At 65.2% G+C, this 56,515-nt stretch carries 52 protein-coding genes and 3 pseudogenes (2 of these 55 cut by a window edge); 31 read left to right on the top strand and 24 right to left on the bottom strand.

Going from position 1 to position 56,515, the window contains the following annotated elements; translation table 11 throughout:
* On the top strand, nucleotides 1-1,173 hold the 3' portion of the coding sequence (thsB, locus tag LDH66_RS09700) for a thermosome subunit beta (protein WP_226480964.1). It extends 486 nt beyond the left edge of the window; only the last 1,173 of its 1,659 coding nucleotides appear in the window; its start codon lies beyond the left edge, outside the window; the stop codon is at nucleotides 1,171-1,173.
* A gap of 456 nt (nucleotides 1,174-1,629) precedes the next feature.
* Nucleotides 1,630-3,555, top strand: a complete 1,926-nt coding sequence (locus LDH66_RS09705) for an ABC transporter ATP-binding protein (protein ID WP_226480849.1) — start codon at nucleotides 1,630-1,632, stop codon at nucleotides 3,553-3,555.
* A gap of 82 nt (nucleotides 3,556-3,637) precedes the next feature.
* Here LDH66_RS09705 and lrp read toward each other — a convergent pair whose 3' ends face one another.
* On the bottom strand, nucleotides 3,638-4,099 hold the full coding sequence (gene lrp / locus LDH66_RS09710; protein WP_226480850.1) for an HTH-type transcriptional regulator Lrp: 462 nt from the start codon (nucleotides 4,097-4,099) through the stop codon (nucleotides 3,638-3,640).
* Nucleotides 4,100-4,225: 126 nt separating this feature from the next.
* Between lrp and glnA the strand changes: the two genes are divergently transcribed.
* On the top strand, nucleotides 4,226-5,581 hold the full coding sequence (gene glnA, locus LDH66_RS09715; RefSeq protein WP_226480851.1) for a type I glutamate--ammonia ligase: 1,356 nt from the start codon (nucleotides 4,226-4,228) through the stop codon (nucleotides 5,579-5,581).
* Nucleotides 5,582-5,626: 45 nt separating this feature from the next.
* Here glnA and LDH66_RS09720 read toward each other — a convergent pair whose 3' ends face one another.
* Nucleotides 5,627-6,271: a metallophosphoesterase family protein gene (locus LDH66_RS09720; RefSeq protein WP_226480852.1), complete on the bottom strand. Its 645-nt coding sequence runs from the start codon at nucleotides 6,269-6,271 to the stop codon at nucleotides 5,627-5,629.
* A gap of 156 nt (nucleotides 6,272-6,427) precedes the next feature.
* Between LDH66_RS09720 and LDH66_RS09725 the strand changes: the two genes are divergently transcribed.
* On the top strand, nucleotides 6,428-6,697 hold the full coding sequence (locus tag LDH66_RS09725; protein WP_226480853.1) for a hypothetical protein: 270 nt from the start codon (nucleotides 6,428-6,430) through the stop codon (nucleotides 6,695-6,697).
* A 129-nt stretch (nucleotides 6,698-6,826) separates the two neighbouring features.
* On the opposite strand, the gene LDH66_RS09730 is transcribed toward LDH66_RS09725, so the two are convergent.
* Entirely contained in the window at nucleotides 6,827-7,672 is an 846-nt protein-coding gene (locus LDH66_RS09730) for a helix-hairpin-helix domain-containing protein (RefSeq protein ID WP_226480854.1), read from the bottom strand.
* A 196-nt stretch (nucleotides 7,673-7,868) separates the two neighbouring features.
* On the opposite strand from LDH66_RS09730, the gene LDH66_RS09735 reads away from it, so the two are divergent.
* Nucleotides 7,869-8,387, top strand: a complete 519-nt coding sequence (locus LDH66_RS09735; RefSeq protein WP_226480855.1) for a gamma carbonic anhydrase family protein — start codon at nucleotides 7,869-7,871, stop codon at nucleotides 8,385-8,387.
* Between the two features lie 116 nt (nucleotides 8,388-8,503).
* Here the strand turns inward: LDH66_RS09735 and LDH66_RS09740 are convergent, their stop codons facing one another.
* Nucleotides 8,504-8,998: a hypothetical protein gene (locus LDH66_RS09740; protein ID WP_226480856.1), complete on the bottom strand. Its 495-nt coding sequence runs from the start codon at nucleotides 8,996-8,998 to the stop codon at nucleotides 8,504-8,506.
* 77 nt (nucleotides 8,999-9,075) lie between these two features.
* Nucleotides 9,076-10,203, bottom strand: coding sequence for a pyruvate dehydrogenase (acetyl-transferring) E1 component subunit alpha (gene pdhA / locus LDH66_RS09745; RefSeq protein ID WP_226480857.1), 1,128 nt, complete (start codon nucleotides 10,201-10,203; stop codon nucleotides 9,076-9,078).
* Nucleotides 10,204-10,482: 279 nt separating this feature from the next.
* On the opposite strand from pdhA, the gene LDH66_RS09750 reads away from it, so the two are divergent.
* A complete protein-coding gene (locus LDH66_RS09750) occupies nucleotides 10,483-10,785 on the top strand; it encodes a DUF7344 domain-containing protein (protein ID WP_226480858.1) in 303 nt (100 codons plus the stop codon).
* Nucleotides 10,786-11,032: 247 nt separating this feature from the next.
* On the top strand, nucleotides 11,033-11,848 hold the full coding sequence (locus tag LDH66_RS09755) for a TrmB family transcriptional regulator (RefSeq protein WP_226480859.1): 816 nt from the start codon (nucleotides 11,033-11,035) through the stop codon (nucleotides 11,846-11,848).
* A 54-nt stretch (nucleotides 11,849-11,902) separates the two neighbouring features.
* On the opposite strand, the gene ygfZ is transcribed toward LDH66_RS09755, so the two are convergent.
* Complete coding sequence (gene ygfZ, locus LDH66_RS09760; protein ID WP_226480860.1) at nucleotides 11,903-12,994, bottom strand: CAF17-like 4Fe-4S cluster assembly/insertion protein YgfZ; 1,092 nt, start codon at nucleotides 12,992-12,994, stop codon at nucleotides 11,903-11,905.
* Between the two features lie 39 nt (nucleotides 12,995-13,033).
* Nucleotides 13,034-13,330: a DUF6432 family protein gene (locus LDH66_RS09765; protein WP_226480861.1), complete on the bottom strand. Its 297-nt coding sequence runs from the start codon at nucleotides 13,328-13,330 to the stop codon at nucleotides 13,034-13,036.
* 207 nt (nucleotides 13,331-13,537) lie between these two features.
* Between LDH66_RS09765 and LDH66_RS09770 the strand changes: the two genes are divergently transcribed.
* From LDH66_RS09770 to LDH66_RS09780, 3 genes are all read left to right on the top strand, one after another.
* Entirely contained in the window at nucleotides 13,538-14,692 is a 1,155-nt protein-coding gene (locus LDH66_RS09770) for a DUF7093 family protein (RefSeq protein ID WP_226480862.1), read from the top strand.
* Between the two features lie 221 nt (nucleotides 14,693-14,913).
* A complete protein-coding gene (locus LDH66_RS09775) occupies nucleotides 14,914-15,300 on the top strand; it encodes a DUF5611 family protein (protein ID WP_226480863.1) in 387 nt (128 codons plus the stop codon).
* Between the two features lie 309 nt (nucleotides 15,301-15,609).
* Nucleotides 15,610-15,783 (top strand): hypothetical protein, encoded by a 174-nt coding sequence (locus tag LDH66_RS09780; protein ID WP_226480864.1) that lies wholly within the window; start codon nucleotides 15,610-15,612, stop codon nucleotides 15,781-15,783.
* A gap of 76 nt (nucleotides 15,784-15,859) precedes the next feature.
* Here the strand turns inward: LDH66_RS09780 and LDH66_RS09785 are convergent, their stop codons facing one another.
* On the bottom strand, nucleotides 15,860-17,449 hold the full coding sequence (locus LDH66_RS09785) for a heme-binding protein (protein ID WP_226480865.1): 1,590 nt from the start codon (nucleotides 17,447-17,449) through the stop codon (nucleotides 15,860-15,862).
* Between the two features lie 174 nt (nucleotides 17,450-17,623).
* Between LDH66_RS09785 and LDH66_RS09790 the strand changes: the two genes are divergently transcribed.
* Nucleotides 17,624-18,151 carry a PadR family transcriptional regulator gene (locus LDH66_RS09790; RefSeq protein ID WP_226480866.1) on the top strand — a complete coding sequence of 176 codons (528 nt, stop codon included), beginning with the start codon at nucleotides 17,624-17,626 and terminating at the stop codon, nucleotides 18,149-18,151.
* Nucleotides 18,152-18,171: 20 nt separating this feature from the next.
* Here the strand turns inward: LDH66_RS09790 and LDH66_RS09795 are convergent, their stop codons facing one another.
* The 4 genes from LDH66_RS09795 to LDH66_RS09810 form a co-directional block, all read right to left on the bottom strand.
* Nucleotides 18,172-20,010 carry a site-2 protease family protein gene (locus LDH66_RS09795; protein ID WP_226480867.1) on the bottom strand — a complete coding sequence of 613 codons (1,839 nt, stop codon included), beginning with the start codon at nucleotides 20,008-20,010 and terminating at the stop codon, nucleotides 18,172-18,174.
* Between the two features lie 65 nt (nucleotides 20,011-20,075).
* Nucleotides 20,076-21,839, bottom strand: a complete 1,764-nt coding sequence (lysS, locus tag LDH66_RS09800) for a lysine--tRNA ligase (RefSeq protein WP_226480868.1) — start codon at nucleotides 21,837-21,839, stop codon at nucleotides 20,076-20,078.
* Nucleotides 21,836-22,561, bottom strand: a complete 726-nt coding sequence (gene pyrH / locus LDH66_RS09805; protein ID WP_226480869.1) for a UMP kinase — start codon at nucleotides 22,559-22,561, stop codon at nucleotides 21,836-21,838. Before pyrH ends, lysS begins: the two co-directional genes overlap by 4 nt.
* A 123-nt stretch (nucleotides 22,562-22,684) precedes the next feature.
* Entirely contained in the window at nucleotides 22,685-23,770 is a 1,086-nt protein-coding gene (locus tag LDH66_RS09810) for a CapA family protein (protein WP_226480870.1), read from the bottom strand.
* Between the two features lie 194 nt (nucleotides 23,771-23,964).
* On the opposite strand from LDH66_RS09810, the gene LDH66_RS09815 reads away from it, so the two are divergent.
* The 3 genes from LDH66_RS09815 (at nucleotide 23,965) to LDH66_RS09825 (ending at nucleotide 26,812) form a co-directional block, all read left to right on the top strand.
* On the top strand, nucleotides 23,965-24,804 hold the full coding sequence (locus LDH66_RS09815) for a molybdopterin synthase (RefSeq protein WP_226480871.1): 840 nt from the start codon (nucleotides 23,965-23,967) through the stop codon (nucleotides 24,802-24,804).
* A 250-nt stretch (nucleotides 24,805-25,054) separates the two neighbouring features.
* On the top strand, nucleotides 25,055-25,300 hold the full coding sequence (locus tag LDH66_RS09820; protein ID WP_226480872.1) for a DUF7123 family protein: 246 nt from the start codon (nucleotides 25,055-25,057) through the stop codon (nucleotides 25,298-25,300).
* A 348-nt stretch (nucleotides 25,301-25,648) separates the two neighbouring features.
* Nucleotides 25,649-26,812, top strand: a complete 1,164-nt coding sequence (locus LDH66_RS09825; protein ID WP_226480873.1) for a site-2 protease family protein — start codon at nucleotides 25,649-25,651, stop codon at nucleotides 26,810-26,812.
* A gap of 37 nt (nucleotides 26,813-26,849) precedes the next feature.
* Here LDH66_RS09825 and thiL read toward each other — a convergent pair whose 3' ends face one another.
* Nucleotides 26,850-27,728 (bottom strand): thiamine-phosphate kinase, encoded by an 879-nt coding sequence (gene thiL, locus LDH66_RS09830; RefSeq protein WP_226480874.1) that lies wholly within the window; start codon nucleotides 27,726-27,728, stop codon nucleotides 26,850-26,852.
* Between the two features lie 97 nt (nucleotides 27,729-27,825).
* On the opposite strand from thiL, the gene LDH66_RS09835 reads away from it, so the two are divergent.
* The 5 genes from LDH66_RS09835 (at nucleotide 27,826) to LDH66_RS09855 (ending at nucleotide 31,434) form a co-directional block, all read left to right on the top strand.
* Nucleotides 27,826-28,281, top strand: coding sequence for a 30S ribosomal protein S19e (locus LDH66_RS09835; protein ID WP_226480875.1), 456 nt, complete (start codon nucleotides 27,826-27,828; stop codon nucleotides 28,279-28,281).
* Between the two features lie 97 nt (nucleotides 28,282-28,378).
* The gene (locus LDH66_RS09840) at nucleotides 28,379-28,726 is read left to right on the top strand and encodes a DNA-binding protein (RefSeq protein WP_138243784.1); all 348 of its coding nucleotides are present in this window, start codon (nucleotides 28,379-28,381) and stop codon (nucleotides 28,724-28,726) included.
* Nucleotides 28,726-29,316, top strand: coding sequence for a DUF7411 family protein (locus tag LDH66_RS09845; RefSeq protein ID WP_226480876.1), 591 nt, complete (start codon nucleotides 28,726-28,728; stop codon nucleotides 29,314-29,316). Before LDH66_RS09840 ends, LDH66_RS09845 begins: the two co-directional genes overlap by 1 nt.
* Before the next feature lie 153 nt (nucleotides 29,317-29,469).
* Nucleotides 29,470-30,768 carry a histidine--tRNA ligase gene (gene hisS, locus LDH66_RS09850; protein ID WP_226480877.1) on the top strand — a complete coding sequence of 433 codons (1,299 nt, stop codon included), beginning with the start codon at nucleotides 29,470-29,472 and terminating at the stop codon, nucleotides 30,766-30,768.
* Between the two features lie 132 nt (nucleotides 30,769-30,900).
* On the top strand, nucleotides 30,901-31,434 hold the full coding sequence (locus tag LDH66_RS09855) for a DoxX family protein (protein WP_226480878.1): 534 nt from the start codon (nucleotides 30,901-30,903) through the stop codon (nucleotides 31,432-31,434).
* Between the two features lie 14 nt (nucleotides 31,435-31,448).
* Here LDH66_RS09855 and LDH66_RS09860 read toward each other — a convergent pair whose 3' ends face one another.
* Nucleotides 31,449-31,661, bottom strand: a complete 213-nt coding sequence (locus LDH66_RS09860; protein ID WP_226480879.1) for a hypothetical protein — start codon at nucleotides 31,659-31,661, stop codon at nucleotides 31,449-31,451.
* 128 nt (nucleotides 31,662-31,789) lie between these two features.
* Between LDH66_RS09860 and LDH66_RS09865 the strand changes: the two genes are divergently transcribed.
* Nucleotides 31,790-33,274 carry a sulfatase family protein gene (locus LDH66_RS09865; protein WP_226480880.1) on the top strand — a complete coding sequence of 495 codons (1,485 nt, stop codon included), beginning with the start codon at nucleotides 31,790-31,792 and terminating at the stop codon, nucleotides 33,272-33,274.
* Between the two features lie 169 nt (nucleotides 33,275-33,443).
* On the opposite strand, the gene LDH66_RS09870 is transcribed toward LDH66_RS09865, so the two are convergent.
* The 8 genes and pseudogenes from LDH66_RS09870 to LDH66_RS09905 all read right to left on the bottom strand — a co-directional run.
* The gene (locus tag LDH66_RS09870) at nucleotides 33,444-34,340 is read right to left on the bottom strand and encodes a DUF7958 family protein (RefSeq protein ID WP_425492901.1); all 897 of its coding nucleotides are present in this window, start codon (nucleotides 34,338-34,340) and stop codon (nucleotides 33,444-33,446) included.
* Nucleotides 34,337-35,590, bottom strand: a pseudogene (locus LDH66_RS23295) (eCIS core domain-containing protein). The gene LDH66_RS09870 and the pseudogene LDH66_RS23295 overlap by 4 nt, the downstream one beginning before the upstream one ends.
* Before the next feature lie 397 nt (nucleotides 35,591-35,987).
* Nucleotides 35,988-36,875, bottom strand: coding sequence for a DUF7958 family protein (locus LDH66_RS09880; protein WP_226480882.1), 888 nt, complete (start codon nucleotides 36,873-36,875; stop codon nucleotides 35,988-35,990).
* A gap of 3 nt (nucleotides 36,876-36,878) precedes the next feature.
* Entirely contained in the window at nucleotides 36,879-37,634 is a 756-nt protein-coding gene (locus tag LDH66_RS09885; RefSeq protein WP_226480883.1) for a hypothetical protein, read from the bottom strand.
* 4 nt (nucleotides 37,635-37,638) lie between these two features.
* Nucleotides 37,639-38,610: a DUF7958 family protein gene (locus LDH66_RS23385; protein ID WP_484549483.1), complete on the bottom strand. Its 972-nt coding sequence runs from the start codon at nucleotides 38,608-38,610 to the stop codon at nucleotides 37,639-37,641.
* Nucleotides 38,611-38,986: 376 nt separating this feature from the next.
* Nucleotides 38,987-39,290: pseudogene (locus LDH66_RS09895) on the bottom strand (eCIS core domain-containing protein); the annotation flags it as partial.
* Nucleotides 39,290-40,306, bottom strand: coding sequence for a DUF7958 family protein (locus tag LDH66_RS09900; RefSeq protein ID WP_226480885.1), 1,017 nt, complete (start codon nucleotides 40,304-40,306; stop codon nucleotides 39,290-39,292). The gene LDH66_RS09900 and the pseudogene LDH66_RS09895, both read right to left, overlap by 1 nt.
* A gap of 350 nt (nucleotides 40,307-40,656) precedes the next feature.
* Nucleotides 40,657-41,148 (bottom strand): annotated as a pseudogene (locus LDH66_RS09905) (eCIS core domain-containing protein); the annotation flags it as partial.
* A gap of 408 nt (nucleotides 41,149-41,556) precedes the next feature.
* On the opposite strand from LDH66_RS09905, the gene LDH66_RS09910 reads away from it, so the two are divergent.
* From LDH66_RS09910 to LDH66_RS09950, 9 genes are all read left to right on the top strand, one after another.
* Entirely contained in the window at nucleotides 41,557-44,004 is a 2,448-nt protein-coding gene (locus LDH66_RS09910; protein ID WP_226480886.1) for an ATP-binding protein, read from the top strand.
* Nucleotides 44,005-44,126: 122 nt separating this feature from the next.
* Complete coding sequence (locus tag LDH66_RS09915) at nucleotides 44,127-44,594, top strand: bifunctional nuclease family protein (RefSeq protein ID WP_226480887.1); 468 nt, start codon at nucleotides 44,127-44,129, stop codon at nucleotides 44,592-44,594.
* A complete protein-coding gene (gene hisE / locus LDH66_RS09920) occupies nucleotides 44,595-44,879 on the top strand; it encodes a phosphoribosyl-ATP diphosphatase (RefSeq protein WP_226480888.1) in 285 nt (94 codons plus the stop codon).
* A 175-nt stretch (nucleotides 44,880-45,054) separates the two neighbouring features.
* Nucleotides 45,055-47,622, top strand: coding sequence for a DUF4129 domain-containing protein (locus LDH66_RS23120; RefSeq protein ID WP_226480889.1), 2,568 nt, complete (start codon nucleotides 45,055-45,057; stop codon nucleotides 47,620-47,622).
* Entirely contained in the window at nucleotides 47,619-48,485 is an 867-nt protein-coding gene (locus tag LDH66_RS09930) for a DUF7269 family protein (protein WP_226480890.1), read from the top strand. Before LDH66_RS23120 ends, LDH66_RS09930 begins: the two co-directional genes overlap by 4 nt.
* Nucleotides 48,482-50,071 (top strand): DUF58 domain-containing protein, encoded by a 1,590-nt coding sequence (locus LDH66_RS09935; protein ID WP_226480891.1) that lies wholly within the window; start codon nucleotides 48,482-48,484, stop codon nucleotides 50,069-50,071. Before LDH66_RS09930 ends, LDH66_RS09935 begins: the two co-directional genes overlap by 4 nt.
* Nucleotides 50,072-51,520 carry a hypothetical protein gene (locus LDH66_RS09940; RefSeq protein ID WP_226480892.1) on the top strand — a complete coding sequence of 483 codons (1,449 nt, stop codon included), beginning with the start codon at nucleotides 50,072-50,074 and terminating at the stop codon, nucleotides 51,518-51,520.
* Between the two features lie 84 nt (nucleotides 51,521-51,604).
* The gene (locus LDH66_RS09945; protein WP_226480893.1) at nucleotides 51,605-52,858 is read left to right on the top strand and encodes an AAA family ATPase; all 1,254 of its coding nucleotides are present in this window, start codon (nucleotides 51,605-51,607) and stop codon (nucleotides 52,856-52,858) included.
* A gap of 87 nt (nucleotides 52,859-52,945) precedes the next feature.
* A complete protein-coding gene (locus LDH66_RS09950) occupies nucleotides 52,946-53,293 on the top strand; it encodes a four-helix bundle copper-binding protein (protein ID WP_226480894.1) in 348 nt (115 codons plus the stop codon).
* Between the two features lie 66 nt (nucleotides 53,294-53,359).
* Here the strand turns inward: LDH66_RS09950 and LDH66_RS09955 are convergent, their stop codons facing one another.
* The gene (locus LDH66_RS09955; protein WP_226480895.1) at nucleotides 53,360-53,731 is read right to left on the bottom strand and encodes a DUF5518 domain-containing protein; all 372 of its coding nucleotides are present in this window, start codon (nucleotides 53,729-53,731) and stop codon (nucleotides 53,360-53,362) included.
* 152 nt (nucleotides 53,732-53,883) lie between these two features.
* On the opposite strand from LDH66_RS09955, the gene LDH66_RS09960 reads away from it, so the two are divergent.
* Complete coding sequence (locus tag LDH66_RS09960) at nucleotides 53,884-54,873, top strand: NOG1 family protein (RefSeq protein WP_226480896.1); 990 nt, start codon at nucleotides 53,884-53,886, stop codon at nucleotides 54,871-54,873.
* A 77-nt stretch (nucleotides 54,874-54,950) separates the two neighbouring features.
* On the top strand, nucleotides 54,951-55,259 hold the full coding sequence (locus LDH66_RS09965) for a hypothetical protein (RefSeq protein WP_226480897.1): 309 nt from the start codon (nucleotides 54,951-54,953) through the stop codon (nucleotides 55,257-55,259).
* A gap of 81 nt (nucleotides 55,260-55,340) precedes the next feature.
* Here the strand turns inward: LDH66_RS09965 and LDH66_RS09970 are convergent, their stop codons facing one another.
* Nucleotides 55,341-56,515: the 3' portion of a TIGR00341 family protein gene (locus tag LDH66_RS09970; protein ID WP_226480898.1), read on the bottom strand. 127 nt of this gene lie beyond the right edge of the window; 1,175 of the gene's 1,302 nt are visible here — the last part of the coding sequence; the start codon falls outside the window, past its right edge — the gene reads right to left on this strand; its stop codon occupies nucleotides 55,341-55,343.

Below are 56,515 nucleotides of genomic sequence, written 5' to 3' on the forward strand. Positions count from 1 at the left end.
AAGGGCACCGAGGTCAACAAGGAGCACCTCGCCCAGCTGATCGTCGAGGCCATCCGCCAGGTCACCGTCGAGGACGAGAACGGCGACAACGTCGTCGACCTCGAGTTCCTCAACATCGAGACCCAGACCGGCCGCAGCGCCGGCGAGTCCGACCTCCTCGAGGGCGGCATCATCGACAAGGACCCCGTCCACGACAACATGCCCCGCTCGGCGGAAGACGCCGACATTCTGCTGCTGAACGAGGCCATCGAGGTCGAGGAGACCGACGTCGACACCGAAGTCTCCGTCACCGACCCCGATCAGCTCCAGAAGTTCCTCGACCGCGAGGAGAAACAGCTCCGCGAGAAGGTCGACGCAATCGCCGACCTCGGTGCTGACGTCGTCTTCTGCCAGAAGGGCATCGACGACCTCGCCCAGCACTACCTCGCCAAAGAGGGCATCCTCGCCGTCCGCCGCGCCAAGAAGTCCGACCTCGAGTTCCTCCAAGAGGTCGTCGGCGCGTCGATCGTCTCTGACCTCGAGGGCGCGACCGCCGACGACCTCGGCTTCGGTGACGTCACCCGCGACGAGGAAGACGAGCTGTTCTACGTCGAGGGCGAGGACGCCCACGGCGTCACCCTCCTCCTTCGCGGTTCGACCGACCACGTCGTCGACGAACTCGAGCGCGGCGTCAACGACGCGCTCGACGTCGTCGCACAGACCGTCTCCGACGGCCGCGTCCTCGCGGGCGGCGGTGCGATCGAGGTCGAACTCGCATCCCGACTCCGCGACTTCGCCGACTCCGTCTCCGGCCGCGAGCAGCTGGCCGTCGAGGCGTTCGCCGACTCGCTCGAGCTCGTCCCGCGCGTCCTCGCTGGGAACGCGGGTCTCGACTCGATCGACACGCTGGTCGACCTGCGTGCGGCCCACGACGACGGCCAGATCACGGCCGGTCTGAACGTCTTCTCGGGCGACGTCGAGGACACGTTCGAGGCCGGCGTCGTCGAACCGGCCCACGCCAAGGAACAGGCCGTCACCTCCGCCGCCGAAGCGGCCAACCTCGTGCTCAAAATCGACGACATCATCTCCGCCGGCGATCTGTCGACCGACAAGGGCGACGACGAGGCCGGCGGTCCCGGCGGTGCGCCCGGCGGCATGGGCGGCATGGGCGGCGGCATGGGCGGCATGATGTGAGACTAAATTTTGCTCTACGGGCCAGCGAAGCTGGCCCTCGGCAAAATTTAGTATAAAAGCACTCCTCCCTCCGTTCCGACCCGCGTAGCGGGTCTCCACATCGGTCGTCGGCCCGAACGCAGCTTCGCCGCGCTCGGTGAACGGCGCCGCTCACGGGTCACTCCGTTCCCCGTTCGCATTCACGCGGTTCTCACTCGCTTCGCTCGTTCCGAACCGCGCCGTTCGGGTTCTCCGAACCGCTCACTCGCCGATGCCCGTCGGAGAGGGGTTCGAGTAGTAGCCCGCTCGCAGTGAGCGGACAAAGCAGTCGTCGGACGACTACCCGCATTCTGATTCGAATAGCCGATCCGATCGCGATGTTTTGTGAGTTTGTGCTGGCTGGTTCCGTCACGAACGGCTGTTCTCGTCGCCCGAAACCGTGTTTGGTTTACGGATCGAAACGGTACCGGCTCGGCAGTGAGTTCTCACGAGGACGAGACGCCGTTCGACGCCTACCGGGAGGACGTCGATCGGCCGCTCTCGAGGCTGTTTCGCGAGTACGCGCCCGGTCGACTGGGCTGGTTTTCGGCGGGGATGGTCGCCAACTTCGTCGCGCGGATGGCGAGCCTCGTCCCGCCGCTGTTGCTCGGCGTCGCGATCGACGCGATCTTCGTCGGTGAGAGCGCGTTCGAACTGCCGATCGTGCCGAACGCGTGGCTGCCGACCGAGCAGCTGGCGCAGTTCCGATTTACGATCGTCACCATCGCCGCCTCGTTTCTCGTCGTCGCGCTCTTCACGTGGATCTACGGCGTCACCGCCAACCTGTTCGCCCACGGCGTGATGCACGCCGTGCGCGTCGACTCCTTCGAGAAGATGCAGCGGCTGGACATGACCTTCTTCGACGACAAGGAGACCGGCGAGGTCATGGCCGTCCTCAACAACGATACCCAGAACCTCGAGATGTTCCTCGACAACGCCCTGATGAACTCCGCGCGGCTGCTGGTGATGGTCGGCGGGATCGCCGGGGTGCTGTTCTACCTCAACTGGCAGCTCGCGATCGTCACCCTCGTCGCGATCCCGGCGATGGTCGGCTTTACGATCTGGTTCATGCGCGTCGTCGAACCGCGGTACGTCCGCCAGCGCTCCGCCGTGGGCTGGCTCAATACCCGCCTCGAGAACAGCCTCTCCGGCGTCGCCCTGACGAAGACGACCAACAGCGAGGCGTACGAGATCGACCGCGTCCGTCAGGCCTCGCGCCGGCTCTACGAGGACACGATGGCCGTCCTTCGACTCTCCTACTTCTACCGGCCGGGAATGGAGTTGCTCGCCGGACTGGCCTTCGCGGGCACCTTCTTCGTCGGCGGCCTCTGGCTGACGACCGGCACTGCGCCCGGCCCGTTGACGGGCTCGCTCTCAGTCGGTGACTTCGTCGTCTTCCTCTTCATGACCCAGCGGATCGTCGCCCCGCTGGCCGAGGTCTCGAACATCGTCGACCAGTACGAGAACGCCAAGGCCTCGAGCGAGCGCGTGTTCGGACTGATGGACATTCCCGTCCACATTGCGGATGCGGACGCCCCCGCGGCCATCGATCCCGTCGAGGGACGGGTCGAGTACGAGGACGTCACGTTCAGCTACGACGATAGCGCGACGCGGAACGCGGACGCCGGCGAGACGGCGTTCGAGGAGCCGGTCCTCGAGGACGTCTCCTTCGAGGCCGCGCCGGGAGAGACGGTCGCCTTCGTCGGCCCGACGGGAGCCGGAAAGTCCACGCTGCTCAAACTCCTGCTTCGACTGTACGACGTCCGGGACGGATCGATCCGGATCGACGGTCACGACGTCCGCAACGTGGCGCTCGCAGATCTCCGGTCGGCGGTCGGCTACGTGAGTCAGGACACGTTCCTCTTCGACGGCACCATCACCGACAATATCCGGTACGGACACTTCGAGGCATCCGAGGAGGCGGTTCGGGAGGCCGCGACGGCGGCTCGAGCCCACGAGTTTATCGCGACGCTGCCGGACGGCTACGAGACCCGCGTCGGCGAAGAGGGGGTCAAGCTCTCGGGCGGCCAGCGCCAGCGGATCGCGCTCGCTCGAGCGGTCCTCACCGATCCCGCGGTGTTGATTCTCGACGAGGCGACCAGCGCCGTCGACACGAAGACCGAACTGCAGATCCAGCGCTCGATCGACCGGCTCACCGAGGACCGCACGACGCTCGTGATCGCACACCGCCTCTCGACGATTCGAGACGCAGACACCATCCTCGTCCTCGAAGACGGTCGGATAGTCGAGCGGGGAAGCCACGAGGAGTTGCTCGAGGCGAGCGGACAGTACGCGACGCTGTGGACCGCCCAGGCGGGCGACCGGGAGGCGGCAGCCGACGCGCTGGTGGACGGAACCGAGTGATTGAGTTGGGGCTCGTCAACGGCGCAAACTGACCGGGGTGCACGCTCCCGACGAACCAGCCGCTATCGAACGAACCGCAGTATCAGTTATCGGTGACCTCGAGTTCGAACTGCTCGTTCTCGCTGACGGCGTTGAGAACGACGCTGGTGTTCGAGGCCTTGATATCGGGGTCGGTCAGCAGCTGTTTGATCTGGTCGTTCATCCCGTCGGTGTCCTCGAACTTGCCGATGGCGATGACGTCGTAGTCGCCGGTAACCTCGTAGACGCTGGTCATCTGGCGGTGCTCGCGAAGCGTATCGGTGACGTCGGGCAGGGCGTTCCCCTCGACCTGTAGCTGGATCACGGCGGTCACGTCGTAGCCGACCGCATCGTAATCGACCGTCGGCGTGTAGCCCTCGATCACGCCCTCGTCCTCGAGATTGGAGAGGTGGTTCGAGACGGTCGTGACGGAGACGTCGAGGTCCTCGGCGAGGCTCCGCAGGCTCGCTCGGCCGTCGCCGAGAAGTGCATTCACTAGTTTTGCATCGAGATTTTCGTACGTCATCACATCTATCCTCTCATTGAAGCCTTTAGAACTTTACGAATATTCAGTTTGGGGTGGGTGAGAGAAGATTTGCACGGAACAGTAGGGTTTTAATAGCAGAGTTACGAGGATAGCACGACGAGAAAAATGACAAGCGGCAACCTTACTGACACCGAACAGGCGGTATTAGACGAGATCGAGGAGCAAGACGTCGACTTCCTCCGACTGCAGTTTACCGACATTCTGGGAACAGTCAAGAACGTCTCCGTGCCGGCTCGACAGGCCGAAAAGGCATTTACTGAGGGCATCTACTTCGACGGTTCTTCTATCGAAGGCTTCGTTCGCATTCAGGAATCGGACATGCGGCTCAAGCCCGATCCGGATACCTTCGCCATTCTCCCGTGGCGCCAGAAGGAGGAGAGCGTCTCCGCCCGCATGATCTGTGACGTCTACAATACCTCGACGGGCGAACCCTTCGAAGGCGATCCGCGCCGCGTTCTCAAGAACGCCCTCGAGCGCGCCAACGAGATGGGCTACACGGTCAACGCTGCACCCGAGCCGGAATTCTTCCTCTTCGAAGAGGACGAGGACGGCCGCGCGACGACCAAGACCAACGACGCCGGCGGCTACTTCGACCTCGCGCCGAAAGACCTCGCGAGCGATGTCCGCCGCGACATCATCTACGGTCTCGAGAGCATGGGCTTCGAGGTCGAGGCCAGCCACCACGAGGTTGCCGAAGGGCAACACGAGATCAACTTCACCTACGACGACGCCCTGACGACGGCCGACAACGTCGGCACCTTCCGCACCGTCGTCCGCGCGATCGCCGCCGAACACGATTACCACGCGACGTTCATGCCCAAGCCGATCCCGCGCATCAACGGCTCGGGGATGCACACGCACCTCTCGCTGTTCACCGAGGACGGCGAGAACGCCTTCCACGACGAGGACGACGAGTTCAACCTGAGCGACGAGGCCCACGCCTTTACGGCCGGGATCCTCGAGCACGCGCCGGCGATCACGGCGATCGCGAATCCGACAGTCAACAGCTACAAGCGCCTGGTGCCCGGCTACGAGGCACCGGTCTACGTCGCCTGGTCTGACCGCAACCGCTCGGCGCTGATCCGCAAGCCCGCGGCGCGAACGCCCGCGGCCTCGCGCGTCGAACTGCGCTCGCCGGACCCGTCCTGTAACCCCTACCTCGCGCTCGCCGTCATGATCCACGCCGGTCTCGACGGCATCGAGCAGGACCTCGAGTGTCCGGACCCGGTTCGAGAGAACATCTACGACTTCGACGAGGACAAACGCGAGGAGTACGGCATCGACACGCTGCCGACGAACCTCGGCGAAGCCGTCGACGCCCTCGAGGAAGACGAAGCGATCTTCAACGCGCTGGGCGACCACGTCGGGCCGAAGTTCGTCGAGGCCAAGCGCCAGGAGTTCGAGGACTACCTCGTCGACGTCTCCGACTGGGAACTCGACCGTTACCTCGAAACGTTCTGAGACGGCAGCTGCCGTCGGCGACATTTCTTCTGTTCTCTCTCGTTTTCAGTCGTCTCCCGACAGGTCGTGCCCGTGACTCTCCAGTTCGAGTGTGTCCGGCTCGAGCGTGTAGTGTCGCTCCCACGCGGGGGCGAGACTGACGACGCGGGTACCAGCGATCTCGGCCTCGCGGTGACGATGATGGTGCCCGACCAGACAGAGGTCGGGCGAGATCGCCTCGAGCAGGTCGTCGATATACTCGCAGCCGGGATCGTAGCCGTAGGACAGCAGGCCATTCGGCGCTTCGTGGGTGAGAAAGACGTCGACGTCCTCGAGTTCGGCGGCTCGGTCGATGTCCTCGTGAGTGAAGTGGCGTCGTCGGTCACCCGAAAGTTCGCCCCGAGACAGATCGTACTTCGTCGGAGCGAAGTTACCAGAGAGACCGGCCACGCGGAGCCCATCGACCGTCGCCGCCGTGCTCGCGAGGAGATGGACGTTGTTCGTTTCTTCGGGATCGTCGCCCGCCCGCAGCGCCTCGATCACGTCGAAGTCCTCGTTGTTGCCCCCGATGAACCACGTCGGTACCGGCAGGTCGTACCGCTCGAGGTCGCCGAGCTGGAGCACCCGATCGGGCTGAAGGGTTCGATAGAGTTCGAGCAGGGTCGCACACCGGTCGGGGTCGGACGCGTGGGCGTCGCCGAGGACGAGCATGGTGTACGTAGGACCCCGATTCGGATAGTGTCAGCGCCGAATCCTGCCGGTTCGTTCGGTTTCGGTCGCGAGAGGAGGCACAACCGTGTCGACCAAACCGCGACCGAGGCACATTCAGGGTCGTGATTTAGAGGCGCTGCTGTCGGAGTCTCCGCTATGGCCGACACGCCAGACATCAACAAAGTCGAAACGGAGGACGACTACACGCACGTTCGGTTCCGCGATCCCGATCGGTACGACGAGATACGGACCCCGGATTGGGCGGAGCAGCCGGCGGAGTCGGTCTCCGACGGCAGCGAGGTCCGTACCGGCAAGGTCGACGGGGAGGACGACTGGGAGGTCACCAGCGTCCTGATCGAGAAGCACGTCGGCGAGGACAAAGCGAAAGAGCAGGCCCGCGAGATCGTCGACAAGATCGAGTCCTGATCGGCGTCCGATCGGCCTCCAATCATCTCGGCCCCTCGAACCGAACGGAGACGTTCGCGAGAAGCGTCGAATTCCGTGCTTTCGTTCCGTCGATACCGGGCGGACGGGGACGACGCGCTGCGATCCGACTTAGGCTTCGGCCTGCTCGATCCAGTCCTCGGCCTGGTCCTCCGAGATATCGGCGGCCTCGGCGACGGCCTCGGGACCGGCGCGCGTGAGGTCGTCGATCGTCGCGATGCCGGCCTCCGAGAGCTGGTCGCGGGTGTCGGCGTCGATTCCCTCGACCGATTCGAGGGTGTGCTCCGGATCGGTTTCGATCTTCGTGTGCGGCTCGTCGGTTCCCTGTACCGGGATCTCCTGGGTGACCGCCTCGGCCTGCTCCTCGAGTTGCTGCTGGAACTGCTCGACCTGTTCGGCCTGCCGTTCGAGGAGTTCCTCGACGTCACCGGTCTGGCGCTCGAGCTGGTCCTCGAGCCGATCCTGCAGCTCCTGGGTCTGGTCGAGTTGCTCGCGGAGCTGCCCCGAGAGTTCGTCGACGTTCTCGATCGTCTGGTCCTCGATGGATTCCGTCATCTCGAGGAGCTGGTCGGTCTGCTCGTCGAGCGCGTCGACGAACTCTCCGGAGAGCTCGTTGGCGGAGTCGACACCGCGCTCGAGTTCGCGCTCGAGCGCCTCGTAAACCTCCGCGTGAGTCGTTTTCAGCTGCTCGAAGGTCTCGTCGATGGTCCGGTGGGCCTCGGGGTCGTCGTCGCTCGGGAGCATCGCCGCCGTCGCGCTGAGGTAGCCGTGCGTCGCCGCCTGCGCGAGCTCGAGTTGCTGGCGCTGGAGGGACTCCTGACCTTTGAGCCCGGTCAGGGCCATCGTGTCGACATTACGTTGGGTGGCCACTCCCTGCTTGAACAGCTGCTGGCTCTGTTTGACTGCGGTTCGCTGGACGTCGAACATCGCTCGAATGGGGGAGTCTGACTGGGTCATGTGTTCGGCTAGTGGTCCGACTCGACACGGGATAAGTGATGGGCTTGCAAACCATTAGATGGTATCTGGTGGTCTCAATAGGTCCGATAATCTGAACGCTTCCCGCTCCGATTCGGGCCGGCCGATTGCCGCTCGAGAGAGACTGTCACGAGCATCGTGATCCGGTATTATGGACGCATTCGTCGTCCGTCAACATATGGACGACAGCAGACGCTACGAGTTCGAGGGGGATCGACCGACGATCGACGACGCGGCGCGGGTGAGCCGAGAGGCGACTCTCGTCGGCGACGTCGAGATCGGCGCTGACGCGAGCGTCTGGCCCGGCGTCGTCTGCCGCGGCGACATCGGTCCCGTCCGCATCGGTCGAGAGACGCACGTCGGGGACAACGCCACGATTCACGCGTCGCGACTCGCCGACGAAGTGATGGTCGGCCACGGGGCCGTCCTCAACGAGACGACCGTCGAGGAGCGGGCGCTGGTCGGATTCAACGCGACGATCAACACCGACGTGACGATCGGGAGCGGGAGCATCGTCGCCGCCGGGACCGTCGTCCCCGACGAGTACGCCATCCCGCCGGAGTCGTTCGTCCGCGGCGTTCCCGCCGAGATCACGCCCCTCGAGGAGACGGGGATCGACGCGGGGGAAATCCTCGACGAGTTCGCCGCGGGCGAGTACACGAACCTGGCACAGCGCCACGAGGAGTTGTTCGAGTGACTATCGCGGGCAGTCGCGGGCGGCAGTGAGACCGGCGCGACGGTGGTCGAGAGCGGAGACGCTAGTCCGATTACGACCCTCCTGTGAGAATAACGGACCTTTCCGTGGACGGCGGCTTACCGATTCGAACCGAACTCGAAGATCTCGCGGTAGAGACTCTCGGCGACCCGGTCGATGTTCGCCGCCGCCTCGCTGGCGGCCATCGTGTCGCCGATCCCCCGCCACTCGACGGACAAGCGAGCGATCGGAACCAGTGCGATGCCGCCGATGACGATTTCGCCTTCGGGGGTGTGGACGCGCCACTCCGTCTGCATCCCGTTCGAGGATCGGGTGACGGCCTCGATCTCCCCGCCGGCCGCGCTCCACCGCTCGACGAGGTCGTCGGTGAGCCGCCGGAGCTTCCGTTCGCCGAGCAGATGGCAGGCGACGCCGCCGCCCGCCAGCAGCGCGAACGCGGCGGCCGCCATCGGCAGGCCGCCGTAGGGGACGTTTATCGACGCGGCGAGGCCGGCCGTCACGACGACCAGCCCGAGGACGCGCGCGTCGACTGCGTTCGGCACCGTGCCGTTCCAAGCCGTCGATGCGCTCTGGGACGGCTGCTCGAGTTGCATATCGACTACACGTCGCGGTGACGTCCGGGTAGCCATTGGCCTGTCCCACTGCCGGCTTTATGTACTCGTTCCGGCGTTCACTCGTCCTCGAGTAACGCGTCGTCGCCGTGGCGCTCCCGCAACTCGGCGAGGGACTCGCGCTGGTCCTCGAGTCGCGGGGTCGGCTCGGCGTACGTGTACTCGAACATCTCGCTGGGATCGCCTACGACGCCCTCGGCGCGGTCGACCAGCGTCTCGAGCGTGTCCTCGATCTCGGTCTCGATCGCCTCGATCCGGTCGTCGTCGAGGACGCCCTCGGTTCGCAGATAGGACTCGAAGCGGTCGATGGGGTCTCGCTCTCGCCACTGCTCGACCGCCTCGTCGTCCCGATAGACGCTGGGGTCGTCCGCCGTCGTGTGCGCACCGTAGCGGTACTGGACCGCCTCGATCAGCGTCGGCCGCAACCTGTCGCCGTCGGCATCGAGGGCCTTCTTTCGGGCCGCGTCCGTGACGACGTAGGTCGCGAGCGGGTCCATGCCGTCGACCTGGACGCCCTCGAAGCCGTAGGCGCTCGCCTTCTGTGCGATGGTCGCGCTCGCGGTCTGCCGTTCTCGCGGGATCGAGATGGCCCACTGATTGTTGTTACAGAAGAAAACGTTCGGCGTGTCGAAGACGCCCGCGAAGTTCAACGCCTCGTGGAAGTCCCCCTCGGAGGTCGAACCGTCGCCGAAGTGGACGACGCTCACGCGCTCGTCGCCGTTCAACTTCGCCGCCCACGCCCAGCCGACCGCGTGGGGGAGGTGGCTGGCGATCGAGATGTTCAGCGGGAAGACGTCGATGTCGGCCAGCGCGGCGTTGCCATCCTCGTGGCCCATCCAGTAGAGCAGATACTCCCAGGGGAGTCCCCGCGCGACCAGCGCGCCGTGTTCCCGGTACTGAAAGGAGAGCACGTCGTCGTCGGCCAGCGCGTACGTCGACCCGATCTGGGACCCCTCCTGACCCGCCAGCGAGGAGTACGTTCCGAGCCGGCCCTGCCGCTGGAGACTGATCATCCGCTCGTCGAATCGCCGCGAGAACCGCATGTCCCGGTACATCGACCGCAGCGTCTCCGCCTCGAGGGCCGGCTCCAGCTCGGGGGCGACGACGGTCCCGTCGGCGTCGAGGACCCGAATCCGATCGTCCGGCGCTCGATCGAACAGTTCGCGCTCGAGGACGTCTCCTGACATGGATTGATCCTCGGGGTCGGCGCATATAACGGTATAGGAGCCACTGAAGTCAATGAACACCCAATCGCGTGCCACCGTTGCGATCGGTGTGTGAATCGTTTCCGTGGCTGCTATCTCTCCGAACATCTGATTAGCGGGGCTCAGCGCCGACGGCGTATACTGCCGTCCGCCAGCGTCCTACCCTCCTCATTCACTCACTTAATCAAAAACTCATCTCAGCGTGAAGATCTCTCGACTTCAAGGAGGCTGCCGGCCGAGTATAGTGTGTAAATGTCGGAAATGAATGGATTCTTATTCGAGGTGTTGGCGGCCGAACAACGGCGACGCATCCTGTTCGCGCTCGTCGATCACAGTTCAGACGACGAGTCGCCGGTCTCCGTCGATGAGCCGCCGGATGCGACCGGCGGTGATACTACGGCCCACATCAAACGGTACCACGTCCACCTCCCCAAACTAGACGACTACGGCTTTATCGAGTGGGATCGGCGCACCAACACTGTGAGACCGGGGAACCGTTTCGCGGAAGTGAGACCGATTCTGGAACTGTGTCGCGAGCGAGAAGACGAGCTCTCGGTTACGTGAATAGAAGCGACGAAACCGGATCGATTGTCTCGAAAACAGCGAGCCCCGTCGTGGTTGGGCCAAACAGGGCTCGCCACTCACTCATACCGAACCGATACCCAAGTAGCTTGTGTGATAATCTGAGTGAAATCCTCTCAGACGGAGAGGGTCCCGAAATGCGACTCGTGACAGGGGACTAATACACGAATCCTTTTCCATCCACACGTCCTATTTTGGGTGTTCGGACATCCGAATTCGTGGTTGGGCCATGACAAAGGAAGACACTACCAGAGAGGCGATTAGCCTGTTGCAGGACCTCGGGCTACAGGAGTACGAAGCGCGCTGCTTTATGGCGCTGAACAAACTTCCCAGTGGAACGGCAAAGGAGATACACGAGATCTCCGACGTCCCGCGGACGAGAGTGTACGACGCCATTCGCGTCCTCGAGTCCCAGGGACTGGTCGAAGTGCAGCACACGAGTCCGCAGGTGTACCGCGCCGTCGACATCGACGAGGCGACGCAGACCCTTCGACAGAAGTACGACAACCGGATCGAAACGCTCGAGACGCATCTCAAGAACACGGAGGTTCAGGACGTCGAGGAGAACGAACACGTCCAGGAGGTCTGGTCGCTCACCGGTCACGAAGCGATCGAGTCGCGAACGATCGAACTCATCGACGAGGCGGAGTCCGAGATCGCGTTCCTCGTCGTCGACGAGGACATTCTGTCCGAGACGCTGTTCGACGGCCTGCAGGAGGCGGTCGATCGAGAGCTCTCGATGATTCTGGGCGGGCAGACGGACGCGATCACGGCGGCGCTCGGGACGGAACTGCCCAATACCCGCGTGTTCGAGACCGGTCTCGACTGGCTCACCGGAATCGAGAGCGACGACGAAGTCGCGATCAGTCGGATCCTGCTCGTCGACCGGGAGACGCTGCTGATCGGATCCTACTATCCGAACGCCGCCGGTGGGAACGCGAAAGAGCAAGCGATCTTCGCCCGCGGCCTCGAGAACGGGATCGTCGTGTTGCTCCGCCGATTAGTGACGGCGGGATTACCCGCGATAAAGGACCCCGGGAGCTGACGCCGATTTCTCGACGGTCACTCGACGGGAGCCACAGACCGACCGATACGCACCCTACTGATAGTCTGGCAGCCGATCGGACCGGTCCGATCCGTCGACGAACGGCAGTTCGGTGCGAGTCGTAGCCACCTCTTCGCCGTCGACTCGAACCGTCAGCTCGTCGCTGTCGAGGTCGTAGTCGACGATCGCGAGCGCGATGACGTCCCCGAGCATCGGGCTCTGGCCGGCGCGGGTCACCTCGCCGACCGACGCATCGCCGTCGAAGACGGCCGCGCCGGATTCGGGCACGGCCTCGCCCTCGAGGGTGAGTCCGACGAGTCGACGGCTCGGCTGGCCGCGGTTCTCGACGCGGGAGACGACCTCCTGGCCGACGTAACAGCCCTTCTCGAAGTCCAGTGCGTTCCGTAGGCCGAGCACGTTCGGGAGCGTCCCCTCGAGTTCGGTGTGGAACAGCGGCGATCCGGCCTCGAGCGCGAGGCTCTCGACGGTCCGGTAGCCGAAGGGAGCGGCGTTCAGCCCCTGATTGAGTAGCGTATCGTGGACGGCAGCGGCGTCGTCGGCCGCACAGATCACTTCGTAGCTCTCCTCGCCGGTGAGCGCGTCGGTCCGGATGACGGAGACGCCCTCGTCGCCCATCGTCCCGCGGACGAAGGAGTACCGCTCGTCGGGCGAGCCGGCACCGTTGAGAACGCTCGCGACCTTCTCGGTCGCCTGCGGGCCGTGAATGCCGAAGATCGCGTAGTCGTCGGTCGCGACGCGGATGTCGACGTCCTGAATGAACACCTTCTCGGCCCACTCCTCGGCGAGGGGCTCGGCGGTCTCGGGTTGAGTGAAGAGCAGGAGCCGCTCGCCCGCGTTATAGATGTAGAGTTCTACATCGATCCCGCCCTGGGGATCGAGCACGAGCGCGTAACACCCCTTCCCGTCCGCCGCTGGGACGCGGTTCGAGACGACGTTATCGACGTATTCGACGCGGTCGTCACCCTCCACGACGATCACGCCGTAGGCCTGCTCGAGCAGGCCGACGCCGTTGCGAACCGCTCGATGGGTGCGCTCCGGCCGTCCGTAGTGTTCGACGATCCGTCGGTCAGCGCGCTCGCCGAACGTGGCACCGTGATCCTCGTGGATAGACTCGATGACGGTCATGCGTATCCCCTGGGGCCTGAGCGTATCAGGCGTTTCGATTCAAAAAGGCAGTCGCTCGCGGAGCCAGTCCCCGATCGATTGCTCCTCCTCACCCTCGGTCGGAGTATCGGGAACCACGCGCTCGGCGGGCTTGATCACCGTCTCCGAACCCGAGTCGACGACGATCAGGTCGTCTTCCTTCAGCGTCGAGAGGGCGTCCTCGAGTTCGTCGATGTCGACCTCGACGGCCGCGCGAAGCTCGAAGACGGTCATCCCGTCGTCGGCGCGGTCGACCAGCGCGTCGAGTACCGCCACCTCCGTCCCCTCACGGTTCCGGTACTCCCGCTTTGCTCTCATCTGTCTCTTCATTCGACCACCCGGGATTTGACGTTTGTCGTTCCATCCACGCTGTGCGATCCCTGTTTCCCCGCTCCCGATACCGACCGGACGGGCCGTCACCTGTATCCGTCGCGACGTCGCCGATCGGATCGCTCGCGTTACTGTCACAAATCCGTGACTATCAGGCAGTACGTTTTTTGTGTGCTGGGTCGGTACGGTGGGACAATGGCCCTGCGATGTTCGCTGCTCGGACACGACTTCGGTGAGTCCGAAGTCGAACGCGAGCGCGAAGAACGGGGGAGCGAAGTCGTCGTTACCGTCCAGGAGTACGAGGAGTGTCTCCGCTGTGGCGAGCGATCCGTCATCAGCGAGAACACCGAAGTGACCAGCCTCACCGCTGGGACGGCCGCCGACTCGTCCCCCGACGAGCCCGCTACCGAACCGCCCGAACCATCACTCGAGTCCGACGCCGCCGAGACGGCGCCCGCCTCGGATCCCGAATTCGTCGACACGGGCGATATCGCCGAGACGGCCGACGGCGACGACGCCGAACTCATCGACGCCGACGACGCCGAACTCATCGACGCCGACGACGCCGAACTCATCGACGCCGACGACGCCGAACTCATCGACGCCGACGACACCGCGTCGGACGCGCTCGAGACGGAGACGCCGGCGTCGGAGCCGTCCCCGAATCCGACGGCGAGCCCACCCGATTCGAACCCGGAGGCGGCGACCACTGGGACGCCGGCCGGTGTCGACGCCGACGGCGACGCGGACGATATCGATCTCCCGACTGACGAAAACGGCGACCCCGTCACCGACGACGGCGAGATTCTCGAGGACGAGCCCTCGACCGACCGGGACCAGGACCGCGACCACGGCGAGTGGCCCGACTCGGACGACGTCGGCCCGCCGGTCGACGAATCCGACCCGACCGACTGGCCGGACGAGCCGGCCGACGACGAGCTGGCGGCCGACACTGACGGTCCCGATCCGAACGCGATCGACGATGACGCCGTCCTCCTCGAGAGCGACGGCTCCGAGGGAAGCGTCGAAACCGGTAACGACGGCAGTCTCGACGGTGCGACTGCGGCCGCGACCGACGCTCGGTCGGTGACCGCCGATTCCCCGGCCGATGCCCGGAGCGATTCCGCGCCCACGACCGATTCCGACCCCGGTCCGGAGACCGGGATCGAGCGCGCTGCGGCCGCGCCGACGCCCGCCGAGAGCGGCGACGCGCCCGACGACGACGTCCCGACCGAGTTCCACTGTCCCCGGTGTGACTATGTCGCCGCCGGCGATCGCGGATCGCTTCGCAGCGGCGACATCTGTCCCGACTGCCGGAAGGGATACTTGAGCGAGCGCGAGCGACGGTAGGAGCCGGTGGGGACGCGGTCGCCGGCCCCGCACGTTCTCTGTGCGATCTCCGCGCGTTCGACCGTTCTCCGGAGCCCCACTCTCCGAAACGCCCGCTCGCTGCCGATCCGACCCCCACCGCCAGCGGTCGGCATCGGCGGTCTCCGCGCTCGAGGACCCATCAGACACCCGAAACGTCGGCTATGAAAAGAGGTAAACACTCCGCCGTGTTTCTTCGAGCCATGAAGGAGTACAAGATGCGTCGCGGCGAATATCTCGAGGAACGAATCCCAGACATGGAGGAGACGATCGAGGACTACTTCGGTCCCATCACCACCACACAGGAGTACAAAGGGAGCGACCTCTACGTCATCGGCGAGCCCGACAACCCCGTCTTCGAGAAAATCGTCGCTGGAACCGTCGAATACTCCGGCAAGAAGGACAAACTCGGCGTCGAGTTCCACGAGCGCGACCCCACCGAACTCGGTCCCGACGAACTCGAGGCCGCCGGCGAAGCCGTGGACGCGAAAAACGACTTCCTGCTCGAGGCGACCGGCCGCGACGCCAAGTCCCGTCGCGAGTCGATGAAGCGCAAAGTCGAAGACGATCCGGATCACGATTTCGATTAACGACCTTCTGCGCCGCGTTCTTCGCGTGCCGGGAGCCAGTAGTGTTTTCGGTGGTTCGTCGCTCGCAAACGTCATCGAAACCCCTCCGCCGTTCTCTCACTCCCCTAGCCGCTCGTTCGATCAGTTATCGGCCCCCTCGATCGGACGGTCTAACGGCTACTTTCGGGCGAGCGCCTGCCCTTCCCCGAGTCGGGCGACTCACCGCGGTCGCGGTGAGCCGCCTTCCGGCCACCGCACTACTCGTCCGACCAGTCGTTCCGACGATCGCCTTCGTAACGGCTTTTGTCGGGGCGTCGCATCACTCGAGTAATGGACGGACAGGCGTTTCTCGCCGCAACGCTCGTCGCTCACGCCGGCTTCGCGATCGTCGTGGCCATCCACGCGTTCGCGACGGATCGTGACGCCGGCAGGTGGCCATTCGTGACGCTCGCGTTCGGGCTGGCCGGGATCGCTGCCTATTTCTTCTACGACGAATCGAGATAGCGGTCTCTCGCAGTCGCCGAACGCGGACTCGTCTCGAAAACGGATGCGGAGAAAAGCGACGCGATGAATCGGACGATCAGGCCAGGAAGACGTGTCGCGGTCGGTCCGCGAGGACGTCCCGACCGAACTCGACGGTCTCCGAGAAGGCGTCGCTGCGGAAGAACTGCATGGCGTCCTCGCGGGCGTCCCAGCGACTGGCGATGAACATGTCGTTCTCGTCCTCGCGGTTGACCAGCAGGTCGGTCTTGCGGTGACCGTCCATGTCGGCGAGTACCCCGCCGACGTCCTCGAAGGTCCCGACGAAGTCCCCGCGGCGGTCCGGCTTGACGGTGTAGAACATCCCCATCGTTCCCCAGGAGTCGCTATCGTCGTCGCCCGCCTGCCGAACGATTTCGGGGAGATCAGCGAGGAACCCAGCCGCCGTGCTCGCGGCGCGTTCGGTGTCCCAGAGGCTGACGACCGCGGTCTCAGCACCGTCGCCGCCCTCGCCCTCACGGGTTCCCCGCTCGTCATCCCGAGGCAGCTTCGCCGCCTCGCGCGGCTCGTAGACCGCCGTCTTCACGTGCGTATCGTAGTGATCGAAGTTCCCACGGAGGCCGTCGACCTCCTCGAACAGTTCGTCGGGATCGGCAGCGGAGTAGAGAACGACCGCGTGGACGTCCTCGCCGTGGGGCTGGCCCGCGTAGACGCCGATGTCCTCGAGTTCGCTGCGCAGGTCTTCGTCGTCATCGTCGTGCGGGCCATCGGAGCCGCCCTCGTCGCCGTGACTACCCGACTCCGCGTCGCTACCGTGGTGATGACCGTCGGAATCGCCGTGATGATGTCCCTCGGCGTCGCCACCCGCGTGGGCGTGGCCGTGACCGCCGTGTCCCTCGTCCTCCTGGGGAATCGTCTCGCCGGCGAGGAAGGCCCCGAGGTTTTCGGGCGGGAACCGGCGGCCGGAGAGGAACCGACCGAACTCGGCGAAGCGGGAGCTCGAGGGGTCGAAGCGCATCTCGTAGAGCAGTTCCTTCACGTCGGTGGGGTCGTCCCCGAACAGGGTCACGCCCCACTCGAAGTCGTCGAGGCCGATGCTGCCGGAGATGATCTGGGTGACGCGACCGGCGTAGTCTCGCCCGATGTCGCCGTGGGAGGAGAGGTGCTCCGCGCGCTCGTCGAAGGGCAGGTCGTACCAGTTGTCTTCCGGGCCGCGGCGCTTGTCCATCGGGTAGAACGTCACGAACTCGCTGTCCGGAATCTCGGGCTCAAGCCGGGACTCGATATAGCGCTCGAGACCGGTGTCCTCGACCTCGCTGTCCTCGTCGAAGTAGTCCTCGGACATGTAGCCAGAGACCTCCGTCACCGAGAGGTAGGAGTCGGCCCGCTCGGTGAACTCGGCGAGGGCGGTGTGTTCGAACCGCCGCTCGAGCGTGTCGATGTCGGAGAGCGTCGGCCGGAGATGGAGGACGAGCAGGTCGGCCTTGTGGCCCAGCACGGAGAACGTGGCCGATTCGCCTGCGTCGGCGTCGTCGACAGCCTCGGCGGACGCGAGGTAGTCGATTCCCTCGTCGATCGCCTGCGAGCGCCGCCGTTCGGGAGCCGATCGCCAGGCGTCCCAGTCGATCGACCGGAAGTCGTGCAGGACGTACCAGCCCTCGTCGGTCTGTGGTGGTCGCCGTCGTTCCATACTCGCGGGTTGGGACGGGACCGCTAAGAAGGACCGGGTTTCGCCCCGATCCGCTGGCGCTACCGGTGTCGGTCCGTCGTCCGGCGGATCGCCGAACTCGTCGCTGCTCGCCAGTTCGCCGTGTTCGGACGTGACCGAAACGCTTTACGTCTATCCGTTTAACGGACCAGCCGTATGCGGAAAAGTGGGCCGCCGAAAGGACTCATCGCCTATCTCGTCCTCGAACTCCTCGAGGAGAAGCCCCGGTACGGCTACGAGATTCTCAAGGAGATCCGCGAGATCAGCGGCGGTCACTGGGAGCCGTCCTACGGGTCGGTCTATCCGATCCTCTACAAGTTCGAGGAGAAGGGCTGGGCCGAGCGCATCGAGCGCGAGGACGAACCCGACCGGAAGTACTTCGAGCTCACGGACGACGGGCGCGCGGAACTCGAGGAGCGCCGCGAGAGCGGCTCGGAGAAGGCCCGGGACTTCGCGGACGTCATCCTCGGCTTTTTTCACGTCTACGCGGCCTTCTCGACGGACGATCGGTTCGAAATCCCGGAGATGGAGGGAGAGTGGTGTTTCGACGAGGAGTTCAGCCGATGGGTCGTCGAACAGGTCGTGCGCCACTACGAACACTACTTCGAGACCGAGTTCGAACGCATCGAGGAGACGCCCGAGGAATTTTACGACCGCCACGGGATCGATCCCGACGACTCGTAAGCCGCCGCTGGAGCCGATTCTCAGCCCAGCAGTTGCGGGCCGAACAGCAGGAGGACGAAGCTCACGAGCATCGTCACCCCGATCGCCGTCGTTACCATGCGGACCATTCCGCGGGTCGCGTCGACCGGTAGCCGAGAGACGATCGCTTCGGTGCTCGTCCGGAGGATGTGGCCGCCGTCGAGCGGGAACGCCGGGATGCAGTTGAAAAAGCCCAGTTGGACGTTGATCCAGCCGGTCCAGAACAGCAGGTTCGCGAGGAGGAAGACGGTCCCGTCTCCGAGTGCACCGAGCATCCCCTGGACTTCGTAGAAGTTCTGAATCCCGCCGGTGAAGCCGGCGAAATTGAACGGCATCGCACCGCTGACGCCGATAACCGGCAACATGAGCGCGATTCCGATCTTCCCGAGGAAGCTCCCGGTGATCGGACCGAACCGCGTCTCGCCGTCGCCGCCGAGCAGTCCCAGATACTCGCTCGCGGGATAGAGCTGCACGCCGATATCGTTCACCGCGACGCCGGACATCCCCTGATGACCTTGAATCCCGAGGAACCCGCTATCGGATCGCGGATGCTCGTCGAGCGTGACTGTGTACGTCTCGCGTTCGTCGCCGACGTACCCCGCGACCTCGACCTGCTGGTCGGGCTCGCTGTCCTCGAGCAGGGCGGCGAGATCCTCGTAGTTCTGTACCCGTTCGCCGTCGAAGCGGGTAATGACGAAGGTCTCGTCGGTCGGGCCCGTCTCGCGCTCGAGGGGGCCGTCTGCGGCGACGGTCACCGCCGCGCCGACGGTCACCTCGCGCTCGATCCGATCGTCGCCGTCCGCGGGCTCGATCGTCAGCGTGACCCGCTCGCTGTCGCCGACGGCATCGTAGAAGCCGCGTTCGGTCGCGACGGTCCGGCCGTCGACCGCGCGGATCTTGTCACCGACGGCGAGCCCCGTCGGTCCGTTTTCCAGCGCCGTCGTCACGAGCAGCGACCGATCGACGGTCTCCGTGCGCTCGCCGTTGAGTTCGACGCTCACCTGCTCGCCGTCGACGGCCTCGAGCCGGTTCGCGAGGTCGTCGTTGCCCTCGACTGCAGTGCCGTTGATCGCCGTAATACGGTCGTTCGGCTCGATTCCGGCGTCGGCCGCGGGCGAGTCGGGAGCGACGCCGCCGACGGCGGCACCGGGCGCGACGCCGATCGCGCCGACGACCGGGCCGAACAGGAGGGCGAAGGCCAGCAGCGTGATCGCGAAGTTGTTCGTGACGCCGGCCGCGAACATCCGCGTCTGGCCGCCCCGCGAGGCCGACTTGCTGCTCTCCTGGTCCGGTTCGACGAACGCACCGATGGGGAGGAACGCGAGCATCGCGACCCCCATCGAGTCGATATCGATGTCCTCAACGCGACAGAGCAGTCCGTGGCCACCCTCGTGGACGACGAGTCCGACGAGCAGCCCGAAGACGATACCGGGCGTCGCCGACAGCGGCAGAAAGTCGTTGACTCCGGGGATGACGAGAACGTTGTGGGGCTGTCTAGCGGGCGAACTCGCCGGCTGTGGCGAGGAGAGAGCGACCATCGCCACGCGAATCAGCACCGCGAACATGCTGATCATCACGACGATCGCGATGCCGACGCCGAAGTTCGACCACGCCCGCCAGAAGCGCTTCGGTCGCGCGAGCCGGTCGAGAAGCGCCCGGCCGCGTTTCGTGTGGAACGTGAGAATCGGCCCCTGGGTCCCGATATAGTCGGGGAGATACCCCCCGTTTCGGAGCCCGACGACCGCGAGCCAGTAGAGGAGAAGCCCGATCAGAACCCACGTGAGGAGTTCAGAGCCGTAGATTGCGGGCGGCGAGACGACAGCGAGAGAGCCGTGATCCATCGATACTATCTCCGGGCGGCGTTCTCAAATGACTTTTGTCTATTCGGCCGGCCGTTCGGTCCCGCTCAGCGCTCCCGGCGCAGTCGCCCGACGACGAACTCCCGGTCGACCTTCGCGAGGAACGGCCCGAGCTTCGGGCCCTGCTCCTCGTCGAAGAACAGCCGGTATCCGGCCCCGAAGAAGTCGCCGACGTCGACATTGTTGCGCTTTGCGGCCTCGTAGATCTCACCCTGAATGTCCTCGGGATCGTGGCCCTCCTCGATGAAATCGGCCAGTTCCGCGAGCGCGGCCTCGGTGTCGGCATCGAACTCGTGATCCGGAATCTCGGTTCGCTTGAGCTCGTAATCGAACTCGTTGCCCGTCCGGCGCGCCCAATTGCGGGCCTGTTCGACCCGCTCTAGGGCACCCTCGACGGCCCACTCCGGCGCGTCGTCGGGAATGTGTCCTTCACGGCGGGCGATCTCCTCGCGCAGGTCGGGGTCATCGGTCATCCCGAGCACCGCGGCGAAGGTGTAGGGAAGCCGAATCCGCTCTTCGCGCGGCTCCTCGACCACGAACGGGTAGACGCGCTCGGCGAACGCCTGCTCGTCCTCGCTGGCATCGATCTCGCCGAAATAGGTCGCCTCGAGCCGGTCGAACTCATCGACCAGCTGGTCCAATCGCTCGATGCTGAAGTCCCGGGCCTTCGCGGGGTCCTTCGCGAAGAAGTAGCGCAGGACCTCCGGCTCGAGCAGTTCGAGGACGTCCGAGACCAGAATCACGTTCCCCTCGGAGGAGGAGAACGGCTCGCCCTCGAGCGTGAACCACTCGTAGACCATCGGGACCGGCGGCTCGATCTCGAGGACGGTGCGCGCGACGTCCTGTCCGCTGGGCCAGGAGCCCTCGGCGTGGTCCTTGCCGAAGGGTTCGAAGTCGACGCCGAGGAGCTGCCATTGGGCGGGCCACTCGAAGCGCCAGGGGAGTTTCCCCTCGCGAAGCGTCGCGGTGCCCTCGTGGCCGCAGCCGTCGATCGTCTGGTCGCCGGCGTCCATGTCGGTACAGCGGTAGTCGACGGTCGGCTCTGTCTCGCGGGTCGCTTCGCTCCCCGCTCGATCGTCCGAGGCGCTTTGCGCCTCCCCATCCAGATCGACGCTCGTCACCGTCTCGGTGATCTTCCCGCACTCCTCACAGATCGGGTTGAACGGCACGTAATCACCGTTCTCGTCGACCGTGTCCTGATACTTCGAGAGGACCTCGCGTGCGCGCTCCCGGTGCTCGAGGACGAAGCGCGTCACGTCCTCGAACTCGCCGGACTCGTAGAGCTCCGTGTTCGAGACGAGGTCGATCGGCACGTCGACGGCGTCGGCGCTGTCCTGGATGATCGTCGAGAAGTGGTCGCCGTAGGAGTCACAGCAGCCGAAGGGGTCCGGGATGTCGGTGTAGGGCGCGCCGAGGTTGCGGCCGAGCGCGCCGGCGTCGACCTCGCCGAGATCGACGAGGTTCCCCTCGAGGTCACAGAGAGTCCGCGGGAGCTTCCGGAGGGGGTCGCGGTCGTCGGCGGTGAAGACCTGCCTGACCTCGTGGCCCCGGTCGCGCAACACTTCGGCGACGAAGTAGCCGCGCATGATCTCGTTGACGTTACCGAGGTGCGGAACTCCGGAGGGCGAGATGCCGCCCTTGACGACGATCGGCGCTTCGGGATTCCGCTCTTCCACTCGGTCGGCGACCGTATCGGCCCAGAACGCGTGTCGCGTCTCGCTCGCCTCGTCGCTCTGGAGCGTATAGGGACTGATAGCGGCCGACTCCGCCACGTCTTCGGTTTCTCCGTCGGCGTTTCCGTCGGCACTCATCGTTCGTCGGCCGCCCAGTAGGTCGGTTCCGCGCCGGCACCCTCCGGAACGATGTCCGTCCCCTCGTGATCGCCGTGGCGGACGGCGCGGGCGATCCGGTCGGGATCGGTGCCGTCGAGCACGATCGTCCGCATGCCGGAGCGCTCGATGATCTTGGCCGCCAGCAGATCGACGGGTGCCGAGGCCCCGGCGTTCATCTCGAGGCCGGCGATGGCGTCGACCAGGTCCGCGGCGGAGAGACTGTCGTACTTGGTCGCGTCGTCGTCCTCGTTCGGATCGGCGCTGTAGACGCCGGGGACGCTCGTGGCGTAGATAAGCAAGTCGGCGTCGATGTACTCCGCGAGGGCGGCCCCGACCGCGTCGGTCGTCTGCGCCGGCGCGACCCCGCCCATGATACAGATGTCGTCACGGCGGAGTGCCTCGCTCGCCTCTTCGTAATTGAGCGCAGGAGCGGTCACGGACTCTTCGCTCAGCGCGGCGATCAGCAAGCGTGCGTTGAGTCGCGTGACGTCGATCCCGAGCTGATCGAGTTCGATTTCGTTCGCTCCGAGGTCTCGAGCGGCCCCGATATACTCGCGAGCGACGCCGCCGCCCCCGACGACGGCACCGATCCGACACCCCTCCGCGATGAGGTCTTCGATGACGGCCGCGTGCTCGGCCACCCGATCCGCGCCGGGCTCGGGCACGAGGACGCTACCGCCGATAGAGACGACCACTTTCATACTACACCGGTGTAGCGGAGTTGCTATCTTAAGGGTTGTCAACTGCCCGGACGGCGTGGTGACACACCGCTCGAGCCCCGGTCGGGCGTTCGATTTCCGTCCTCGCGAACCCGGCTCTCGCCCTCACTCCTCGAGCGAGAGGACCAGCGCGTCACCGTCGCGGTCGAACTCGGTCCCGAACGGAGCCGATAGCTCCCGCATCCGCTCGCGGGACCACGCGGCGGCCTCCGGGCCGGCCTCGTGGACCGCACAGCCGTCGATCTCGGTCGGGTGCAACCGGAGTTCGGTCGGCCGGCCGTCGGGCGTCACCGCGAGGGCGAACAGGAAGCTCCGGTCGTTTCGCAACTCCTCGTCGACTCGGTAGTCGTCGACGAAGTCGCCCGCGTCGTAGATGATCGGACTGCCCTCGTGAACCTCGATCCCCTGGAAGACGTGGGCGCTGTGGCCGTGGATCACGTCGACGCCGTTCTCGATCAGCCAGCGGCCGAACTCGCGGAACGACTCCGGCGGCTCGGTGACCATGTTCGGCCCCCAGTGCAGCGAGGCGACCAGCAGGTCCGGGTTCGTCTCGCGTGCGCGCTCGAGGACCTCCTGCACGCGCCGTCTCGTCTCCGGGTCGTCGACGTCGTCGTCGGACCGCGTCCGACTGCGCGAGTCGCGTCGCGACTCGTCGATTTCGATCCGGGCCGTTCCCGGCGACTCCTCGTCGGCGGCGTACTCCGGCGTGTTGTCGGTAAACGAGACGACCGCCGCGTCGAGTCCGCCGTCGCCGTCTGCGCGCGATCTCTCGCTATCCGTCTCAGACCGGTGGATCGTTCGCACCGCCGGCTCGAGCGCTTCGTCTCTCGTCTCGCCCGCACCCGCGTGAGCGATTCCGGCGTCGTCGAGCGCGGCGATCGTGTCCCGTAGCGCCACTTCCTCGTAGTCGAGCACGTGGTTGTTCGCCAGCGCACAGACGTCGACGCCCGCTTCCTCGAGGGCGGGTATCGCCCAGTCGGGGTCGGCCCGGAAATGAAACGGGCGGTGCGTGCGCTGCCACTCCCGCCCGCGGGTCGAGAGCACGCACTCGAGGTTGATCACCAGCCCGTCCAGCGCCCGGAGTCGCTCGAGCACGGTCCCCCAGACGGCGTCGACCGACCGGCCGCGCTGGCGGTCGTCGACGAGCCGCCCGAGCATCACGTCGCCCGTGAAGCCGATTCGGAGGGGCATATCGAACGTTCGCGGTGCACGTTCAAAATCCTGGGTCCCGTCGTCGGACCGGCTTCCGGCGTGCGATAGCCGGCCGGCCGCGGCTCCGTCGGGTGGGACTGAAAGGGGCGCGGCCGAGCGGGAGCATCGCGACCGCTCGGCCGCGGGGCTTTCCGGGCGACAGCTACAAAGTCCGACCCGACCATAGCTCGCACATGCACGTACTCGGTGTTCGCGAGGCGGGAGCCGACGACGGGGCGCTCGAGTCGGTCGTCGACCGGGTCGTCGATCGGCTCGCCGAGCGGGGGCGCGTCGGCGTCGTCAGATACGATGCGACGATCGCGGACGGGACGCACGCGCGCGAATCGACAACGACAACGCTCGGGGGCGACGTCACCTACGATCTCGGCGTCGACGGCGACTGGACCGCGTCCGGGACGGGGATGTCCGTCGGCGACGCGCTCGATAGCCTGGCGACCGACTGCGAGTATGCGGTCGTCGTCGGCGTACCGTCGCTCCAGTACCCCTCGATCGTCGTCGGACCGTCCGCCGCTGCCGAGGACGGGGAGACGGTTATCGCCGCCGTCGACGGTCCCAGTGACCTCGAGCTCGACGAGGTCGTGACGGCTCTCGAGGAGGCCGAGCCCCACCAGAGCCTTGAGTCGCTGGTCGCTCGCGTCAAACGATCGCCGCGGGCCGACCGGGCGGGCGCGATCGCGACCTTCACCGGCCGGGTCCGCGCGAAGGACAGCGCGGACGACGCGCCGACCCAGTACCTCGAGTTCGAGAAGTACGAGGGCGTCGCCGACGAGCGAATGGCGGCCCTGGAGACGGATCTCGAGGCTCGAGACGGTATTTTCGAGGTCGAACTCTATCACCGGACGGGGATCGTCGAGGACGGCGAGGACATCGTCTTCGTGGTCGTGCTCGCGGGCCACCGCGAGGAGGCGTTTCGAACCGTCGAAGACGGGATCAACCGGCTGAAAGACGAGGTCCCGCTGTTCAAGAAGGAAGTGACGGTCGAGGACGAGTTCTGGGTCCACGAGCGATCCTGATCGTTACATTCGGTCGTCCACTCGCCGGAAATAGCGAAACGGTCTGTGAAGACGATATTGAATTGACCATTACGATTAGAACGAAAATAATGAGTTAGATCGTATTTTAAAACGTCTCCGAGGTCCTGAGCAATCTATAAATAGTCTCTTAATAGTGAATAAAAGATCTCTTACCCCCCAAATAGCTGAACACAATCGAAACGCCGCTAATCATCCTCCCTTTATAACATATATCCCCGTCAACGGATGGATGTCGATGAGCACGACAGCCCAATCCTCCACGGAAAGCAAGGAACGCCGCCTGAAACGCTACCTGCGCGAACGTGCTGAAGACGGTGAGATGTACTTCAAAGGCAAGTTCATCGCGGACGATGTCGGCATGTCCCCCAAAGAGATCGGCGCGATGATGGTCAAGCTCTCGGACTCCGCCACTGACCTCGAGATCGAGAAGTGGTCGTACACGAGCGCGACCACGTGGCGAGTCGCACCCGCCTGATCGCCGCTCGCGTATCGCGTGTCGATCCGCTCGAGCGATCGTCCCCGCACCCCGCTCTCCCCGCGCCGTGCGTCACCGACGCTATCCGGTGCGGCCCGCCCTGAAATGAGACGGGTCCACGCTGACGTCGCGTCCGAGTGTCCGTCACTGCGGGCACGATGACTAAAACTGCTCACACCGTCACGCAGCAGCCGTGTGATCGGGTGTGTACCGATTTTAGCGGTCTCATCGCTTTCTGTAGTGTCGTCGTCGAACGCCGGAGTATCGACGCTGCGAGCCGCTGCTCGAGAAACGGCCGGCCCTGCCGACGGCAGTCGATTTATACCCGGTGGCGGTGAACCTCCGGTGATGGAGGACATCGATCGGTCCGGATTCGAGACGGCGAGCCGCAGCGGGCGCTCGCCCGAGGACGGGCCCCCGATCGATCGCATTGAATCGGTGTTTGCGGTCTATGAGATCCGGCGAGAGGACGGCCGGATAGTGTACTACGGCGACCCGTTGACGCGTCCCGAGCGGGTGATGCGAGAGCTCTGGTCGGACTTCCACGAGCGCGGGTACGACGCCGAACTCGAGACGCGCCACGGTGAGTACGTCCTCGTCGCCGAGCCGACCAGCGTCGGGATCGACGGGATTCCGTGGACGAACGTACTCCTGTTGCTCGCGACGGTCGTCTCGACCCTGTTCGTGGGCGCGTGGTGGTGGTACCCGTCGCTCGATCCGTTCGCGAATCCGATCGAAACCGTCCACGCGTGGCCCTTCTCGCTGGCGATTCTCGGCGTGCTCGGCGTCCACGAGATGGGACACTACGTCATGAGCCGGTACCACCGGGTGGACGCCTCGCTGCCCTACTTCATCCCGGTTCCGACGCTCATCGGGACGATGGGCGCGGTCATCAAGATGAAAGGGCGGATGCCCGACCGCAAGGCGCTGTTCGATATCGGCGTCGCCGGGCCGCTCGCAGGGTTGGTCGCAACGGTCGCCGTAACCGTGATCGGACTTCACCTGCCGCCGGTGACCGTCGATCCCGCATTACTCCAACATCCCGACGCGATTCGGATCGAGCTCGGCTATCCGCCGCTGCTCGAGTTGATCGCAGCGGGGTTCGATCAGCCGCTGTACCGGAATGACCCGGCGACGGGGGTGAACCCCGTCGTTATCGGGGCGTGGGTCGGCATGTTCGTCACCTTCCTCAATCTGATCCCGGCCGGCCAGCTCGACGGCGGGCACATCCTCCGCGCGATGGTCGGCGAGTTTCAGGAGACCATCGCGGCGCTCGTGCCGGGCGCACTGTTCGCGCTCGCTGGCTACCTCTATTACTTCCAGAACCACAGCCTCAATACGGTCTTCGTCTGGATCCTCTGGGGACTGTTGACGACGCTGTTCGCGTCGATGGGGGCGGCGACCCCCGTTCGAGACGAGCGACTGGACCCCGGCCGGATCGTTCTCGGACTCGTCACGTTCGGATTCGGCCTGCTCTGTTTCATGCCGATTCCGGTCATGATCATCGAGTGACCGATCGGGGTTCGACTCGAATCCGGGCGGTGCCGTCCTACCCGTGCGTGTAGCCGCGATTCGCGAGCACCTCGCCGTCCATCGTTATCCCGTCGACAGCGTCCCGAACCGATCCGAGCACTGACAGCGAGACGTCGGTCGTGTCTCGAACCGCCGGAAGCGCGTCTTCGGGGAGCGTCGCGACGAGTTCGAAGTCCTCGCCGAACGTCGTCGCGAGCTCCAGCGCGTCGTCGTCACCGTCGACGACGTCGCGGACGGCATCGTCGATCGGAATCCGGTCCGATTCGATCGCGAAGCCGCAGTCGCTGGCTTCGGCGAGCTGGTGGAGCGAGCGGGCGAGTCCGTCGCTCGAGTCCATCATCGCGCTCGCGTGCGGCGCGAGCGCTCGGCCGGTCGCGATTCGGGGATCGAACCGAAAGAGATCGTTCGCCCGGTCCGTGTGGCCGCGCTCGAACAGGCGGAGCGCAGCCGCGCTCCGTCCGAGCGTCCCGGTCACGCAGACGACGTCGCCGGGGCGAGCGCCGCTCCGGTGAACGGGGTCGTCGGTCCGACCGATCGCGGTCGTCGTCACGGTGAACTCGTCGTGGCCGTCGAGGTCGCCGCCGACGTACTCGGCGTCGACGCGCGCGCAGACGTCGCTCGCGCCGCGAACGAAGGCGAGCAGTTCGTCGCGGTCGAACGTCGGTGCGGCGTAGGCGGCGACCGCGGCCGTGGCCGGTGCACCCATCGCTGCCACGTCCGACAGCGACGCGCCGATGGCGCGCCAGCCGGCCGTGTATCGGGTCGTTCCGTCCGGAAAATCTGTCCGGTCGTGGAGCATGTCCGTCGTCACGACCAGTCCGTCGACGACGGCCGCGTCGTCGCCGGCCGCCTCGAGTTCGTCCGACAGGAGCCGCAGGGCGGCGCGTTCGTCCATACCCCCCGTTTCGACTCGAGGGCGAAAAACGGTCCGGGCCGCGGACGGCTGCACAGATACGATGGTCTTAAATGCCGCGGACGGAAATCACACGCCAATGGCTACGATGTACGACGTTCCGGCGGACGACCTCATCGAGGCGCTCGCCGACGATCTCTCGGATCGACTCGAGGAACCGGAGTGGGGCACGTTCGCCAAGAGCGGTGTCGCTAATGAGCTGCCACCCGAACAGGAGGACTTCTGGGCGACTCGCGCGGCGAGTCTCCTGCGGAAGGTCTCCGATCGCGGCCCCATCGGCGTCGAGCGACTCTCGACGGAGTACGGCGGTGCGAAGGGCGGCTCCAACCGCTATCGAGTCGCACCCGACAAACGCGCCGACGGCTCGAAGAACCTGATCCGGACCATCCTCCAGCAGCTCGAGGAAGAGGATCTCGTCGAGACCGCCGAGGGCGAGGGTCGCCGGATCACCGCCGAGGGACAGAGCCTGCTCGACGACACCGCCGGTCAGGTTCTCGAAGAGCTCGACCGTCCGGAACTCGAGCGCTACGCGTAAGTGGAGATCTCGTTTTCGCGTCGGTTTCACCGCCCAGAGCCATCGCTCCCGTCGTCCGTAATCATTTTCCGGCGTGGCGGACAAGTACGTGATAACAATGAGTGGCTCACCGGACGAGGAAAAACTCGAGGAACTCCGACAGAAGAAAATGGAGCAGCTACAGGACCGCGCCGAGTCCCAGGGCGAGGGCGGACAGGAAGCAGCCCAGCAGCAGGCCGAGGCCCAGAAGAAGGCCGTACTGCGCCAGCACCTGACCGACGACGCCCGCAAGCGACTCAACACGGTCAAGATGAGCAAGCCCCAGTTCGGCGAGCAGGTCGAGCGACAGGTCGTTAGCCTCGCCCGCAGCGGCCGCATTCAGGGGAAAATCGACGACGACAAGATGAAACAGCTCCTCAAAGAGCTGAAACCCGACTCCCAGAGCTTCGACATTCAGCGCCGGTAATGGAGCTCGGACTGCTCTACAGCGGTGGCAAAGACTCGACGCTCGCCGCGCTCTTGCTCGAGGAGTTTTACGACGTGACGCTGTTGACGGCCCACTTCGGCGTCAGTGACGACTGGAAACACGCCCGCGAGACGGCCGAGGCCGCCGGCTTCGACTTCGAGCGTCTCGAGTGCGACTCGGACGTCGCTCGCGAGGCCGTCGACCGGATCCGCGAGGACGGCTACCCGCGCAACGGCATTCAGCTGGTCCACCAGCACGCTCTCGAGCGGCTCGCGGGCAGAGAGTTCGATGCCATCGCCGACGGGACCCGCCGCGACGACCGCGTCCCGACGGTCTCACGGGCGCAGGCGCAGAGTCTCGAGGATCGCCACACCGTCGACTATATCGCGCCGCTGTCGGGGTTCGGCCGGTCGGCCGTCGACCGGCTGGTGGAGGCGCGACTGGACGTGACCGTCGGGCCGAGCGAGGAGATCGACAGGGCCGATTACGAGGCGGAGCTCCGGGCGCTCATCGCCGACGAAGAGGGACCGGCGGCGATCGCGGACTACTTCCCCGATCACGATCAGACGTACGTGACGAAGGTTCGCTAGCGCGGGCCGGGCGCGACTCACGGAACGATCTCCGGAACGATACCGCCGAATTGCGACTGTAAACCGTGCGACCTCCGATAGACGGAGTCGAACGGTCACGCCGACCGCCCCCGAACGAAAGGATAGAAGTTCGCCGTCCCCGAACGAGTTCCCATGTACGACCGGATCAAGGGCTTTCGTGACTTCTACCCCGGCGAGATGTCCGCGAGGCGGGCCACTATCGACGTTGTAGAGGACACGGCCCGCGAGTACGGGTTCCGCGAGATCGGAACGCCGGCGCTGGAGCGCGCCGAGATGTGGACCGATAAGAGCGGCGACGACATCGTCGACGAACTCTACGCCTTCGAGGACCAGAGCGGGCGCCACGTCACGCTGACGCCCGAACTGACGCCGACCGTCGCCCGGATGGTCGTCGCGAAACAGCAGGAGCTCTCGAAGCCGATCAAGTGGGTCTCTACGCGCCCGTTCTGGCGCTACGAGCAGGTCCAGCAGGGCCGTTACCGGGAGTTTTACCAGACCAACGTCGACATCTTCGGCTCCTCGGAGCCCGAGGCCGACGCCGAGATTCTCGCGTGGGCGGCCGACGCCCTGACCGGCCTCGGACTCACCGGCGAGCACTTCGAGTTCCGCATCTCCCACCGTGACATCCTCGGGGGCGTCCTCGAGAGCTACGACACCGACGTCGACACGGAGGCCGCGATTCGCGCGGTCGACAAGTCCGACAAGATTTCCCAGGCCGAGTATCACGACCTGCTGATCGAGGCCGGTCTGTCGGCCGAGCAGGCCGCCGAGTTCGACGACCTCATCGCCGGCGGCGATCTCGACGAAGTCGAAGCGTTCGCCGACACCGAGCGCGTGACGGCGGCCGTCGACAACCTCCAGAACGTGCTCGCCGCCGCCGAGGACTTCGGCGCTCGCGAGTACTGTACCGTCTCGCTCGAGACGGCCCGCGGGCTGGACTACTACACCGGCGTCGTCTTCGAGTGTTTCGACTCGGCCGGCGAGGTCTCCCGGTCGATCTTCGGCGGCGGTCGCTACGACGATCTCATCGAGAGCTTCGGCGGCCAGCCGACGCCCGCGGTGGGCGTCGCACCGGGTCACGCGACGCTGTCACTGCTCTGCCAGCGGGCGGGCGTCTGGCCCGACGAGGAGGTGACGACCGACTACTACGTCCTGCAGATCGGGGACACGCGAGCGGACGCGGCCCGGATCGTTCGAGAACTACGCGACCGGGGCCACGTCGTCGAGACCGATATCGCCGGTCGCTCGTTCGGCGCACAGCTCGATTACGCCGACTCGATCAACGCGGAGACGGTCGTCATCGTCGGCGAACAGGACCTCGCGAACGACGAGGTCACGATCAAGGACATGGAGTCGGGCGACCAGACGCAGGTCCCGGTCGACGAGTTCCCGGGTGACCGCGAGCGACCGACGTTCGAGGACCTCGCGTAAGCGAAGGCGTTCGGCTCGGGTATTTAAAGCCCCTCTATCGAGTGGGTGATTCGGTCCGGTTCCCCAGAATCGGGAACTGAAGGCGGTATTAACGTCTGAGAGCGCCAATCATCACTCGTGAGGTGACGACAAATGTCTACTAACGAAGCCACCGTTCAGTGGCTCGGCAGGCGGGAAGAGTTCGAGTACGCCGATTCGGTCGCCGGCTACGTGCTGGTGGTGGTGCGGCTGCTCGTCGGCTACTGGTTCCTCCACTCGGGGTGGACCAAGTTCGCGTTCGTCGCGGGAGAGCCGTTCAACGCGGCGGGCTACCTGCAGAACGCCCAATCGCCGATCGCCGGCCTCTTCGAGGTCGTTGCCGGGACACCCTGGCTGCTCGAGGTCACCAACGTGATGATCCCTGTCGGAGAGTTCTGCATCGGGCTGGGGCTCATCCTCGGGGCGCTCGTGCGGCTGGCCGCCTTCTTCGGCGGCGTCTTGATGACGTTGTTCTACCTGGGCAACGCCGACTGGGCGCATGGCTATGTCAACGGGGACCTGCTCGGGCTCCTCATGTTCGTGATCGTGGGCGTCTTCGCCGCGGGTCGAATCCTCGGCGTCGACGCCCACCTCGAGAAGACCGAGTTCGTCCGACGCCGGCCGTGGCTGCGATACCTCCTCGGCTGACGGCCGAGGGCGGGCTACCGTTTTTTCGAGGGCTCACGAACGGTTTCGGGGGCCTCGTCCGTCGCCTCCGTTCGCTCATCGGCGAGGCGCTCCTCCGCGTCGCACCGCTCGACCGGCGAGTGACCGGTCTCGACGAAGTGGTCGATCATCGCCCGACTGAGTTCGCTCTCGTCGTCCCCATCGGTCCGGTACTGCCACTCGCACTCACCACAGTACGCACTCGGCACGAGTGATCCGTCGAACGGCGCTCTAATGAACGGTAGGGTTCACACGGTAGCATCTTATTTAAGCCAGTGAGCTGACGTCCCTCACCGCAGGTCCCACCATTAACTACGGTGGCGGTGTACCTCGCCCGATGGCCGACGCTGACGCCGACACCCGTCCGAACGTCCTCTTCGTCCTCACCGATCAGGAGCGATACGACTGCAGCGCACCCGAGGGGCCACCGGTCGAGACGCCCGCGATCGATCGCCTCTCGAGCGAGGGGGTACGCTTCGACCGGGCGTTCACGCCGATCAGCATCTGCTCAAGCGCCCGCGCGTCACTGTTGACCGGGAAGTTCCCCCACGGTCACGGGATGCTGAACAACTGTCACGAGCCGGACGCGATCCGGGCGAACCTGCCCGACGACCTGCCGACGTTCTCGGAGGAACTCGTCGCGGCGGGCTACGACCTCACCTATACGGGCAAGTGGCACGCCGGCCGCGACCAGACGCCCGCCGACTTCGGCTTCTCGTATCTCGGCGGCAGCGACGAACATCACGACGACATCGACGAGGCGTTCCGCGAGTACCGCGAAGAGCGAGGGACCCCCGTGGGCGAGGCGGATCTCGCAGAGGAAATCTACACCGGCGACGATCCGAGAGACGGCTCCGAGGGGACGTTCGTCGCCGCGAAGACGTCCGTCGACGTCGAAGACACGCGAGCTTACTTCCTCGCCGAGCGGACGATCGGCGCGATCGAGGACCACGCCGACGGCGACCGGGACGTCCCCTTCTTCCACCGGGCCGACTTCTACGGTCCCCACCACCCCTACGTCGTCCCGGAGCCGTACGCCTCGATGTACGACCCCGACGAGATCGAGCCGCCGGCGAGCTACGCCGAGACCTACGACGGGAAACCGCAGGTCCAGGAGAACTATCTCGCCTACCGCGGCGTCACCGATTTCGACTGGGATCTCTGGGCCGAAGCGCTCGCGAAGTACTGGGGCTTCGTCACGCTGATCGACCACCAGCTCGAGCGGATCCTCGAGACGCTCGATGAGCGCGGACTGGCCGACGAGACGGTCGTGATCCACGCGTCGGACCACGGCGACTTCGCCGGGAGCCACCGACAGTTCAACAAGGGGCCGCTGATGTACGACGACACCTATCGCATCCCCCTGCAGGTTCGGTGGCCGGGCGTCGCCGATACGGGCGCGACCTGTGAGGTCCCGGTTCACCTCCACGACCTCGCGGCGACGTTCCTCGAGATGGCGGACGTTCCCGCCCCCGATGCGTTCGATTCCCGGAGTCTGGTGCCGATCCTCGAGAACGGCGGCGATCTGCCGACCGACGCGGAGTGGGCGGAATCGACGTTCGCGCAGTATCACGGCGACGAGTTCGGCCTCTACAGCCAGCGAATGGTCCGCACGGATCGCTACAAATACGTCTACAACGGGCCCGATATCGACGAACTGTACGATCTCGAGACAGACTCAGCGGAACTGCACAACCTGATCGACCACCCCGAATACGACGAGGTGCGACGAGACATGCGGGACCGACTGGTCGAATGGATGCATGAGACGGACGATCCGAATCGCGCGTGGGTGACGGACGTACTCGAGAACGCGCCATAGGGTCCACGGCTCACTCTCGAGCAGCGGGTGTTGGAAATAGTATCACCGGATCGCATTCTCTTTGACTCGTTGAGTAGACGGTCCAGTCTGCTCGATCAGCCGCTGGAGCAGATCCGCCGACGCCAGTTCCGTATCAGTCGTCGCTGGCCCGGTGTCAGACGGGGATTACTTACCACGGTTCCCACGACTGGATCGTCGCTTCACTGGACCAGTACTCGTCGTACAGCGAACAGAACTTCTGACACTGGAACCCCTGGTAGGTTCCCCAACCCTGTGCCCGGAACGGAACCGGCGGTTTCACGCCCATCAGCAGGAACCGATCCCGAATCTGATAGGCCAGATGCGAGACGATATAATGCTGGAAGGAGTCGACGGACGCCGGATCGAACGTCATCAGTTCGACCCGAACATCTGGCTCGCGATCGAGTGGCTGCTCGCCGTGATCGACCTGTTCGTTTCCCTGACCGTCGTTATGGAGAGTGTGTATCCCTGACACGGCCTCAATCTCGAACTCGAGGTCGTCCATCTCCTTGAGCGGAATATCGCCGTCATCTAGTGCAGGAGAATCCGCATCGCCCTCGAAGCGCCCGAGGAATTGCTCGAGGACCGGCGGCTCGAACTTGATCGGATCCGGCTCGAGATACACATCCTGCTGGTAGACGATCGCGTCGTCGGGATCGGCATCCGGGAACGGCAGGTCGACGGATGAGTCGTCATAGTGTCGCTGGAGGCGCTCCTCGAGGTCGCCGAGGTTCTCCTCGAACGTCGTCTCGGACAGCGCGGCGATCCCGAGGAGTGCCGCCATCAGTCGATCAGGGTTCTCGGTTGGCGGAACAGCGTCGTACCCTCGCTCGCGGTAGACGTGCCAGCGGGCGTAGCGGCGAGTCTGATCGACATGTTCGCACTCCTCTCGTGTTCGTAGAGCAGGATTGTCAGCGTATACTCCGCATTGATGATGTTTGATTTCGCTATTAAATTCCATTTCAATGACGTGCTCGGAATCGCTATTGTCGAGGAGATTAACCCCGACACGTTCAGTATTTTCACCAGTGATGACGGCTTTCATTGCTTCACTTCACCCGCTTTACCGACACCCATTGAATCATCCTCGAGCCAAGTACCTGCCCGAATCTCCTGTTCGATTTGTTCGGCACGTTCCTCGAGGGTTCCGTTAATCTGTCGCCAGATATTCTTTAGGTCATCAAGGCTCTTGATATCGCCTCGACGCATCTGACCGATCGTCTATTTTCCTCGTTTATCAACGTCGATTCCAGCTGCTTTGGGGCCTTTAGTGGCCAGCGCGACGAGTTGGGGAGCAGCAGTGATCTTCAGGATTTTCTTGATCGTTCCCCAGGCAACCTTGTCCCAAGTGTCGAGTTCGATGTTGCCGTTCAGCATACGCCGCTGATCGTCGGTCAGACCGATATCGTCGAGATCCTCATCGATACTGGATTTGAGATCTTGGATGTCAGACTTGAGGGACGCCTCGGACGGGAATCGTTTTGCCGTTTCCCTTGCTCCAGGTGAATTCGATGTCTGCAATTCCCGTTTTGTATCCAGATCTGCTTGCTTGTCTTGCTTTTCGATGGCCTCGTTTGCAACACCGTGGAGATGAGCCAACCGGTTTGCGTTCTGTTGCTGCCGAAATTCACTGGCCTCGCCGCTCTCGTTTTCAGCCTCGAACAGGGCGATCGCCTCGAAGAGTTTGTCCTCTGGGAGCCGCTGAACATGCACCTCCGTCCCGGCCATCCGCTGAATTCCCAGTTCTCCGCCCTGCGTCACTCGCTGGGCAGTTTCCTCCGCCTCCCGCTCTAACTGCGGATCCGGATCGATCTCGAGGCCGAGATCCTCCTGGGGCAGCATCGACACCGCACCGCCAGTCTGTTGGCGCACGTGGGCTAACTCGTGAGCCAGGACGTGCTGACCTTCCGGCGACGATGGGTCGTACTCGCCGGAATTAAACGCGACGTGATTCCCGACCGTGAACGCCCGCGCATTGATCTGCTCACAGGCCTGCGCGGCTTTTGGCCCAGTGTGAATTCGAACGTCACCCAGTGAATCACCCATCCGGTCTTCCACTGCCCGCCGGATCGACGTATCCAGCGATCGGCCGGGTGAGGAAATGACGTCTCGAACGCCCTCTGGAACCTGTGTCTCACCGGCCGCGCCGCTCTGAGCCCCGCCTTCCGCACTGCGCTGGAGTGCGCTCGAGGCACCACGACTCGGTTGGTTTCCGAGATGGGGTCCGCTGACTGTCCGAGACGGTCCCGTTCCGGTCGATTCTTTGATTCGCTGAACGCGCTCGGCAGCGCCCAACCCGCTAGTCGATGTCGGCCCGAGACTCGAGTCGGTTTGTTGTTTCACGCGCTGGAGGCGTGCGGCAGCATCCAGTGCGCCGATCGAGTCCGAAGCGGTCTCCGATTGTGACGAGTCGGTGTGTTCTTTCAGTCGCTGCACTCGCTCTGCCGTCGACCCGAGCGAGCCCAGCGACGCAGGCATCTCTGCTGAGTCCGCCGGTGTCGTCCCCTTGTCACTCGTTCGGTGTACTGATACGCTCGGGTCAGTGGACTGTTGTCGCTGAACCGAGGACGAGGAGTCGGTCTCCTCGTCGGACGAGTGTCCCGAACGCGAAGAATATCGTCCCATCGGCTCACTCTTTGGTTCGGGCCTGTTCAGTTGAAACAGTGCGATAATCACTATTAGTACACTTGAATTATATGCCGTTGATAGACTCGTTCACCACGTAATAGACATCATACATATCCATCAATTGTTGTTTCACCATCGCGTCGTGCTTACCGAGGCCTCGAGTTTGGAACGGTTCGGGCGGTTCACAGCCCATCAGGAGATAGCAATCCCGGATCTGGTGCGCGAGATGCGAGGCGAGAAAGGTCTGAAACGAATCGAACACGTCCGTGTCGACGGGCATCAGTTCGATTCGGGCGTCGGGCTCGCGCTCTAACGGCTGGTCGTTCCAGTGAGTCTGTCTTGTCAGGCCATCACTGTGGAGATAATGGATGTCCGAGACGGCTTCGATCTCGTAGTTCGGCATCGACTCACGGGGGTCGGGGCCGTCACCAAGAATATCCTCGAGCGTATCGAGTGGGTCGCTTACATACTCGCAAAACTGCTCGAGGAGCGGCGGATCTGCGTCTGTCGGATCTGGCTCGAGCCAAACGTCTTTTCGATAAACGATGATGTCGTCGGGATCCGCATCGTCGAAGGGAAGATCGACGCTCGAGCCGTTTTGATGATTGCGGAGCTTTGCCTGAAGGTCCCCAAAGTAGTGGTCGATCATGACGTCAGGAAGCTCGAGCAATGCCAAGATCGTTGCGAGGATTCGGTCTGGGTTCTCGTACGGCGTGAGGGTATCGTATCCTCGCTCGCGGTAGACGTGCCACTTGGCTAACCAGCGGGCTTGATTTCCATGCTCGGTTTCTTCTTTAGTTCGAAGTGTCGGGTCATCTGCGTAACCATCCTGTTGATGATAAACAATTTTCCAAGAGCCTTTTTCAAGGGACAACTCGTGTAATATATCATTATTATCAGTTGCGTCAACCGCGATACCCTCATCGTTTTCGTTGACTATTGTCGATTCCATCGTTTAATTAGGTCGAGCACCAGTTGGGTCTTCATTCGATTCAGGCGTCCAGTCTTTCACGACTTCATCGAGCAATTCTTCTCGGAGTTTTATCGCCCGTTCAACGATATCGCCGTCGATCTTGCCCCAGTTTTCTTTAACGACGTTCCAAGTTAGCTGTCCCCCCTTGCCAAAGATTGGGGAAATACTCTTCAGGAGGCTAAATGCTGACTTTTCAGTCAAGGTTCCCAGGAGACCGGTTTCGACCCCGACATCCAACTTATCCCGCTGGTTCTCGGTGAGGGCAACCTGTTCTAACTCTTCGGACAGGCTCTCTTCGATCCGTTTCTTTTGATCCTTTAACTCCGACTTGGATGGGAGATCCTTTTCGAGAATTTCTTTCGCCTCTTCGTGATCAATGAACTCATCAGTGACTTCTTTCGGGCCACTTATTCGTCCATCGTCAGTCACCGTTCCGCCACGAGCTTCGATTTCTTCCTCGAGAAGATCGTGTGCTGCATGCTCGTTCCGGAGTCGTTCCAAATCGGTCGATTGCTCGTTGAATTGCTCGATCGCACCCCGAAGATGGGAGATCCGGGCGTCGTTCTGGTCCTGCTGGAAGTCGCCGACACTGCCGTTTTGATTCTCGAGTTCGAACACCGATAAGGCGCTGAACATCTGGTTTTTGGGAACACACTGGACGTGGACCGTCGTCCTAGCCAGTCGCTGAATCCCTAGTTCACCGCCGTCTATCACGCACTGGGCAGTCGTGTCCTCCATTCTCTCAGATGTCAGTCAGTCGGGTCGTGTCACGATGGTCTGGGTGTTCCAGCGCTTCCCAGTCGATCTCAGCGCGAGGGTCGTGGTAGCGCTGATAGAAGTCGTACTGTTCGTACAGCGTCGCGATTTGATGTTTTCCGAGGCCCGTGATCCTGAACGGTTTCGGTGGAACGACACCCATCTCGATGTAGCAATCCCGGATCTGACACCAGAGATTGTGAACGAGCTGGATCTGAAAGTCTGCGACTCCGTCCGGATCGAACGGCTTCACGTCGAAGCGAGCGTCCGGATCTCGATCGAGCGCGGGCTGGCCGTGGCGTTCGTGGTGGTACTGTCCGCTGGCATCGTCCCAGCGAACGTGAACGCCGGAGACCGCGTCAATTGTGAGATCGGACAGATCTGGAACGTCCCTGTCGGCTGGTGCCGCGTTGAGCAGTTGGGCGACGATCGATTCGATAGACTGTACGGGCTCGTCAGGGAGTGCAGACGTCTCGAGTTCGTCACCGAGATCGGTCAGCGATTCCAGTGCGTCTTCCTTGAGACCGAGATAAATGTCCTGCTGGTAGCTGATATGGCCGGGAGCAGCGTCGTCAGGGAGTGGGACAGGACGATCAGCATTCCCGAAGTGACTCCGGACCTGGTCGTATAGGTCGCCGAAATACTCGGCGACAGTGTCTGGATCCAACTCGGCAACGGAAAGCGCGGCCGCGAGAATTCGGTCCGGATCTTGTCGCCATTCGATCGTGTCGTATCCCCGCTTGCGGTTCACGTAGTATCTGGCGTATCGGCGAGCCTGATTGACCGGCTCGTTCTCGTCGATTAGTGAGCGCTTCTCGAAGTCATCTGGATACCCGTCTTGAAGATGCCCATCTATTTTCCCATCATAGCAAACACCGATTTTGTGCTGGATAGAATTGTTATCGTAAATTTCGACACCAAATCCATCATCTGTTTCCTTCTTAATTGCTGCCTTCATATTCAGAAGTCAGTCTTGTCAGTTTCTACTCCAGTGCCGTTTCCAATTAGATCCGCTGCCTGCTCGGCAATTGTCTTTACCCAACTCTGAGGCGGTTCGCGCTGCTCAAGTTGGGCGATCAGATCACCTTCGGAAACGGAATTACTGCGTACTTGTGAGTCGATTTCGTCGGCTGCGGAGAGCGTTGCGCTCGTGACGGCGTTGGTCTTCGCGGCCGCGAGACCCGCCTTCTTGAAGACGCTGACCCAATCGATCTCCTGTGCTCCGGAGACGACACGTTCGAGCAGTGTCTGCGGGTCGGCAATGTCATCGAGCGCGTTCGCAGTCTCGTCAGCACTGGGTTTCCCGGTGAAGACTTCTCGCCGCGAATATTTGTCTTGCCGCTGGACATGGATCTCGGTCTGTCCTAACCGTTGAATCCCCAACTCACCACCCTCCATCACCCGTTGGGCAGTCTCCTCTGCCTTCCGTTCTAACTGCGGATCCGGATCGATCTCGAGGCCGAGATCCTCCTGGGGCAGCATCGACACTGCACCCCTAGTCTGCTGGCGCACGTGGGCGAGGACGTGCTGGCCCTCCGGTGAAGACGGATCGTACTCGCCTGAGTTGAACACGACGTGATTCCCGACAGTGAACGCTCGAGCAGCGAGATCCTGAGAGGCAGTGGTATCCACGACCATCACGACTCGATTTCGGCTGGACCCAGAGACGTATCGTAGGCGTTGTCGGGCGTGTATTCCTCGTACCACGTCGAGATCTCAGCGGTCGGATCGTGGTACCGGTCGTAGAAATCGTAGTGCTCGTACCTGGTACCAGCGCCGTGGTGGCCCGCGCCGAGCAGGCGGAACGGTTCGGGTGGCGCGATGCCCATCCCCAAATAACAGTCTCGAACCTGGCAGAGGAGGTGCCGCGCGATCTGATACTTGAGTTCGACTATCGAGTCGGGATCGAATTCGAAGATTTCGATGCGGGCATCGGGCTCGCGTTCGATATCGGGCTGGTCTCCCCATTGGGTGTGATACTGGCCGGCTATGTCGTCCCAATGAACATGCAAGCCAGAGACGGCCTCGAGAAGAAGACCCTCGGGAAGGCTCGGAACGTCTGCTGGGTGCTTTCCGGTTATATCCACGAGCACCTCCGAGAGGGCAGCGTCGTCTGGTCGCGCCGCTGTCGGGTCAATCGCACGCTCAAGTTCCGCCATCACGTCGCCGTTCCCGAGCAAATCGCCCACGAGCGATCCCAGTGCCTGATCTTCCAACCCAACGTAGATGTCTTTCTGATAGACCGCATCCGCGGGCTGGATTTCGTCGGGGACGCTCACAGCCGGCTCGGCGTCACCGTGAATGTGGTCGAACTGTTGGGCGTAATCGCCGAGGTACTCCTCCGCAGCCTCCGCTGTCAGCGGTGCAATCGCCATCGCAGCGGCCGTGATCCGATTGGGGTTTCGCCGCCACTCGAGCGTCTCGTACCCACGTTCGCGATACACCCAGTACTTCGAAAAGCGCCGGGCCTGATTGACGTGCTCGTTGCCCGCGACCGTCCGTTCGTCGGGGTCATCCGGGTAGCCATCTTGATCATGATACGCGATTTCACCAGATACTTTCTCGATCGTGATATCGTGCTCTGTTTCCGAGTTGTCAGTGATATACACCTTTACGTAGTTATCGTCTTCGCCCTCGATTTCTCCATCCATCATTCGGTGCCTCCATTGTAGGGATCAGTACCCGAACCAGTCGCATTGGTCGCAGCTTTAACGGCTTCTTCTCGGAATTTCTCGGTCCACTCAGATGGCGGGGCGAAGTCGCCGAGGTCGCTGATCCATTCGCTGGGGAACCGTGCGTCCTGAAGTTTGTCCTGAAACGACGGTCCTTCGGCATTTTTCTTCGCATTGTATGCGGCGATGATTTCGTTGGGAATGAATCGTTTCAGGAATTCTTCGCCCATCGCTTTGGCCATCTCTCCGGCGACCTCGAAATCCTCGTCGAAGGCGACGGTATCTGTCACCTGCCCCTCCTGACTGGTACTCGGTCTCGGACCGAACATCGACGTACGCTGTACATGTACCTCCGTCTTCCCCAGCCGCTGAAGCCCCAATTCGCCGCCCTGCATCACCTGTTGGGCGGTCTCCTCGGCCTCCCGCTCCAACTGCGGATCCGGATCGATCTCGAGCCCCAAATTCTCCTGTGGAAGCATCGACACCGCACCGCCAGTCTGTTGACGAACGTGCGCTAACTCATGGGCTAATACGTGCTGACCTTCCGGCGACGATGGGTCGTACTCGCCGGAATTAAACGCGACGTGATTCCCGACCGTGAACGCTCGAGCGTTGATCTGTTCACATGCCTGCGCAGCTTTTGGCCCAGTGTGAATCCGCACGTCACCGAGCGAATCACCCATCCGGTCTTCCACCGCTCGCTGGATGGACGTATCCAGTAAGCGACCGGACGAGGAGATTACGTCTCGCACTGAATCGGGAACCTGCGTTTCACCAGCGGGGCAGGTATCTCGGGCAGCCGCCGTACTCCGCTGGAGCGACATCGGTGCGCTCTGGCTAGCTTCTCGGCGCTCACCGTGAGGTCGATCGCTACTCGTCGGACCGGCAGTCGGTCCGTCGTCCTCTTTCACCCGCTGGAGTAGGTCCGCCGCCGAACTCATTGCACCCATCGATATTGGGGTAGTGGTCGGCTCTGCCGATGCCGTCTCGGTAGCGTCCATTCGTTGAACCGACGCACCTGAAGGACCCAATGGTCCCGTCTTCTGATCGATATTGTGAGTGTGTGACGACCGGTCCGATTCGACCTCGTCGTCGGAGTTCCCCACTCGAGAGGAGTATCGTCCCATCGTTCTGATTGTCGGTACTTTCGTCGCCTCGGTAATAGTATTTACCATTTATTTGTCTAGTAAATTTTATCCCTCTATACCGTCTTACATCAAATACTCCCCCGGATGTCCTACGCGAATACACGCGCTCATCTCAGAGCTGAACTCGAGCGGATCGAATCATTGGTCCGAGCGTACGACGCGACCACCGAAACGGTCCCTGCGAACGACGATGCGGCTACTGTTGCGGAAGTCGAGTTGGCACACAACCCCGCTCAGCTATCGGTCGGGGTCCCGACCGACGCCGCAGACCGTCTCGCCGATCGTACGGCTACGATCGACCGTCGCTGTGCAGAGACGCCCGCGGAGACGTCGCTGCGAGTGACCGTTCTGGCGGACCGATTCGACCTCTCTCGTGCTCATCTCGACGTGTTTCTACTCGCACTCGCGCCCGAAATCGACGCTACCTACCAGCGGCTCTTCCGCGAGCTACACGACAATATTGAGATTACCCATCCTACTGTCGAGTTAGTCGCCGACCTATTCTCTCAAACGAGCGATCAACAATTCGCTGCTACCGCACTCGTCGGTCCCAGTTCCCCCCTTCGCCAGCACGATCTAGTGACCCTCTCAGAACCCGTCGGTAACAGTCGATCGCACCAGCACCGCCTCGTGACCGTCGATCAGCGGCTGGTATCGTATCTCGAGGGCCACGTCGACCTCGACCCCGCGCTCGAGCACGTGGCTACCCTCTCCACGCCCGATCAAACCCTCGAGGACATCCCGCTCGAGTCGGTCCTCCGCAATCGGCTCGAGCGCGTCGACGCTGACTCGAGCGGCCGCTACTACTTCCACGGGCCGGACGACGACGAACGCGAGGCCGCGATCGACGCGCTTGCGGACGATCGATTGCTCCGCGCCTCGTTGCCGGCCGTGCTCGAGGCCGACGCCGTCGATCGCCTCCACCGGGAAGCGCTCTTACAGGACTGTCCGGTGCACCTCACCGACGCCGACGTGCTCGGCGAGCGCGAGAGCGACCGCACGCTCGAGGAGATTTTCGATCGGTTTTCCGACCTCCACTGCGACCTGTTCGTGACCGGGACCGAGGCGTGGCGACCGACGGGGACGACCGTCGGTATCGACGCCGTCCTCGAGTTTCCCCGTCCCTCGATCGAGACGCGACGGGCGTTCTGGGAGGAGCGAGCGGACGAGCTCCCAGCGGACCTCGAGCCGGCGGTGCTCGCGGGCACGTTCGAACTCACGCGGGGGCAACTCGAGGCGGCGCTGGCGACGGCGCGGTCGCTGGCGAGCGGCGACGACCTCACGGCCGACGATATCTACGAGGGCTGTCGCGCCCAGTCGGCCGGCGGGCTGGGCGAACTCGCCCAGCGGATCGAGCCCGCCAGCGACTGGGACGACATCCAGCTCCGGGAGAAGACAGACCGCCAGCTCCGGCTGATCCGAGACCACATCGCGAACCGGGCCCGCGTCTACAGGGAGTGGGGCTTCGCCGAGGAGTTCGCCCGCGGGACCGGCGTCGTCGCCCTCTTCAAGGGGAAGTCGGGGACTGGCAAGACGATGGCCGCGGAGGTGCTGGCCGACGACGTCGGGATGGCCCTCTACAAGATCGACCTCTCCTCGGTCGTCTCGAAGTACATCGGCGAGACCGAGGAGAATTTGGAGCGAATCTTTCGGGCGGCGAACCACTCCAACGCCATCCTGCTGTTCGACGAGGCCGACTCGATCTTCGGCGACCGCGCGGAGGTGTCCGACGCGACCGACCGCTACGCCAACGTCGAGGTCAACTACCTCCTCCAGCGCATCGAGAGCTACGACGGCGTCGTCGTGCTCACCACCAACCACGCGTCGAACATCGACTCCGCGTTCGAGCGCCGGATCGACCACACGGTGACGTTCACGCGCCCGAAGGGACCCGTCCGCAAGGAGATCTGGGCGGGCGTCTTTCCCGACGACGCGCCGCTCGGCGACCTCGACTACGAGTTCCTCTCGTCGCTGGATCTCACCGGCGGCCAGATCAGGAAGATCGGCCAGACGGCCGCGATCCTCGCGGCCGGCGACGACCGGCGAATCGAGATGCGCCACGTCGTCCGCGCGCTCGAGCAGGAGTTCGGCGCGCGGGGACAGCTCCTGCGCTCGATCGACTTCGGCGAGTACCGTCGCCACCTCCGGAGCGTGGACGACGATCAGGCGGGGGCCGACGAGCAGTCGGCCGCCGAGGAGGCGGTCGGTCGCTCGCCGGAGGCCGTCGTTCGCCGGTTTTTCGAACTACTAGACGCCGGCGAGGGCGAGCGCGCCCGCGAGCTGTATCACTCCCGGACCCTCGCCGAGGAGTTCTCGCGGAAGGAGGTAGCGATGATCGCCCACGGCGACTTCTCGATCGTCGGCGAGATCGACCGCGCTCGGGACGATCACGACCGCGTCGTCCTCGAGTTCGATCGCGAACTGAACGGCGAGCGAACGCCCCGATCCTACAAGTTGCGCCCGGACGACGACGCCTGGCGGATCTTCAACGTCGAGCGCGTCCGCGAAAACGACGTCGTAGTGGATCGGTGAGGGCGACGCCGGCCTCGTTCCGCCCCTCGCCGCGAACCGAATCGGTCGGAGCCGTCGACCGCCCCGCCGTGCATGCATTCGCGACCGGACATGTTTTCTCCCTTCCCCCCGACGGTGTGGCTATGCAGGCATCCATCGACGCCGTTCGCGTCGCGGGGACCCCCGAGGGACCGGTCCCGGTCGTCGTCCTCGCCGTCGAGGGCGAAAGCGACGTCGTGCCGATCTTCATCGGGTTCAGCGAGGCGACCAGTATCGCTCGCGGTCTCGAGGCCGAGGACATCGGGCGACCGCTGACCCACGACCTCCTGCTCGACGTCATGGAGGAACTGGGCAGCCGGATCGACCATATCGTCATCAACGAGATCGAGAAGCGCGGGGACGGCCAGGGCGGCACCTACATCGCCGACATCCACCTCGAGACGCCCCGCGGCGAGACGATCATCGACGCCCGACCGAGCGATTCGCTCGCGCTGGCCGCCCGGACGAACGCGGCGATCGAGATCACGGAGGATGTCTTCGAGGACAGCCGAGACGACAGCGAGAAGTTCGACGAACTCAAAGACATCCGCAACGTGTCGGGTGAGCTCTAGATGGACGACGTACTCGAGGAACTGTTCGCCGTCATCGAAGACCGGAAGGAAACGCTGCCCGAGGACTCCTACACCGCCTCGCTGTTCACCCACGAGAAAGGCGAGAACGAAGTGTTGGAGAAGCTCGGCGAGGAGACGACCGAACTCGTGCTGGCCGCGAAGGACGACGATCGCGAGGAGATCGCCCACGAGAGCGCGGATATCGTCTACCACCTGCTCGTCCTGCTCGCGATGAAGGACATGGAGCTGTCGGACCTCGAGGCCGAGCTCGAGGCGCGGCGCTGACGCCGACTGCGGTTCGGACGCGATGTCGGACGCCGATGTCGGACGGGAGCTGTCGGCCGGGGCGATCGACAGTCGATCGCGAACGTGTACCTTCATTGTGGGGTAGGTTCCATACACACTCATTGTGATATCGACAGGTCGGTCGCCGCGCCGACCGCGAACGGAGTGAGTCCACGTGTCCGACGCCACGCCCGACGAATCAGACGATGTGGACGGCGGAGCCGATTACCGGCAGGTTTCGTTCATCGTACTAGCGGCACTCGCACTCGTGCTGGCGGCCGCGTTCACGCCCGGAATGACCGGCGGCAGCGAGAGCGACTCGAGCCCCGGATTCGATGTCGACTGGGACGGAATCTTGCCGGACATCGATTTCACTCCGGATACCGATGGGAACACCGACGTCGACAGGCCCGAGGACGGCGGCGGCAGCGACGGCGAGCCCGGCGACGGGCCGGGCGGTGACTTCGACTGGCGGCGGTTACTCGAGTGGCTCAACCTCGATCGCGGCGACGATGACATCGAGCCGCCGACGGAGACCGAGGAGCCGCAGTGCGTCATCATGCTGGATCGCGATCCGGTGCCCGGCAGCCAGCTCACGGCGACGGTCCGGTACGAGGGCGAACCGCTCGCCGAGACGCCGGTATGGTTCGACGAGCAGCGGGTCGGAGAGACGGACGAAATGGGACGGGTGACCGGTGAAGTGCCGTACGTCGAGGAGCTGGTCATCCGCGTCGGGGCGGGGACCGACGCGACGTGTCGCGCCGGGACGTCGACGTCGCTGACGTCGTCCATGACGACAGAGGCCGCGAGTCAGCAATCCGACGATAATCGACAGTCCGATGTCGACGCTCGGCAGTCAGGCGAAACGGAAACCGAGATCGGAGCAGTGCCAAGTGTGAGCCGCAGCATGCCGTCGGCGGCCGGGACGACATCGGCAGCCGTGACGACATCTGCGGCCGCGACGACGTCGGCGACATCGACGGTGTCGTCGGCAGCAACGGCATCGACGGCGTCGGCCGTCTCGCCGGTCTCGAGCGCTCCCGTCCTCGCGTCGTCGGTCACGCCCGTGGCGAACACGCAGGACGAGGCGACGGGGAACGCCACCGGAACCCACGCGGTCGACGGCGAGGTCGAGATCAACGTCGACGGCGACCCCTATCCGGGCGAGACGATCACCGTCGGTGCAGCAGTCGAAGACGTGCCGATGCGCGAGGCGACCGTCTCAGTCGACGGCACCGCCGTCGGGGAGACGGACGACGAGGGGCGGGCAGCGGTGACGGTGCCCGACGACGGCACCGACGCGTTCGAGGTCGAGGTCGCTCGCGGCGACTTCGCGGGAACGACGACGGTCGACATCCTGTTGCTCGAGGCCGCGTTTTCCCCCGACGGCATCGCGCCGGTTCCCGGCAGTCCCGGTGCCGTCGAGGCCACGATCAACGGCGAGCCGGTCGCGGGTGCCGCGGTGACCGTCGACGGCGAGGCGGTCGGGACGACCGACGCCGACGGTCGGCTGGCGACCGGACTGCCCCGAGATCCGACCGCGACGGTGACGGTCGGCACGGAGCGCCAGACCGCGAGCGTCTCGCTCGTCAGTGCCTACGGCGGGCCCGCGCTCCTGTTCTCGAGTCTCGTCGCCGGACTGGCAGTGCTCTCCTCTCGCCGGTACGGCCGACACGGGCCGATCGCCGTTCTGGGCGGGACGGCGGCGCTCGCCGCGGTGCTCATCGTGGAGGCGTTCTACGGGCAGCGGGCCGGGATCGCCGCACTCGGCGGCGTCTGTCTGCTCGGACTCGGCATCGGCCTGTCACGGTCCGAGCGGAGCCTGCCTGCTCCCAGCGTCCGCGACCGCCCCTCGTCACGGGACTGGCTGGACCGATTCACGTCTCGATTCGTCGCTCTCGCAATGGGTGTCGTCGACCGACTCGAGGTACTCCTCGAGCGGGCGCACGCGCTGGCCGGAGTCGTCAGCGAGTGGCTCCGATCGCTGCCGCGGTCCGGACGGGAGCTGTGGACGCGTTTCGCAGCCTGGTTGGGGACGCTTCCGGGGCGCATCCGGTCCGGGCTCGGGGCGGCGCTCGCGACCGCTCGAACGCTACCGATTCGGGCGGTCGCGGTGGGAATCGCGGCGATCCCGCTGATCGCGGGCGGCTACGCCGTCGACGATGTCCGAGGAGCGATCCTCGTCACCGTTGCGCTCGCCGTCGCCGGCGCGGTGGTGTTCCGCTCCGACGAGGAAGACGCCGAAACGGACGCGCGAGACCGCGGCACGGAGCCGGACGCGGACGCGGCGACGGCGAGAGAGCCGAGCCCCGAGACGGACGGGATCCGCTCGTTCCGCGAGCTGTGGCGGGCGTTCGCACGCCGGGTCGCGCCGCGGCGCTGGCGAACGCGCACCCCCGGCGAGATCGAACGGCGCGCGCTCTCGGAGGGGTATCCCCGCGAGCCGGTTCGCGAACTGACGACCCTCTTCCGCGAGGTGGAGTACGGCGGGCGGTCCCGCTCGCCGAGCCGTCGCGAACGGGCGGCCGAGGCCTACGACGCGGTCGAACGCACTCGAGCGAACGTGACAGAAGCGGACGAAACGGTGACGGAAGCGGACGAAACGAGGACGGACGAGATGAAAGCAGACGCAACGGACGCAGATGGAACGGAGGCGGCCGAACGGGACGGAGACGGAACCCGATCGGCGTCGCCGACCGTACCGATCCGCGAACCGGAGCCCGACACGGAGGAGGAACCGTGAGCCGGCGTCGGCAGATACTCGTCGCCCTGTTCGGGCTGGCGTTCGTCGCGATCGGGACGATCGTCGGCCTCAGCGGGTCCGGCGGATCTGACGGCGCCGGCGGCCTCGTCGTCCTGCTCGGGCTCGTCGCGCTCGGCCTCGGCCTCTGGAAGGTCCGCGGGTCGCTCGATACGACGGCGAACGAGCCGGCAGTGCCCTGGGCGGCCGACGAACCGTTCGCGAACCCGGCTCCCGAGCGGACCGACCGCGACCCCGCCCTCTCGAGCGACGCGCTGGCCGGCGTGATCGAGACGGCCGGCGAGACGGCCCGCGATTCGGGCACCGTCGACGACGGCCTCGAAATCGTTCGGCCGGCGCTCCGGACGGCGCTGCTCGACGCCCTCGAGCAGGGCGGCCGATCGCGATCGGAGGCCGAGGCGGCGCTCGCGGACGGAACCTGGACCGACGATCCGGTCGCCGCCAGCGTCCTCGCGGCGGAGATCGAGCCGCCGGTCCGGTCGTTCCGCGAGCGCGTTCGAGCGTGGCTGTACCCCGAACGCGTCGTGCGACGGCGGGCCCGCCGGGCGACGAGTGCGGTCGCCGAGGCGGCCGACGACGCCCTGCCGACGGTGCCGGGCCAGACCGCCCCGCGGACCGTCCCGGTTCTCAAACCCCGCCTCGAGGACCTCCAGCGGGGGGCGGACGGCCGTCTTCAGCGGGCCGTCGAGCCGCGGGCGACCGCTCGCGGACCGCAGCCCGTTCGGCCGCGAGTCGGGGGCGACGCCGAGCGGAAGGACGAGGAGCGAACCGACGGCACTCGAGAAGATGATGACGAACGAGTCGACGCTACCCGAGACGGGGGCCGAGAGGTGACCGACGCGTGATCGACCGACGGGTGCGCTGGCGCGGGGCCATCGCCGCGACGATCGCGCTCGCGGTCGCCGGAATCGCCGACGGAAACCCCGTCCTCCTGCTCGGTGCGATCATCCCGCTCGTCTTCGTCGCCTACGGCTCGCTGTCCCGCGTTCGGGTCCCCGACGAACTCGTCGCGACCAGGTCGGTGACGCCGACGCCCGCACCGCCCGGCCAACCGGTCACCGTCACTCTCGAGGTGACCAACGGCTCCGACCGGACGATCACGGACCTCCGGGTCGCCGACGGCGTCCCCGCGTCGATCGCCGTCCTCGAGGGGTCGCCCCGCGCCGGCGCGACGCTCGAGCCCGGCGACAGCCTCACGCTGGAGTACGTCGTCGTGGCCCGTCACGGCGAGTACGACTTCGAGCCGCCCCAGTGTCGCGTCCGCGGGCTCGGCGCGAGCGCGACGGCGACGACGGCGCTGTCGATATCCGGCGATCGCTCGATCGTCTGTCGACTCGACGCCGACGCGCCGCCGATCGAGGAGGACGGATCGAAGCGCGTCGGACAGCTCACGACCGACGACCCCGGCGAGGGGATCTCGTTTCACTCGATTCGGGAGTACCACCCGGACGACCCCGCCGACCGCATCGACTGGCGACACTACGCGAAACGCGGGACGCTCGCGACGGTCAACTACGAACGGCAGGTCTCGGCGACCGTCGTGCTGGTCGTCGACGCGCGACCCGCGAACCGCGTCGTCACCGGCCGCGGTCGGCCGACCGCCGTCGAATACGGGACCTACGCCGCGACCCGTGCGCTGTCGGACCTGCTCGACCGCGGCCACGACGTCGGCGTCGCCGTCATCGGAACGGACGGCCCCGGCCCCGCCGGCTGCCACTGGCTCGAGCCCGCGAGCGGATCGGCACAGCGAACGCGCGCGCTCGAACTCCTCCGGCGGGTAGCGGACGAGGCGGCGGCCGACCGCGGGTCGAGCACGCACCGGTCCGGCGTCGGCGGACAGGGCCGGACGACGCGTCAGGTCCGGAAGGTGCTCGAACTCGCATCGACGAACGCACAGCTCGCGCTGTTCTCGCCCGTCCTCGACGATCCGCCCGTGGACGCGGTCGAGACATGGCGGGGCGCGGGGCTGCCGGTCGTCCTCCTCTCTCCCGATATCGTCCCGGAAAACACCGTCAGCGGCCAGTACGAACAGACGCGGCGGCGAACCCGGCTGGCCCGCTGTCAGGCCGCCGGCGCGCGCACGGTCGACTGGCGGCGCGGCACGCCGCTGCCGCTGATCATCGAGCGCGCCTTCGCAGCCGACGCGCGGCTCTCGAGCGGTCGATTGACTGGGGGCAGTGCCGGCACCTCGAGCGCTGGGAGCGGGGGGAGCAGTGGAGAAGGGTGGAGCGGCGGTCCGAGCGACGGGAGCGACGGGAGCGACGGGTGGGACGGCGAACGCGACTCGAGCACGACCGGACGCGCCGAAGACGCGAGCGACCCGACGCGGGCGGATAGAAATGCGGCGGGGATCGAGACGGACGGCGGCCCGGACGACCGGCCCGGGTCGCCCCCGACCGCCGACCCGCAGCGACGAGGAGGTGACGAGTAGATGTCCCTCGCCGGACCGCGCCTCGATCGGCCGTCCGCGATCGGCGACGAGGGGCGAGCGCGAGCGGCGAGCCTCTGGATCGCCAGCCTGATCGTCGTCGCCATCGTCGCCGTCGTCGGGTTCGAGATCGGCGAGCCGTCGCTGTTGCCGACACTCGGCCTGATCGTCGGACTGACCGTCGCGGGGATAGGCCTGCTCGAGCGGGACGGGTTCGTCAGTCTGGTCGTGGCCCACACGTTCCTGCTGACGTTCGGGACGGCGTTCGCGCTGCTCGTGCTCGCGGCCCCGTTCGTCACTCGAGTCGGCATCGCCGCGAGCGGCTGTGCGCTCGCGCTCGCGGGGATCGCGGCCGCCTGGGCCGATATCGGCGGTGACGGGCTGGGATCGGCCGCTGGGGGCAGCGTGATCAGCTACGCCTCGATGCTGTGCTCGGCCGTGCTGGGAACGTTCCTGGCGGCCGTCGGCTACTTCGGCTGGCGGGTCTTGACCGGCATAATCGGGTTTTCGACGCCGATCGCGTCCGCGGCCGGCTTCCTCCTGATCGTCGCCGGGACCGCCGGCGTCGTTCGGCTGTCGCTGCGGTGGCTCCCGATTCGGCAGTTGACGCCGCGGGACCGCCGCCCGGCGGTCGAGCGGCGGCTCGCCGTCGTCCGGCGACGCCTGCTGTATGCGGTCGTGGGGTCGATCGGCGCGCTCGTCGGTATCGGGGCCCTCGCGCTGGCGGGCCTCCACACCGTACTGACGAGCGTCCCGTTGCTCGCGGGGGCGCTCGCGTCGCTGTCCTCGCCGCTGCTCGTCTGGCCGATCGTCGCCGTCGGCGCGGTGAGCCTTCTCGCCGGCGCGGTCGCGTTCCTGCTCCGACGGACGACCCGCGACGTCACCGCCCGGACGACGCGGCGGACCGCCGCGGTCGTCGTCGGCGTCGTCCTCTCCCTGCCGTTCCTGCTCGGACTGGTGCTCCTCGTCACGGGTGCCGGAATCACCCTCGGCCCCGTGCTGATCGGAATGGCCCTCGTCATCGCGCTGGTACTGGGACCGCTCGCGTTCCTGGTCCTGGTCGGGACCGGTGCCCTCAGCGTCGAACTCGGCCTGCTCCCCGCGCGGGCCACCGGGCCGGCGGTCGCCGCGACGGGACTCGTCGTGACCGCCATCGGCATGGGTCGCGCCAACCCGCTCATCGTCTTCGCCTGCATCGCCGGCGCGGTCCTCGTCTGGGACAGCGCGACGTTCGGCCTCGGACTGACGGCCGAACTCGGCCACCTCCCCGAGACTCGCCGGATCGAACTCTTCCACGGTGCCGTCGCCGTCGGCGTCGCGATCGGTGCCGTCGCTCTCGTCACCGGCCTCGAGGTGCTCCGCGCCGGCCTCTTCGCGGGCGGCGGCGCGGCCGGCGGTGCGGCCGTCGTCGCGCTCGGTGCGTTGCTCCTGTTGCTCCCGTTGCGGGGGTAGGGAACGCGATCGATCCCGACCGCGGACGACTCCGGCTCGGAGTCGATGGGGAGGGTTCTTGAGTATCTAGACTCACTGTCGTGTATGGACGAGACGAACGTGACGCCCGACGACGCCGCACGCACCGTCCGGCGCGTCGTCGAACGCATCGAAGAGGCCGCGGTCGTCGACCGAGAGGTCCTCCACGCAATGCTGTCGGCGACCCTGGCCCGCGGGCACGTCCTGCTCGAGGACGTGCCCGGAACGGGCAAGACGGTCACCGCGCGCGTGATCGCCGAGGCGATGGGCCTGGAGTTCACGCGGATCCAGTTCACGCCGGACTTGTTGCCCTCGGACGTGACCGGGTCGACGATCTACGACGACCAGACCGGCGAGTTCGAGTTCGCGGAAGGGCCGGTCTTCACGAACGTCGTCCTCGCCGACGAGATCAATCGCGCGCCGCCGAAGACCCAGGCCGCGCTGCTCGAGGCCATGGAGGAGAGACAGGTCAGCGTCGACGGCACGACCTACGACCTGCCGGAGCCGTTCCTGGTCGTCGCGACTCAGAATCCGATCGAACAGGAGGGAACGTTCCGGCTGCCCGAGGCCCAGCGCGACCGCTTCAGCGTCAAGACCTCGCTCGGTTATCCCGACCTCGAGGGCGAGATGGGGCTGCTCGAGCGCCGGGCGAACCGCCGATCGCTCTCGCCGAGCGTCGATCCGGTCGTCAGTCCGGACGCGGTCCGCCTCCTGCAGAACCTGACGGAGGGGGTCACCGTCGACGAGAAGGTCCGCCGCTACATCGTCGAGATCGCGCGGAAGACGCGGGCGGACCAGCGGGCCGAGATCGGCGTCTCGCCTCGAGGCGTCCAGCGCGTCTTCGAGGCGGCCCGCGCCGCGGCGCTCATCGACGGCCGGTCGTACGTGACGCCGGACGACATCAAACGGCTCGCAGAGCCGACGATGGCCCACCGGATCGTGCTCACGACCGAGGCGACCGTCGAGGGGGTCGACGGGAGCGCCGTCGTCCGCCACGCGGTGAACGCGGTCGACGTGCCCGCGGTCGCGCCGGGAGCGGACGACCCCGAACCGGCGATCGATTCCGGGACCGAATCGGTGACCGCGAACGGTGACGATCCCGGCTCCACGTCCGATACCGAATCGGCGGATTCGCGAGGCGACGACCCCGAAGCTGAACGGGCGGATCCGCGAAGCGACGGTCCGGATTCCACGGTGAGTCCCGATCCGGACGCCGCACGCGATGAATCCGCCGATCGCGACTCCGATCCCGACTCCGACCCTGACTCCGACTCGAGCAACGGGCGCGACCGGCAGGACGATCCGTGGGGCGACGACTGAGCCGGTCGCTACGAGTGCGGCGGCCGCGCGATGCTTGCAACCGCCCGTGGTAGGTTGATGCCGCCCGGTAATGAGGGATCTCGTGTCATGGCACTGCAACAGCTCGAGCACGCTGACGACCACATGCAGGAGTGTATCGACAACTGCCTCGAGGCCGCCCAGGTCTGCGAGTGGTGTGCGGACGCCTGTGCGGGCGAGGGCGAAGGGATGGCTCGCTGCATCCGGCTCTGTCGAGACGTGGCTGACATCGCCTCGCTGCACGCGCGATTCATGGCCCGCAACTCGGGGTATCATCAGGAACTGGGCGAACTCTGTGCTGACCTCTGCGAGGAGTGCGCCGAGGAGTGCGAACAACACGACCACGAGCACTGCCAGGCCTGCGCCGAGATCCTGCCGGAGTGTGCCGAGAGCTGTCGGGAGATGGCTTCGGCCTGAGAAGCGCGTTGCGAGCGGCCGCGGGGCGGAACGAGAGCGATCCGAACGTCACTTTTTTCGGCCCACTCAGCGGCTGACCGCCGCGCCGACGATACCGGCGACCGCGCTCTCGAGGGCCATAACCAGCGAGACGGCGACGGCGAGCGCGAAGATACCGATCCCAGCGGCGCCGGAGACCGCACCTCCGACGGGACCGAGCGCGAGGCCGGCAACGCCGACCGCCACGCCGATGAGCAGTCCGCCGATGATCCCGCCGAGCGCGCCGGCGAGTAGGCCGTGCCAGAAACCGCTTCCCAGGCCGCCACCGGCCATGTAGCCCGCGACGAAGCCGCCGATCAGTCCCGCCGCGATCTGGCCGATCCCCGGGAGGGCGAGACCGACGATGCCGAGGACGGTCGCGACGACGAATCCGACGAAGACCGCGCGCCAGTTTGTCATGCGAGACCGTACGCCGGCGACGGGGATAAGGTCGCGGCGGACACCTGCTACCTGGCGTATCCGCGACGCGCGCCGACGGGGCCGACGAGACCGCGCACTGACCCCCGGCTCATAACGAACGCCCTTTATGACCGGGGGCTCTAGCCGTGGACATGATTTTCGAAGACCTTCCGACGACGCCCACGTCGGAAGAGCTGATCGACAAAGCGTTTTCGCGGGCGGCGCGGGCCGGCAAGGCCAAGGGCGGCCTCGAGGCCCAGCAGTCGATGCTCCAGACGGCGGCTAACATCATTTCCGACAACCTCGAGAACGTGGTCACGGCGTGGCCGGACTTCGAGTACGAGGACGACGTGCATCCGTTCTACTACGAGTTGGCCGACGCGATCGTCGACGTCGACAAGCTCCGACAGGCGCTATCGGAGGTCATGTGGGCCAGCCGGAAGGCCCGCGAGATCCACGAGGAGTACCAGCCACGTCTGCGGAAGACCGACGTGGACACGGCGCGAAAGCACCGCAAACAAGCCTTCGCACGGCTCGCGGACATCGTCGAGCAGGTCGACGACCACCTGCTGTACATCAACAAGTCGCGCAACGACCTGCGCGACCTGCCCGAGATCAACCCCGACGAGCCGACGATCGTCGTCGCCGGCTACCCCAACGTCGGCAAGTCCTCGTTCGTCAACGACGTTACTAACGCCCGCGGCGAGACCGCCTCCTACCCCTTCACGACGAAGGGGATCGGCGTCGGCCACTTCGAGCGCGATCACATCCGCTACCAGATCGTCGACACCCCCGGCCTGCTCGACCGCCCGCCGCAGGATCGCAACGAGATCGAATCGCAAGCAGTCAGTGCCATCGAGCACCTCGCCGACTGCATGCTCGTCATGGTCGACCCCACCGGCGAGTGCGGCTATCCGATCGGCTCGCAACTCGAGCTCCGGGACTCCATCTCGGCTCAGTTCGAGGACATCCCAGTGCTCACGATCGCGAACAAGGAAGACCGCTTCGAGGACGGTGACCTGACCGAGGCCGTCGCTGCCGACTACACCATGAGCGTCGAGACCGGCGCGAACGTCGAGACGGTACTCGACGCCGCCGTCGACGCGATCGATTACGAGCCCGAGTTGCCGTTCGACGGCTAAGCACCGATGCGACACGGCAGCCGTTACGGTGGACTCGAGACCCGCCGCGACCGAACGCGAGGCCCGCTACCGAGCCGATGAGAGGTCCCGGTCTCCTCTGGCTGCTCCAGACCGCCGCGGGGATTTCGATGTCGGGGCCGATATTCGTCGTCGGCGTCGAGTACCTCCGGACCGGGCGGATCATCGGTGGCGTCGGCTTTCTGGCGCTCGCCGCGGCCACCCTCTACTTCCCGACCTATCTCGTCGGCCGGATCGGCGGACCGAGAGCGTGGCTTCGCCGACTCGCTCGTCCCGTGACAGACACCATCGGCGGTGATTCGGAGCCCGATTCCGATTCTGATACCGAGACCCAGCGCTCGAGCGTTCGCGATCGATTTCGTCGATAGCGGACGAGTAGCGGATGGCGACGTTCGAGAACAGTCACGCGTGCGGCCCTGACGGGACGAGTACCGCGATACCCCGCCGCACTATTGAGAGCCGCGCTCGACGACTTCGACGTATCTGACCTCGACGTTGACGGATCCGTCGGCGTGACGGTTGATCCGCTCGTGGAGGGTATCGGCCAGTTCGGGTGCCGACTGGCCCGGCGGGCCGCCGATCGTCACGACCACCCGCTCCGGATTCCGGAACGGGTAGTTGTCGTCCATCACGAGCTGAAACTCGAGGATCTGATAGTCCTCGTACTGCGGCTGTGCGAGGACCGCCTCCACTTCGTCGCGGGCGTCCTGTTCGAAGTTGCCCGCCTCGTAGGAGGCGTAGGTGATCCCGCCGAGAAACACCGTGAAGACGAGGACCACGACAACGAGGCCGACGATCCGCTGTCGGAGACGCTGTTCCGTCTCGCCGAGCGAGAACAGGTTTTCCGGCCGATAGCCGGCGTACCACAGCGTCAGCAGGCCGGCGAGGTTGACCGACAGGAGGTTGACCAGCACCAACACTGTCGCACCGATCGCGGACGTCGGTTGGCCCCACGCGAGCGCGATTCCCGCGACGCCGGCGGGCGGAATCAACGCGGCCGCGATCATCACGCCGACGAGCGCGACGGAGGTTCCCGTCGCGATGCTCACGACCCCCGCGACCCCCGCGCCGAGCGCGATCGCGAGCGACAGCAGGTCCGGCGCGAGCCGCTCGGAGATCTCACCGACGCTCGAGAGGACGAGATCCGGCGGCACGATGTTCAGCGACCGAGCCACCAGCGCGAAGAGCGCCGCCGCCGCGATCGCGACCACGACGCCGATAATTTGGTAGGTAACGCTCTCGACGAACAGTTCCTCGTCGTCGATCACCGTGCCGACGCTGGCACCCAGCGCCGGCCCGATCAGCGGTGCGATCACCATCGATCCGACGACGACCGCCGGCGAGTCCAACAGAAGTCCCGCGGTCGCGACGATGGCGCTGATGACAGTCATCACCACGTAGACGGGGAAGCTCGGCGTCAAGTCGTCGGCCTCGGCCTGCAGTTCCTGACGCGAAATCCGGTCGGATCCGACGTCGTTTTTCTCGTACTCCTCGCGCAGCGCCTGAAACCGGCGGGAGACGACCGTCTCCGCATCGACGACGACGGTGTAGGCGTCCTCGTCGATCCCCGCGTTCTGGAGTTCGTCGAGGATCGGTTCGACGGCCGCGTCCGGTAGCGGGAAGT

The organism is Natrinema amylolyticum, from assembly GCF_020515625.1.
Classification (GTDB): Archaea; Halobacteriota; Halobacteria; order Halobacteriales; family Natrialbaceae; genus Natrinema; species Natrinema amylolyticum.

Coding starts and splice junctions, on each gene's coding strand:
- LDH66_RS09885 (WP_226480883.1), bottom strand. CDS start 37,634: ATGGAGGACACGACTGCCCAGTGCGTGATAGACGGCGGTGAACTAGGG.
- LDH66_RS09720 (WP_226480852.1), bottom strand. CDS start 6,271: ATGCTCGTCCTCGGCGACGCCCACGCGTCCGACCCCGACCGGTGTGCG.
- LDH66_RS09870 (WP_425492901.1), bottom strand. CDS start 34,340: ATGAAAGCCGTCATCACTGGTGAAAATACTGAACGTGTCGGGGTTAAT.
- LDH66_RS09795 (WP_226480867.1), bottom strand. CDS start 20,010: ATGGATCACGGCTCTCTCGCTGTCGTCTCGCCGCCCGCAATCTACGGC.
- LDH66_RS09820 (WP_226480872.1), top strand. CDS start 25,055: ATGTCGATGAGCACGACAGCCCAATCCTCCACGGAAAGCAAGGAACGC.
- LDH66_RS09825 (WP_226480873.1), top strand. CDS start 25,649: ATGGAGGACATCGATCGGTCCGGATTCGAGACGGCGAGCCGCAGCGGG.
- ygfZ (WP_226480860.1), bottom strand. CDS start 12,994: ATGACCGTCATCGAGTCTATCCACGAGGATCACGGTGCCACGTTCGGC.
- hisS (WP_226480877.1), top strand. CDS start 29,470: ATGTACGACCGGATCAAGGGCTTTCGTGACTTCTACCCCGGCGAGATG.
- LDH66_RS09900 (WP_226480885.1), bottom strand. CDS start 40,306: ATGATGGATGGAGAAATCGAGGGCGAAGACGATAACTACGTAAAGGTG.
- LDH66_RS09855 (WP_226480878.1), top strand. CDS start 30,901: ATGTCTACTAACGAAGCCACCGTTCAGTGGCTCGGCAGGCGGGAAGAG.
- LDH66_RS09815 (WP_226480871.1), top strand. CDS start 23,965: ATGCACGTACTCGGTGTTCGCGAGGCGGGAGCCGACGACGGGGCGCTC.
- LDH66_RS09785 (WP_226480865.1), bottom strand. CDS start 17,449: ATGGAACGACGGCGACCACCACAGACCGACGAGGGCTGGTACGTCCTG.
- LDH66_RS09730 (WP_226480854.1), bottom strand. CDS start 7,672: ATGACCCAGTCAGACTCCCCCATTCGAGCGATGTTCGACGTCCAGCGA.
- LDH66_RS09755 (WP_226480859.1), top strand. CDS start 11,033: ATGACAAAGGAAGACACTACCAGAGAGGCGATTAGCCTGTTGCAGGAC.
- LDH66_RS09765 (WP_226480861.1), bottom strand. CDS start 13,330: ATGAGAGCAAAGCGGGAGTACCGGAACCGTGAGGGGACGGAGGTGGCG.
- lysS (WP_226480868.1), bottom strand. CDS start 21,839: ATGAGTGCCGACGGAAACGCCGACGGAGAAACCGAAGACGTGGCGGAG.
- LDH66_RS09965 (WP_226480897.1), top strand. CDS start 54,951: ATGAGAGGTCCCGGTCTCCTCTGGCTGCTCCAGACCGCCGCGGGGATT.
- LDH66_RS09950 (WP_226480894.1), top strand. CDS start 52,946: ATGGCACTGCAACAGCTCGAGCACGCTGACGACCACATGCAGGAGTGT.
- LDH66_RS09725 (WP_226480853.1), top strand. CDS start 6,428: ATGGCCGACACGCCAGACATCAACAAAGTCGAAACGGAGGACGACTAC.
- LDH66_RS09735 (WP_226480855.1), top strand. CDS start 7,869: ATGGACGACAGCAGACGCTACGAGTTCGAGGGGGATCGACCGACGATC.
- LDH66_RS09945 (WP_226480893.1), top strand. CDS start 51,605: ATGGACGAGACGAACGTGACGCCCGACGACGCCGCACGCACCGTCCGG.
- thiL (WP_226480874.1), bottom strand. CDS start 27,728: ATGGACGAACGCGCCGCCCTGCGGCTCCTGTCGGACGAACTCGAGGCG.
- LDH66_RS09835 (WP_226480875.1), top strand. CDS start 27,826: ATGGCTACGATGTACGACGTTCCGGCGGACGACCTCATCGAGGCGCTC.
- LDH66_RS09840 (WP_138243784.1), top strand. CDS start 28,379: ATGAGTGGCTCACCGGACGAGGAAAAACTCGAGGAACTCCGACAGAAG.
- LDH66_RS09845 (WP_226480876.1), top strand. CDS start 28,726: ATGGAGCTCGGACTGCTCTACAGCGGTGGCAAAGACTCGACGCTCGCC.
- LDH66_RS09940 (WP_226480892.1), top strand. CDS start 50,072: ATGTCCCTCGCCGGACCGCGCCTCGATCGGCCGTCCGCGATCGGCGAC.
- LDH66_RS09955 (WP_226480895.1), bottom strand. CDS start 53,731: ATGACAAACTGGCGCGCGGTCTTCGTCGGATTCGTCGTCGCGACCGTC.
- pdhA (WP_226480857.1), bottom strand. CDS start 10,203: ATGTCAGGAGACGTCCTCGAGCGCGAACTGTTCGATCGAGCGCCGGAC.
- hisE (WP_226480888.1), top strand. CDS start 44,595: ATGGACGACGTACTCGAGGAACTGTTCGCCGTCATCGAAGACCGGAAG.
- LDH66_RS09775 (WP_226480863.1), top strand. CDS start 14,914: ATGAAGGAGTACAAGATGCGTCGCGGCGAATATCTCGAGGAACGAATC.
- lrp (WP_226480850.1), bottom strand. CDS start 4,099: ATGACGTACGAAAATCTCGATGCAAAACTAGTGAATGCACTTCTCGGC.
- LDH66_RS09770 (WP_226480862.1), top strand. CDS start 13,538: ATGGCCCTGCGATGTTCGCTGCTCGGACACGACTTCGGTGAGTCCGAA.
- LDH66_RS09750 (WP_226480858.1), top strand. CDS start 10,483: ATGAATGGATTCTTATTCGAGGTGTTGGCGGCCGAACAACGGCGACGC.
- LDH66_RS09810 (WP_226480870.1), bottom strand. CDS start 23,770: ATGCCCCTCCGAATCGGCTTCACGGGCGACGTGATGCTCGGGCGGCTC.
- LDH66_RS09880 (WP_226480882.1), bottom strand. CDS start 36,875: ATGGAATCGACAATAGTCAACGAAAACGATGAGGGTATCGCGGTTGAC.
- LDH66_RS09960 (WP_226480896.1), top strand. CDS start 53,884: ATGATTTTCGAAGACCTTCCGACGACGCCCACGTCGGAAGAGCTGATC.
- LDH66_RS09740 (WP_226480856.1), bottom strand. CDS start 8,998: ATGCAACTCGAGCAGCCGTCCCAGAGCGCATCGACGGCTTGGAACGGC.
- LDH66_RS09865 (WP_226480880.1), top strand. CDS start 31,790: ATGGCCGACGCTGACGCCGACACCCGTCCGAACGTCCTCTTCGTCCTC.
- LDH66_RS09790 (WP_226480866.1), top strand. CDS start 17,624: ATGCGGAAAAGTGGGCCGCCGAAAGGACTCATCGCCTATCTCGTCCTC.
- LDH66_RS09780 (WP_226480864.1), top strand. CDS start 15,610: ATGGACGGACAGGCGTTTCTCGCCGCAACGCTCGTCGCTCACGCCGGC.
- LDH66_RS09910 (WP_226480886.1), top strand. CDS start 41,557: ATGTCCTACGCGAATACACGCGCTCATCTCAGAGCTGAACTCGAGCGG.
- glnA (WP_226480851.1), top strand. CDS start 4,226: ATGACAAGCGGCAACCTTACTGACACCGAACAGGCGGTATTAGACGAG.
- LDH66_RS09915 (WP_226480887.1), top strand. CDS start 44,127: ATGCAGGCATCCATCGACGCCGTTCGCGTCGCGGGGACCCCCGAGGGA.
- pyrH (WP_226480869.1), bottom strand. CDS start 22,561: ATGAAAGTGGTCGTCTCTATCGGCGGTAGCGTCCTCGTGCCCGAGCCC.
- LDH66_RS23385 (WP_484549483.1), bottom strand. CDS start 38,610: ATGAAGGCAGCAATTAAGAAGGAAACAGATGATGGATTTGGTGTCGAA.